This window comes from Rahnella contaminans (assembly GCF_011065485.1).
Classification (GTDB): domain Bacteria; phylum Pseudomonadota; class Gammaproteobacteria; order Enterobacterales; family Enterobacteriaceae; genus Rahnella; species Rahnella contaminans.
In genome coordinates this window covers 1,094,909-1,152,579 of record NZ_JAADJS010000002.1, presented here as the reverse complement: position 1 = coordinate 1,152,579, position 57,671 = coordinate 1,094,909, and the positions used below count along the sequence as shown (strand labels likewise).

Annotated in this window: 53 protein-coding genes (2 of these 53 running past the window's edge); 16 read left to right on the top strand and 37 right to left on the bottom strand. The window is 52.6% G+C overall.

The genetic code is table 11. The features are described 5' to 3' along the window. Positions 1–76, bottom strand: partial view of an ADP-ribosylglycohydrolase family protein gene (locus tag GW579_RS14555; RefSeq protein ID WP_165059642.1) — the beginning only. 944 nt of this gene lie to the left of the window's left edge; only the first 76 of its 1,020 coding nucleotides appear in the window; it begins with the start codon at positions 74–76; its stop codon lies off the left edge, out of view. A 65-nt stretch (positions 77–141) separates the two neighbouring features. Further along, positions 142–1,395 carry a nucleoside permease gene (locus GW579_RS14550; RefSeq protein WP_152325627.1) on the bottom strand — a complete coding sequence of 418 codons (1,254 nt, stop codon included), beginning with the start codon at positions 1,393–1,395 and terminating at the stop codon, positions 142–144. Between the two features lie 296 nt (positions 1,396–1,691). On the opposite strand from GW579_RS14550, the gene phoP reads away from it, so the two are divergent. From phoP to GW579_RS14535, 3 genes are all read left to right on the top strand, one after another. Continuing rightward, the gene (phoP, locus tag GW579_RS14545; RefSeq protein ID WP_095921366.1) at positions 1,692–2,366 is read left to right on the top strand and encodes a two-component system response regulator PhoP; all 675 of its coding nucleotides are present in this window, start codon (positions 1,692–1,694) and stop codon (positions 2,364–2,366) included. Between the two features lie 30 nt (positions 2,367–2,396). Further along, positions 2,397–3,851: a two-component system sensor histidine kinase PhoQ gene (phoQ, locus tag GW579_RS14540; protein WP_152325626.1), complete on the top strand. Its 1,455-nt coding sequence runs from the start codon at positions 2,397–2,399 to the stop codon at positions 3,849–3,851. Positions 3,852–4,010: 159 nt separating this feature from the next. Continuing rightward, the gene (locus GW579_RS14535) at positions 4,011–5,132 is read left to right on the top strand and encodes a ribosomal protein uL16 3-hydroxylase (protein WP_152325625.1); all 1,122 of its coding nucleotides are present in this window, start codon (positions 4,011–4,013) and stop codon (positions 5,130–5,132) included. Positions 5,133–5,227: 95 nt separating this feature from the next. Here the strand turns inward: GW579_RS14535 and pepT are convergent, their stop codons facing one another. The 5 genes from pepT to lolC form a co-directional block, all read right to left on the bottom strand. Next, complete coding sequence (gene pepT / locus GW579_RS14530) at positions 5,228–6,463, bottom strand: peptidase T (protein WP_152325624.1); 1,236 nt, start codon at positions 6,461–6,463, stop codon at positions 5,228–5,230. 232 nt (positions 6,464–6,695) lie between these two features. Then, positions 6,696–7,523: a Sir2 family NAD+-dependent deacetylase gene (gene cobB, locus GW579_RS14525; protein ID WP_152325623.1), complete on the bottom strand. Its 828-nt coding sequence runs from the start codon at positions 7,521–7,523 to the stop codon at positions 6,696–6,698. A 51-nt stretch (positions 7,524–7,574) separates the two neighbouring features. Beyond that, the gene (gene lolE, locus GW579_RS14520) at positions 7,575–8,825 is read right to left on the bottom strand and encodes a lipoprotein-releasing ABC transporter permease subunit LolE (protein ID WP_152325622.1); all 1,251 of its coding nucleotides are present in this window, start codon (positions 8,823–8,825) and stop codon (positions 7,575–7,577) included. Continuing rightward, positions 8,825–9,529, bottom strand: coding sequence for a lipoprotein-releasing ABC transporter ATP-binding protein LolD (lolD, locus tag GW579_RS14515; RefSeq protein ID WP_152325621.1), 705 nt, complete (start codon positions 9,527–9,529; stop codon positions 8,825–8,827). The genes lolE and lolD overlap by 1 nt, the downstream gene beginning before the upstream one ends. Further along, positions 9,522–10,724 (bottom strand): lipoprotein-releasing ABC transporter permease subunit LolC, encoded by a 1,203-nt coding sequence (gene lolC, locus GW579_RS14510; protein WP_165059640.1) that lies wholly within the window; start codon positions 10,722–10,724, stop codon positions 9,522–9,524. The genes lolD and lolC overlap by 8 nt, the downstream gene beginning before the upstream one ends. Before the next feature lie 239 nt (positions 10,725–10,963). Here lolC and mfd point away from each other — a divergent pair, with 239 nt between their 5' ends. Then, positions 10,964–14,407 (top strand): transcription-repair coupling factor, encoded by a 3,444-nt coding sequence (gene mfd, locus GW579_RS14505; protein WP_165059638.1) that lies wholly within the window; start codon positions 10,964–10,966, stop codon positions 14,405–14,407. Between the two features lie 73 nt (positions 14,408–14,480). Here mfd and GW579_RS14500 read toward each other — a convergent pair whose 3' ends face one another. The 3 genes from GW579_RS14500 to GW579_RS14490 are packed head-to-tail and all read right to left on the bottom strand — an operon-like array spanning position 14,481 to position 19,056. Further along, positions 14,481–15,722, bottom strand: coding sequence for a cytochrome c (locus GW579_RS14500; RefSeq protein ID WP_165059636.1), 1,242 nt, complete (start codon positions 15,720–15,722; stop codon positions 14,481–14,483). Continuing rightward, positions 15,722–16,270 carry a (2Fe-2S)-binding protein gene (locus tag GW579_RS14495; protein ID WP_152325617.1) on the bottom strand — a complete coding sequence of 183 codons (549 nt, stop codon included), beginning with the start codon at positions 16,268–16,270 and terminating at the stop codon, positions 15,722–15,724. Before GW579_RS14495 ends, GW579_RS14500 begins: the two co-directional genes overlap by 1 nt. Next, complete coding sequence (locus tag GW579_RS14490; RefSeq protein WP_165059634.1) at positions 16,267–19,056, bottom strand: xanthine dehydrogenase family protein molybdopterin-binding subunit; 2,790 nt, start codon at positions 19,054–19,056, stop codon at positions 16,267–16,269. The genes GW579_RS14495 and GW579_RS14490 overlap by 4 nt, the downstream gene beginning before the upstream one ends. A 218-nt stretch (positions 19,057–19,274) precedes the next feature. Between GW579_RS14490 and GW579_RS14485 the strand changes: the two genes are divergently transcribed. Both GW579_RS14485 and GW579_RS14480 read left to right on the top strand, forming a co-directional pair. Beyond that, positions 19,275–19,883, top strand: coding sequence for a nucleotidyltransferase family protein (locus GW579_RS14485; RefSeq protein WP_152325615.1), 609 nt, complete (start codon positions 19,275–19,277; stop codon positions 19,881–19,883). After that, a complete protein-coding gene (locus tag GW579_RS14480; protein WP_165059633.1) occupies positions 19,870–20,853 on the top strand; it encodes an XdhC family protein in 984 nt (327 codons plus the stop codon). Before GW579_RS14485 ends, GW579_RS14480 begins: the two co-directional genes overlap by 14 nt. A 73-nt stretch (positions 20,854–20,926) precedes the next feature. Here GW579_RS14480 and GW579_RS14475 read toward each other — a convergent pair whose 3' ends face one another. The 22 genes from GW579_RS14475 to yceD form a co-directional block, all read right to left on the bottom strand. Next, entirely contained in the window at positions 20,927–21,463 is a 537-nt protein-coding gene (locus GW579_RS14475) for a glycine zipper 2TM domain-containing protein (protein WP_165059631.1), read from the bottom strand. 341 nt (positions 21,464–21,804) lie between these two features. Further along, the gene (locus tag GW579_RS14470; RefSeq protein WP_152325612.1) at positions 21,805–23,109 is read right to left on the bottom strand and encodes an NAD(P)/FAD-dependent oxidoreductase; all 1,305 of its coding nucleotides are present in this window, start codon (positions 23,107–23,109) and stop codon (positions 21,805–21,807) included. A gap of 310 nt (positions 23,110–23,419) precedes the next feature. Continuing rightward, positions 23,420–23,962, bottom strand: a complete 543-nt coding sequence (gene ycfP, locus GW579_RS14465) for an alpha/beta hydrolase YcfP (RefSeq protein WP_152325611.1) — start codon at positions 23,960–23,962, stop codon at positions 23,420–23,422. A gap of 51 nt (positions 23,963–24,013) precedes the next feature. After that, positions 24,014–25,042 carry a beta-N-acetylhexosaminidase gene (gene nagZ, locus GW579_RS14460; protein WP_165059741.1) on the bottom strand — a complete coding sequence of 343 codons (1,029 nt, stop codon included), beginning with the start codon at positions 25,040–25,042 and terminating at the stop codon, positions 24,014–24,016. A gap of 44 nt (positions 25,043–25,086) precedes the next feature. After that, positions 25,087–25,971, bottom strand: coding sequence for a phosphotransferase (locus GW579_RS14455; RefSeq protein WP_152325610.1), 885 nt, complete (start codon positions 25,969–25,971; stop codon positions 25,087–25,089). Further along, the gene (gene lpoB / locus GW579_RS14450) at positions 25,955–26,557 is read right to left on the bottom strand and encodes a penicillin-binding protein activator LpoB (protein WP_165059629.1); all 603 of its coding nucleotides are present in this window, start codon (positions 26,555–26,557) and stop codon (positions 25,955–25,957) included. Before lpoB ends, GW579_RS14455 begins: the two co-directional genes overlap by 17 nt. A gap of 21 nt (positions 26,558–26,578) precedes the next feature. Beyond that, positions 26,579–26,947, bottom strand: a complete 369-nt coding sequence (locus tag GW579_RS14445) for a YcfL family putative periplasmic lipoprotein (RefSeq protein ID WP_165059627.1) — start codon at positions 26,945–26,947, stop codon at positions 26,579–26,581. A gap of 8 nt (positions 26,948–26,955) precedes the next feature. Further along, a complete protein-coding gene (gene hinT, locus GW579_RS14440) occupies positions 26,956–27,309 on the bottom strand; it encodes a purine nucleoside phosphoramidase (protein ID WP_152325607.1) in 354 nt (117 codons plus the stop codon). A gap of 200 nt (positions 27,310–27,509) precedes the next feature. Then, the gene (gene ptsG / locus GW579_RS14435; RefSeq protein WP_165059626.1) at positions 27,510–28,943 is read right to left on the bottom strand and encodes a PTS glucose transporter subunit IIBC; all 1,434 of its coding nucleotides are present in this window, start codon (positions 28,941–28,943) and stop codon (positions 27,510–27,512) included. 338 nt (positions 28,944–29,281) lie between these two features. Next, positions 29,282–30,076 (bottom strand): metal-dependent hydrolase, encoded by a 795-nt coding sequence (locus GW579_RS14430; RefSeq protein WP_165059624.1) that lies wholly within the window; start codon positions 30,074–30,076, stop codon positions 29,282–29,284. 39 nt (positions 30,077–30,115) lie between these two features. Next, positions 30,116–31,135 carry a DNA polymerase III subunit delta' gene (holB, locus tag GW579_RS14425; protein WP_165059622.1) on the bottom strand — a complete coding sequence of 340 codons (1,020 nt, stop codon included), beginning with the start codon at positions 31,133–31,135 and terminating at the stop codon, positions 30,116–30,118. Next, positions 31,132–31,782, bottom strand: a complete 651-nt coding sequence (tmk, locus tag GW579_RS14420; protein WP_152325604.1) for a dTMP kinase — start codon at positions 31,780–31,782, stop codon at positions 31,132–31,134. Before tmk ends, holB begins: the two co-directional genes overlap by 4 nt. After that, positions 31,772–32,797 (bottom strand): endolytic transglycosylase MltG, encoded by a 1,026-nt coding sequence (gene mltG / locus GW579_RS14415; protein WP_152325603.1) that lies wholly within the window; start codon positions 32,795–32,797, stop codon positions 31,772–31,774. The genes tmk and mltG overlap by 11 nt, the downstream gene beginning before the upstream one ends. Before the next feature lie 14 nt (positions 32,798–32,811). After that, entirely contained in the window at positions 32,812–33,609 is a 798-nt protein-coding gene (gene pabC, locus GW579_RS14410; protein WP_152325602.1) for an aminodeoxychorismate lyase, read from the bottom strand. A 219-nt stretch (positions 33,610–33,828) separates the two neighbouring features. Further along, positions 33,829–35,070: a beta-ketoacyl-ACP synthase II gene (gene fabF / locus GW579_RS14405; RefSeq protein WP_152325601.1), complete on the bottom strand. Its 1,242-nt coding sequence runs from the start codon at positions 35,068–35,070 to the stop codon at positions 33,829–33,831. Between the two features lie 100 nt (positions 35,071–35,170). Then, the gene (gene acpP, locus GW579_RS14400) at positions 35,171–35,407 is read right to left on the bottom strand and encodes an acyl carrier protein (RefSeq protein ID WP_015690190.1); all 237 of its coding nucleotides are present in this window, start codon (positions 35,405–35,407) and stop codon (positions 35,171–35,173) included. 153 nt (positions 35,408–35,560) lie between these two features. Next, a complete protein-coding gene (gene fabG, locus GW579_RS14395; protein WP_013576245.1) occupies positions 35,561–36,295 on the bottom strand; it encodes a 3-oxoacyl-ACP reductase FabG in 735 nt (244 codons plus the stop codon). A 14-nt stretch (positions 36,296–36,309) separates the two neighbouring features. After that, a complete protein-coding gene (fabD, locus tag GW579_RS14390; RefSeq protein WP_165059620.1) occupies positions 36,310–37,239 on the bottom strand; it encodes an ACP S-malonyltransferase in 930 nt (309 codons plus the stop codon). A gap of 18 nt (positions 37,240–37,257) precedes the next feature. Beyond that, positions 37,258–38,211 (bottom strand): beta-ketoacyl-ACP synthase III, encoded by a 954-nt coding sequence (locus GW579_RS14385; RefSeq protein ID WP_152325599.1) that lies wholly within the window; start codon positions 38,209–38,211, stop codon positions 37,258–37,260. Positions 38,212–38,217: 6 nt separating this feature from the next. Next, complete coding sequence (gene plsX / locus GW579_RS14380; protein WP_165059618.1) at positions 38,218–39,252, bottom strand: phosphate acyltransferase PlsX; 1,035 nt, start codon at positions 39,250–39,252, stop codon at positions 38,218–38,220. A 48-nt stretch (positions 39,253–39,300) separates the two neighbouring features. Then, the gene (gene rpmF, locus GW579_RS14375; protein WP_013576249.1) at positions 39,301–39,468 is read right to left on the bottom strand and encodes a 50S ribosomal protein L32; all 168 of its coding nucleotides are present in this window, start codon (positions 39,466–39,468) and stop codon (positions 39,301–39,303) included. A 12-nt stretch (positions 39,469–39,480) separates the two neighbouring features. Beyond that, positions 39,481–40,005, bottom strand: a complete 525-nt coding sequence (gene yceD / locus GW579_RS14370; RefSeq protein ID WP_152325597.1) for a 23S rRNA accumulation protein YceD — start codon at positions 40,003–40,005, stop codon at positions 39,481–39,483. A 148-nt stretch (positions 40,006–40,153) separates the two neighbouring features. Between yceD and GW579_RS14365 the strand changes: the two genes are divergently transcribed. After that, positions 40,154–40,750 carry a Maf family protein gene (locus GW579_RS14365; RefSeq protein WP_165059616.1) on the top strand — a complete coding sequence of 199 codons (597 nt, stop codon included), beginning with the start codon at positions 40,154–40,156 and terminating at the stop codon, positions 40,748–40,750. Positions 40,751–40,804: 54 nt separating this feature from the next. Here GW579_RS14365 and rluC read toward each other — a convergent pair whose 3' ends face one another. Beyond that, positions 40,805–41,767 carry a 23S rRNA pseudouridine(955/2504/2580) synthase RluC gene (rluC, locus tag GW579_RS14360; RefSeq protein ID WP_152325595.1) on the bottom strand — a complete coding sequence of 321 codons (963 nt, stop codon included), beginning with the start codon at positions 41,765–41,767 and terminating at the stop codon, positions 40,805–40,807. Positions 41,768–42,367: 600 nt separating this feature from the next. Between rluC and rne the strand changes: the two genes are divergently transcribed. Next, positions 42,368–45,658: a ribonuclease E gene (rne, locus tag GW579_RS14355; protein WP_165059614.1), complete on the top strand. Its 3,291-nt coding sequence runs from the start codon at positions 42,368–42,370 to the stop codon at positions 45,656–45,658. Positions 45,659–45,739: 81 nt separating this feature from the next. Here the strand turns inward: rne and GW579_RS14350 are convergent, their stop codons facing one another. Continuing rightward, entirely contained in the window at positions 45,740–46,027 is a 288-nt protein-coding gene (locus tag GW579_RS14350) for a putative quinol monooxygenase (protein WP_152325593.1), read from the bottom strand. Between the two features lie 224 nt (positions 46,028–46,251). On the opposite strand from GW579_RS14350, the gene pyrC reads away from it, so the two are divergent. The 6 genes from pyrC (at position 46,252) to GW579_RS14320 (ending at position 51,008) form a co-directional block, all read left to right on the top strand. Beyond that, positions 46,252–47,301: a dihydroorotase gene (pyrC, locus tag GW579_RS14345; RefSeq protein WP_165059612.1), complete on the top strand. Its 1,050-nt coding sequence runs from the start codon at positions 46,252–46,254 to the stop codon at positions 47,299–47,301. 82 nt (positions 47,302–47,383) lie between these two features. Continuing rightward, positions 47,384–47,638: a DNA damage-inducible protein I gene (dinI, locus tag GW579_RS14340; protein WP_013576257.1), complete on the top strand. Its 255-nt coding sequence runs from the start codon at positions 47,384–47,386 to the stop codon at positions 47,636–47,638. A gap of 346 nt (positions 47,639–47,984) precedes the next feature. Beyond that, positions 47,985–48,239 carry a biofilm formation regulator BssS gene (gene bssS / locus GW579_RS14335; RefSeq protein WP_013576258.1) on the top strand — a complete coding sequence of 85 codons (255 nt, stop codon included), beginning with the start codon at positions 47,985–47,987 and terminating at the stop codon, positions 48,237–48,239. A 143-nt stretch (positions 48,240–48,382) separates the two neighbouring features. Beyond that, a complete protein-coding gene (gene solA, locus GW579_RS14330; protein WP_165059610.1) occupies positions 48,383–49,498 on the top strand; it encodes an N-methyl-L-tryptophan oxidase in 1,116 nt (371 codons plus the stop codon). Between the two features lie 146 nt (positions 49,499–49,644). Continuing rightward, positions 49,645–50,373 carry a LuxR C-terminal-related transcriptional regulator gene (locus GW579_RS14325; RefSeq protein WP_235937373.1) on the top strand — a complete coding sequence of 243 codons (729 nt, stop codon included), beginning with the start codon at positions 49,645–49,647 and terminating at the stop codon, positions 50,371–50,373. Positions 50,374–50,543: 170 nt separating this feature from the next. After that, entirely contained in the window at positions 50,544–51,008 is a 465-nt protein-coding gene (locus GW579_RS14320) for a MarR family winged helix-turn-helix transcriptional regulator (protein WP_152325590.1), read from the top strand. Here the strand turns inward: GW579_RS14320 and GW579_RS14315 are convergent. The 3 genes from GW579_RS14315 to GW579_RS14305 are packed head-to-tail and all read right to left on the bottom strand — an operon-like array spanning position 51,005 to position 56,320. Then, positions 51,005–52,045, bottom strand: coding sequence for an AI-2E family transporter (locus GW579_RS14315; protein WP_165059608.1), 1,041 nt, complete (start codon positions 52,043–52,045; stop codon positions 51,005–51,007). The genes GW579_RS14320 and GW579_RS14315 overlap by 4 nt on opposite strands. 27 nt (positions 52,046–52,072) lie before the next feature. Beyond that, positions 52,073–55,168, bottom strand: a complete 3,096-nt coding sequence (locus GW579_RS14310) for an efflux RND transporter permease subunit (protein WP_165059606.1) — start codon at positions 55,166–55,168, stop codon at positions 52,073–52,075. A gap of 9 nt (positions 55,169–55,177) precedes the next feature. Next, complete coding sequence (locus GW579_RS14305) at positions 55,178–56,320, bottom strand: efflux RND transporter periplasmic adaptor subunit (RefSeq protein ID WP_165059605.1); 1,143 nt, start codon at positions 56,318–56,320, stop codon at positions 55,178–55,180. Positions 56,321–56,874: 554 nt separating this feature from the next. Between GW579_RS14305 and GW579_RS14300 the strand changes: the two genes are divergently transcribed. Continuing rightward, positions 56,875–57,420, top strand: coding sequence for a cytochrome b (locus tag GW579_RS14300; protein ID WP_101077222.1), 546 nt, complete (start codon positions 56,875–56,877; stop codon positions 57,418–57,420). A 46-nt stretch (positions 57,421–57,466) separates the two neighbouring features. Beyond that, on the top strand, positions 57,467–57,671 hold the 5' end (the start) of the coding sequence (locus GW579_RS14295) for a YceI family protein (protein WP_152325586.1). The gene runs 374 nt beyond the window's last position; only the first 205 of its 579 coding nucleotides appear in the window; it begins with the start codon at positions 57,467–57,469; the stop codon falls past the right edge of the window.

The window sequence follows — 57,671 nt, the reverse complement described above, 5'->3', positions numbered from 1 at the left end:
GCATGCCCAGCGCATCGCCCAGCATTTGTCCGTACAACGCCCCGAGCATGCGGCTCTCAAGTCCTGGTTGTGTCATCGTTAAATCTCCCGATATAAAAATTGCGGCGGGCTGCCTGCCCGCCAGAAATGAAAATGTGTCGTTTAAGAAGAGGCACTCAGGCTGACCGGCGTAATCGTTTTACTGCGTTCACGGAAGAACAGCAGGAACAGCAGCATCACGCCCGCCACCATAATCGCGCCGACACCCCAGACAGCAAACCAGTCGAAGGTCATGCCATTTTTTGGCGCGCTCAGCGCAAAGGTGGTCATCGCCCGGCCACCAAGCCAGTTACCGATAAAGCTGCCCAGTCCCTGACAAATCAGCGTGATCAGCCCCTGTGCAGCGGTTCGCATATGTGCTGGCGCTTTTTTATCCACGTAGATGTAGCCGGTAACGAAATAGAAATCGTAGCTGACGCCATGCAGCAGAATGCCGAGGAATAGCATGCTGTAGGCCCAGACGTCAGCCGTGCCGCCGTAGATGAAGAAGACGTAACGGATGGCGGCGGTGATGAAGCCCAGCATCAGCACTTTTTTGATGCCAAAGCGTTTAAGCAGGAACGGCAGCGCCAGCATTGCAAAGATTTCCGACACCTGCCCGAGCGTCATCCAGCCGGTGGCGTTTGGCAAGCCAACCTGCGTCAGATAGCCGTTGGCAAACTGGTAATAGAACGCCAGCGGCATGCAAAACAGAAATGAACATAAGGCGAAAATGGCGAACGACCGGTCTTTCAGCAAACCCAGCGCATTCAGGCCAAACAGGGCTTTGATGTCCACCGGCCCTTTGCCTTTTGCCGGTGTATCCGGCAGCCAGAAGCTGTAAATCCCCAGTGCAAATGATGCAATCGCCGTGATCCACAGCGGCTGGCTGGTATCAGAAATATTGCCCATGCCAAGCATCGGCGGCAGTACAAAACCAATCACCAGACCGGATGCAATCCACCCCAGCGTGCCGAGCACACGAATACGCGGGAAATCCTTTTCGGTGTCATTGATGTTGGCGAACGCAATGCTGTTGGTCAGTGCGACCGTCGGCATATAAGTAATCGCGTACACCACCAGCAGCGGGAAGAACGTCGAAAATTCGGTTTGCAGCGCGATGAATCCCATCAGCACGCCACCGGCCAGCAACAGCCAGCCGAGCACTTTCTGAGCGGCAAAATAGCGGTCTGCGATCACGCCCACCAGAACCGGAGAAAGGATCGCCGCAATCGCCGTGCTGCTGTAAGACCAGGCAATTTCCGACGGACTAAAACCTAATTTATTGAGGTATTGCCAGAGCGGCACAAACCAGGCGCCCCAGATAAACCACTCAATAAACATCATAACGGACAGCTTCAGATGGGTACGTTTCATTATTATATCCTTGCTGAGTAAGGGATCCGCGCGGTGCCCTGGCACCGGAAGCAACGGATGAAATCAGGCATTCGAGATACCTTTACAATACCTTAATGATACCTTTGATATTAATCAGCGATCTGCCTCACAATTTATGTTTCTCCCGGCTCAGGGCGTTTATAATTCGTTTATGTTTTGTTGAGGTTTCTCTACCCGGCGTTGAGCTAGGGTTGATTAAAATATTTCAGGATCATTTAGACTTAAGCGCATCAAATTAGTCATCATTTTCCGCGTACTGAGAACAAGGAATCACCATGCGAATTTTAGTCATTGAAGATAACGCACTGCTACGCCACCACCTCTCGGTACAACTGCGGGAAATGGGTCATCAGGTTGATGCAGCGGAAGACGCCAAAGAGGCGGATTACTTCCTCCACGAACATGCGCCTGATATCGCGATTGTCGATCTCGGTCTGCCGGGCGAAGACGGCCTGAGCCTGATCCGCCGCTGGCGTAGTCATCAGACCAATCTGCCGATTCTGGTGCTGACCGCCCGTGAAAGCTGGCAGGACAAAGTCGCGGTGCTGGAAGCCGGTGCCGACGATTACGTGACCAAACCTTTCCACCTCGAAGAAGTGCTGGCCCGCATGCAGGCGCTGATGCGCCGTAACAGCGGTCTGGCCTCGCAGGTCATCACCCTTCAGCCGTTCCAGATTGACCTGTCGCGTCGCGAGCTGACCGTCAACGAGCAGCCGATCAAACTGACCGCTTTCGAATACACCATTATTGAAACCCTGATCCGCAACGCCGGTAAAGTCGTCAGCAAAGATTCCCTGATGCTTCAGCTTTACCCGGACGCCGAGCTGCGCGAAAGCCACACCGTCGACGTGCTGATGGGACGCCTGCGTAAAAAGCTGCAAGCCGAACATCCGGTTGATGTTATTACCACCGTGCGCGGCCAGGGTTATCGTTTCGATATCCGCCCATAATTGTCTGTTTTCGCTTCAAAAGGACGCGCCATGAAAGGACGTACCAAGAACCCTTTTTCTCTTCGCGTCCGCTTTATGATGGCGACCGCTGCGGTCGTGCTCGCACTGTCACTGGCTTACGGGCTGGTGGCGGTGGTGGGTTATATGGTGAGTTTCGACAAAACGGCTTACCGCCTCCTGCGCGGTGAAAGTAACTTATTCTTCAGTCTGGCGCAGTGGCGTGACAACAAACTGAGCATTAACGTGCCGCCCGATCTGGATCTTAATTCCCCAACGCTGGTGTTTATTTACGACGGCGAAGGGAATCTGCTGTGGGCAGAACGCCGGATCCCCGAACTCGAAGCGCATATCGATAAAGCCTGGATGAATAAACCGGGCTTTTATGAACTGGATACCGATACGCAAATCAGCAGCGAAGTGCTGGGCAATAACCCGAAAGCACAGGACAAGCTGAAAAGTTACGACGACACCGACGCCAACGCGATGACCCACTCCATTGCAGTCAACACCTACAACGCCACGTCGCGTTTACCGGCACTCAATATCGTGGTGGTCGATACGATTCCGCAGGAATTACAGCGTTCAGATCTGGTCTGGGAATGGTTCAGCTATGTGCTGCTGGCGAACCTTTTGCTGGTGGTTCCGCTGCTGTGGCTGGCAGCGTACTGGAGCCTGCGGCCAATCAAACAGCTGATTCATCAGGTCGCCGAGCTGGAGACTCATGAGCGTGAATCACTCGATGAAAATCCTCCGCGGGAATTGCGCGGGCTGGTGCGAAACCTCAATATTTTGCTGCACGGCGAGCGCGGACGATATGACCGTTACCGCACCACGCTGGCCGATCTGACACACAGTCTGAAAACGCCGCTGGCGGTGTTGCAGTCCACGCTGCGCGCGCTGCGAAATGGCAAACAGATGACCATCGAAGAAGCCGAGCCGGTCATGCTGGAACAAATCAGCCGCATTTCTCAGCAGATTGGCTATTACCTGCACCGCGCCACGCTGCGCTCGGAACAGAATTTACTGATCCGCGAAGTGCATTCCGTACCCGCAATTCTTGACGGATTATGTTCTGCTCTCAACAAAGTGTATCAGCGCAAAGGCGTGGTGATTACGGTCGATATCTCGCCGGAAATTACCTTTGTCGGCGAGAAAAATGACTTCATGGAAGTCATGGGCAACGTCATCGATAACGCCTGTAAATACTGCCTTGAGTTCGTGGAAATCAGCGCCGTTCATACCGAAAATGAACTGGTGATATTGATTGAAGACGACGGCCCCGGCATTCCGGAAAGCAAGCGTGAAGTCATCTTCCAGCGCGGCCAGCGTGCTGATACCTTACGTCCGGGACAAGGTCTGGGGCTTTCACTGGCCAACGACATTATCGAGCAATACGACGGTAAAATTGTCATCGGCGACAGTCCGCTTGGCGGCGCCAGTATGCGTGTCTGCTTCGGCCTGCAACAAGGCATCGAACTCGAGTAACCTTTACCCGACCATTTTGCCAGCACATTTCGACGCAATCTTAACCATAGTGCGAAATTTGCTGGCAATTGCCCAACTCAGCCGCAACACCTTCCGTTATAATCATTTACAGACCGTCCTCTTCTTTATCCACCCTCCATTTAATGCAAGGGAAATACTATGGATTACCAACTCGACCTCGACTGGAACGATTTCCTTCAGCGTTACTGGCAAAAACGTCCTGTCGTGTTAAAACGCGGCTTTAAAAATTTCGTCGATCCTATCTCGCCTGACGAACTGGCAGGACTGGCGATGGAAAATGAGGTGGACAGCCGTCTGGTGAGTAATCACGACGGTAAATGGAACGTCAGCCACGGGCCATTTGAAAGCTACGATCATCTGGGAGAAAACGGCTGGTCAGTGCTGGTTCAGGCGGTTGATCACTGGCACGAGCCATCTTCCCACCTGATGACACCCTTCCGGCATATTCCTGACTGGCGGATGGATGATCTGATGATTTCCTTCTCTGTTCCCGGCGGCGGCGTTGGCCCGCATCTGGATCAGTACGACGTCTTTATCATTCAGGGTACGGGTCGCCGCCGCTGGCGCGTGGGCGAGAAAGTCGCCATGAAACAGCATTGCCCGCATCCTGATCTTCTTCAGGTTGAGCCGTTTGAAGCTATTATCGATGAAGAACTGGAACCGGGCGATATCGTATATATTCCGCCGGGTTTCCCGCACGACGGCTATTCACTGGAAAATTCCCTCAACTATTCTGTCGGATTCCGCGCGCCAAATGCGCGTGAAATGGTCAGCGGTTTCGCCGACTTCGTGCTTTCCCGTGAACTGGGCAGTCACCGTTACAGCGATCCGGAACTGACTGAACGTGAACATCCGGCGGAAATTCAGCCTGCCGAACTGGATAAACTGCGTGGCATGATGCTGGATCTGATTGGCAACCCGACGCACTTCAACAGCTGGTTTGGTGAGTTTATTTCCCAGTCGCGCCACGAGCTGGATCTGGCCCCGCCGGAACCGCCATATCAGGCCGGTGAAATTTACGAACTGCTCGACTCCGGCGAAACGCTGGAACGTCTGGGCGGGCTGCGCGTATTGCGCGTAGGCGATGTTTGTTATGTCAACGGTGAAGCGATGACTACCGAACATATCGGTGCGGTGGACGCGATTGCCCGCCACAAAACCGTGACCAAAGAAATGCTCGGTGATGCGCTGGATGACCCGTCATTCCTGGCGTTACTTTCCGCGCTGGTGAACAGCGGCTACTGGTACTTTAACGATTAACCGTCGCGGCTGATTCAAATACAAAAGGGGCAATGTCATCAGACATCGCCCCTTTTTTTGCCGCCAGTTTTACCCGATTTTTGTTTGCGGGATTTTTAGTGTTTCAGCGCTTCTTTCGCCGTTAACTCGGCGATACGCATGATCACGGATACCGCTTTTTCCATGCCTTCCAGCGTCACAAACTCATGTTTACCGTGGAAGTTATAGCCGCCGGTGAAAATGTTCGGGCACGGTAAGCCGCGGAAAGATAACTGCGCGCCGTCGGTTCCGCCGCGGATCGGCTTCATGATCGGTTCAATATCGCAGTCTTTCATCGCCTGCTGCGCCAGCGCAATAATGTGCGGATGCTGGGCCACTTTCTCGCGCATGTTGTAGTAGTGATCGTCAAGCGTCACTTCGATATAGCAATCACGATGCAACCCTTTGCCGACCACATGGGCGATATCAATAATTTTTTGCTTACGGGCTTCGAACTGCGTTTTATCGAAATCACGGATGATGTAGTGCATTTCCGCGCGTTCAACGTTGCCCTTGATGGTGGTCAGGTGATAGAAACCTTCGTAACCATCAGTATGTTCAGGTGTTTCTTCCACCGGCAGTTCATTGTGGAAACGCGTCGCCAGTGACAAGGCATTCACCATCACGCCTTTCGCGCTGCCAGGGTGAACGTTGTTGCCGACAATCTTAATGGTCGCCGAGGCGGCATTAAAGTTTTCAAACTCCAGCTCACCCACGCCACCGCCGTCCACGGTATACGCCCATTCCGCGCCAAAGGCCGGAATATCAAAACTCTGCGCGCCCTTGCCGATTTCTTCATCCGGCGTAAAGGCAATACGCACCGGACCGTGCGCGATATTGCTGTTTTTCAGCCGCACCATCGCGGTAATAATTTCGGCAATGCCAGACTTATCGTCAGACCCCAGCAGCGTTTTGCCATCGGTGGTAATGATCGTATGGCCAAGCAACTGGTGCAGAACCGGGAACATCACCGGAGATAAAATTTCATCGCCATTTCCCAGTGCAATATCGCCACCACGGTAATTTTCCACAATTTGCGGATTAACGTGTTTCGCGGTGAAATCGGGGGCGGTATCCAGATGAGAGATGAAGCCAATGACCGGCACTTTCCAGGCCACATTGCCCGGTAACGTCGCCATCACACAGCCTTTATCGCTGAGCGTAACTTGTGAAAATCCCAGTTCAGTCAGTTCATTACGCAGTGCCTGCGCCAGCTTCAGCTGACCGTCGGTGCTCGGCGTATGTTTAACATTGGGCTTAGATTGGGTATCGAAAGAAACATAATTCAGAAAACGATCAAGCAACTTATCCATATAGGTATCCTCTGGCGGCTGGGTTTTATTATGCGCAGCATGAAAACCGTGAATATTGCGTCAGGTCATTTTTCACCAAGTTTAACGGGATAACTCTTCGGGGCGGGCGCAATTTTAGCGATAAAGATGAATAACGCTTAAGTTACCGGTGTTGCAACTGGCGATGAACTCCCGATGAATACGGGAAACAGGCATCGCCAGTTCGGCTGCAACGTCAGGTCTGGCGGGTTTATTACCAGGCTTCATCTTTTTTGGTCAGGAATTTATGCACAAATTCGGGCACCACTTCACTTGCCAGCCCGTAATGCTTCATGTCGAATTCACTTTCAACCTGGCTCGGTTCCAGATTCAGCTCAACGGCACAGGCACCGCCAATCCGTGCTTCATGTACAAATCCGGCAGCCGGATAAACATGCCCGGACGTGCCGATAGCCACAAAGAAATCAGCTTTCGCCAGCGCGTCATAAATTTCGTCCATGCCCAGCGGCATTTCGCCAAACCAGACAATGTGCGGACGCAGCGGCGCAGGAAACTGGCAGCAATGGCACCGGTCATCGACGGTTAAATCGCCCGGCCAGTCCAGAATCTGCCCTGACTGCGTACAGCGCACTTTCAGCAATTCGCCATGCATGTGGATCACGCGGGAGCTGCCTGCGCGTTCATGCAGGTTGTCGATATTCTGTGTCACCAGCAGGAAGTTATCGCCGAGCGCTTCTTCCAGCGTCGCCAGCGCATAGTGCGCGGCGTTCGGTTTGAGATCTTCCGACTGCAACTGGCGGCGGCGTTCATTATAAAAACGCTGCACCAGTTCCGGATCACGGCGATACCCTTCCGGCGTAGCCACATCTTCCACGCGGTGTTCTTCCCACAAACCATCGGCGGCGCGGAAAGTGCGGATCCCCGATTCAGCGGAAATCCCGGCACCGGTCAGCACCACCACAAACGGCTTTTTCAGTGAAGCTGCCGCCATTGAATCACGGTGGAAAATATTCGACCGGAAACGCTGATGCCGGATACGTTTGTTTTTGCGAAACCGACACAGACGATGACGTGTGCGCATAAAGTGCTCCTTACTCTCTGTGTCTGAAAGATTGTGTTGCGTAAACCATGGTTACTGGCCGCCGCTGAGTACGCGGGCGGGATCAATACGGCTGGCGCGGCGTGCCGGATACCAGCTCGCCAGCAAACTCAGCACCAGCGCGGTTAACAGTACGCCGCCGACGTCCAGCCAGTGAACTTCAGAAGGCAGGAAGTCGATGAAATAAATGTCCCCGGACAGGAACTGATGGCCGGTAAGTTTCTGCAAACCGTTGACGATATTGGTGAGCTGGAACGACGCAATCACACCAATTACCACGCCCGCGACGCTGCCGACCAGCCCCGCCAGTAAACCGTACCAGATGAAGACAGCGCGGATAAGCCCATCTTTCGCGCCCAGTGTGCGCAAAATCGCAATATCGCTGCTTTTATCTTTTACCGCCATCACCAGCGTCGACACGATGTTGAAGCAGGCCACGCCGATCACCAGTACCATCGCCATGTACATAATGGCGCGGACCATCTGGATATCGCGGTACATGTAGCCGTAAGTACCAATCCAGCTACTAATGTAGACGTAAGCGTGGGTGACTTCACCGGCGTCGTGCACCAGTTTTTGTGCGGCAAAGACATCATTCACTTTGATATCAATGCCCGTTACGCTGGTTCCCATATCCTGATATTGCTGCGCATCGGCCAGCGGCACCATGCCGAGACTGTGATCAAGCTGTCCGCTGAGTTGTAATATCCCGGCGACCTGTAAACGGATGCGTTTTGGCTGCAACAGTTTCATTTCAGGGTCACTGTTAGGGATCATCACGGTCACCCAGTCACCCTGTTTTACCCCTACCGCGTCCGCCACGCCCTTGCCGAGGATCAGCTGTTGCTGCCCGGCTTTAAAGTTTTGCCAGGCGTTATTCTGCACAAATTTCGGCGCGGCGCTGACACGCGGTTCGCTCTGCGGATCCACGCCTTTCAGCTGGATTGCACGCAGTTTGGCACCGTGTTCAATCAGTCCGTTGAACTGAATGTACGGCGCAGCGGCCACAATTCCCGGCACTTTTTCAACACGGTCGAGCACGCCCTGCCAGTCGTTAAACGGCTGATTCACCGGACGGATTTCACCGTGCGGCACGACGGCCAGCACACGCTCTTTCAGCTCGCGCTCAAAGCCGTTCATCGCACTCAGCCCGACGATCAGCACGGCCACGCCCAGCGCGATACCCAACGTTGAAATCACTGAAATCAGTGAAACCATGCCGCTGCGACGACGGCCACGGCTGAACCGCAGGCCAATCAGTAAAGAAAATGGAATGCCTGACATTACTTCGCTCCCAGCAACATCGAATCCTGCTGCAGCTTGCCGTCACGCATTTCCAGCTGACGTGTCAGACGGTTCGCCAGATGCAAATCATGCGTCACTACCAGAAATGCCGTGCCCTGACGCACATTCAGCTCACCCAGCAGTTCAAAAATACTGTCGGCGTTGCGCTGATCCAGGTTACCGGTCGGTTCATCCGCCAGCACCAGAGAAGGATTATTGACCAATGCGCGGGCAATCGCCACACGCTGACGTTCGCCGCCGGAAAGCTCAGAAGGACGGTGATTGCTGCGATGTTGTAAACCCACGGCTTCCAGCATCGCCATCGCGCGTTCCTGCACTTCAGCAGATTTCTTTTTGCCGATCAGCAGCGGCATCGCCACGTTTTCCAGCGCGGTGAAATCCGGCAGCAAATGGTGAAACTGATAAATGAAGCCCAGTTCACGATTGCGCAGTTCTGATTTCGCCGAAGAGGACATCGCGTTCAGCGACTTGCCTTTAAAAATTACTTCGCCAGACGTCGGGGAATCCAGGCCACCCAGCAAATGCAGCAACGTACTTTTGCCGGAACCGGACGTCCCGACAATCGCCATCATCTCACCCGGTTGCATCGCGAAACTCACGTCACGCAATACATCGGTGTGCATTTTGCCTTCCTGATAAGTCTTACAGAGGTTGTCACACTGCAATAATAAAGAATTACTCATAACGTAAAGCCTCTGCGGGGTGGGTGGCAGCAGCGCGCCAGGAAGGGTAAAGCGTTGACAATAAAGCGATAGCCATCGCAACAATCGCGATGACCACCACCTGAACCGGTTCAATATCGACCGGCAGCGAACCGCCATCCAGCATCAGACCGAGGGCTGGCATAATCGAGTTGAGCTGCGTGGCGAGCAGCACGCCGAGCAAGGCACCGAGCAGTGCGCCAATCACACCGGCACTCGCGCCCTGCACCATAAACAGCGCCATAATCTGGCGGCGGCTCAGGCCCTGCGTTTGTAAAATCGCCACTTCGGCCTGTTTCTCCATCACCAGCAAACCCAGCGACGTAATAATGTTAAACGCGGCAACGGCAACAATCAGGCTGAGCAGCAGGCCCATCATATTTTTTTCCATGCGCACGGCCTGGAACAGCTCGCCGCGGCGCTCGCGCCAGTCTTTCCAGCTGGCACCGTCCGGCAGTTTTTGCTGGCTCAGGGTATCGACGTCCAGCGGTTTATCGAGGAATAAACGCCAGCCTGTGACGTTACCTTTCGGGTATAACATCAGGCGCGATGCGTCCTGAATATTGACCAGCATCTGGTAACCATCGACTTCGCTGTTGGCGGAAAAAGTTCCGATCACAGTAAACAGGCGCTGGCTTGGCACACGCCCGACCGGTGTGAACTGGCTGACGCTGGTCACCATCAGACGCAACTGATCGCCCCGACGGACTTTAAGCTGTTGTGCCAGCTGGTCACCGAGGATGATGTTGTATTTGCCCGGTTGCAGTTCCTGCTGGGCGACGCCAATCAGGTATTTCGCCAGCGGATCTTTCTGGTCAGGATCGACGCCGAGCATGACGCCCACTGCCACGCTGCCGGGGCTTTGCAGCACCACATCACCGGTGGTCAGCGGCACGGCGCGGTTCACGCTTTTCAGCGCGGAAACCTGATCGTGGGTGATTTTCTGCGGGTCGACTGAACCGTTCGGTGCCGTGATCAGCGCCTGAGGCATCAGACCCAGAATGTTACCTTCCAGATCCTTCTCAAAACCGTTCATCACTGACAAGACGGTTACCAGCGCCATCACCCCGAGAGTGATGCCAATGGTGGATAACCAGGAGACAAACCGCCCAAAGCGGTCCGAAGCACGCCCGCGCATGTAGCGCAGGCCTATAAATAACGCGACAGGTTGATACATGACTTCCGTTTTAAGTGCTTGGCCGCAAATAAGTGCATGGCGCAGACTAAAGTGATCAAGGATAATAAAGGCTAGCACCGCTTTATGGAACCACTAACCCAAAGTAATCGGTTTAAGTTTGTGACGCCGTTGACCATTTTATACAGACAACGGGTTGACCCCGGTTACCCCTGCAAAGCAAGATACGGTCTGCTAATTGGCCTCCGACAGCCGCCAAAAACGAGAACGCAAAACAGCCTATGTCTCAAGATTATCGTTATTCGCTGCCTGAACGCCCGGGCGATACCCGCCAGTTAGGGCAGCTTACCGGCTCCGCCTGCGCGCTTGAATGCGCCCAAATCAGTGAACGCCACACGGGCCCGATCCTGCTGATTGCGCCGGATATGCAAAATGCCCTGCGCCTGCGCGATGAAATTCAACAATTTACCGATCATAAAGTCCTGAGTATTTCGGACTGGGAAACGCTGCCTTACGACAGTTTTTCACCGCATCAGGAAATCATTTCGTCGCGTCTTTCCAGTTTGTATCAGCTTCCAACGATGGAACGCGGCATTATCATTCTGCCGGTGAATACGCTGATGCAGCGCGTCTGCCCGCATGAGTTCCTGCACGGCCATGCGCTGGTGATGAAAAAAGGCCAGCAGCTTTCGCGCGACAAACTGCGCTCACAGCTGGAACAGGCGGGTTACCGCAGCGTCGATCAGGTGATGGAACACGGTGAGTTTGCCACCCGTGGCGCCCTGCTCGACCTATACCCGATGGGCAGCGAAGAGCCGTACCGCATCGATTTCTTCGACGATGAAATCGACAGCCTGCGTATTTTTGACGTGGATACCCAGCGTACGCTGACCGAAGTGGACCACATCAATCTGCTGCCTGCGCACGAATTTCCGACCGATAAAAACGCCATCGAACTGTTCCGCAGCCAGTGGCGCGAGAAATTCGAAGTGCGCCGCGATGCCGAGCACGTTTACCAGCAGGTCAGCAAAGGCACCTTCCCCGCCGGTATCGAATACTGGCAGCCACTGTTTTTCAGCCAGCCGCTGACCACGCTCTTCAGCTATTTGCCGGAAAACACGCTGGTGCTCAATACCGGCGATCTGGAAGCCGCAGCCGAGCGTTTCTGGCAGGATGCCTGTCAGCGTTATGAAAGCCGCCGCGTGGATCCGATGCGTCCGCTGCTCGAACCGGAAAATCTCTGGTTGCGCGTCGACTCGCTGCACGCCGAACTGAAAGCCTGGCCTCGCGTTCAGCTGCGTACAGATTCACTTCCCAAGAAAGCCGCCAACACCAACCTGAGCTACGAAAAACTGCCGGATTTATCCGTTCAGCCGCAAAATAAAGCGCCGATGGATAACCTGCGCCGGTTCAATGAATCTTTCGCGGGCAGCCTGGTGTTCTCGGTGGAAAGTGAAGGCCGCCGCGAAACGCTGCAAGATTTGCTGGCGCGCATTAAACTGATGCCCGCTTTGATTACCCGTATTGAAGAAGCCGAAACGGCCGGTCGCTACATCATGATCGGTGCGTGTGAACGTGGTTTTCTTGATGCGGATAAACAGCTGGCGCTGATTTGTGAAAGTGATTTGCTCGGTGAGCGTGTGGCGCGTCGTCGTCAGGACACCCGCCGCTCGATTAACACCGATACGCTGATCCGCAATCTTGCAGAGCTGCGCCCCGGTCAGCCGGTGGTTCACGTTGAGCACGGCGTAGGCCGTTACCTTGGCCTGACCACGCTGGAAACAGGCGGGATTACCGCTGAATACCTGATACTGACCTACGCCGGTGAAGACAAACTTTACGTGCCGGTGTCATCCCTGCATCTGATCAGCCGTTATGCCGGAGGCGCGGATGAAAGTGCGCCGCTGCATAAACTGGGCGGTGAAGCCTGGTCGAAAGCCCGTCAGAAAGCCGCTGAGAAAGTGCGCGACGTGGCCGCCGAACTGCTGGATATCTACGCCCAGCGCGAAGCGAAAGCCGGTTTTGCCTTTAAGCATGATAAAGAGCAGTACCAGTTGTTCTGCCAGGCATTCCCGTTTGAAACCACGCCGGATCAGGCGCAGGCCATCAACGCCGTTCTCACCGACATGACGCAGCCGCTGGCGATGGATCGTCTGGTGTGCGGCGACGTCGGCTTTGGCAAAACCGAAGTGGCGATGCGCGCGGCGTTTCTCGCAGTCTCCAACAATAAACAGGTCGCGGTTCTTGTACCCACCACGCTGCTGGCGCAACAGCATTTCGATAACTTCCGCGACCGTTTCGCCAGCTGGCCGGTGCGCATTGAAATGATGTCCCGTTTCCGCAGCGCCAAAGAGCAAAACGCGGTGCTGGAAGATGCAGTCGAAGGCAAGGTCGATATCATTATCGGAACGCATAAATTGCTGCAAAGTGATTTGCGCTGGAAAGACCTCGGCCTGCTGATTGTCGATGAAGAACACCGCTTCGGCGTGCGTCATAAAGAACGCATCAAAGCGATGCGTGCGGACGTCGATATTCTCACCCTCACCGCCACGCCAATTCCGCGCACGCTGAATATGGCGATGAGCGGGATGCGCGATTTGTCGATTATTGCCACGCCACCGGCGCGACGTATGGCCGTCAAAACGTTCGTGCGTGAGTACGACAGCCTGGTGGTTCGCGAGGCCATTCTGCGTGAAATCCTGCGCGGCGGGCAGGTTTACTACTTATTCAACGATGTCGAAAATATCGAGAAAGCCACGCAGCGTCTGGCGGAGCTGGTGCCGGAAGCACGTATTGCCATCGGCCACGGCCAGATGCGCGAACGCGACCTCGAACGCGTGATGAATGATTTCCACCATCAGCGTTTCAACGTGCTGGTGTGTACCACCATCATTGAAACCGGTATCGATATTCCGACGGCGAACACCATTATTATTGAACGCGCGGATCACTTCGGGCTGGCGCAGTTGCATCAGCTGCGTGGCCGCGTCGGACGTTCGCATCATCAGGCGTATGCTTATCTGCTAACGCCGCCGCCGAAAGAGATGTCAACGGATGCGCACAAACGTCTGGAAGCCATCGCGTCGCTCGAAGATCTGGGTGCCGGTTTTGCGCTGGCAACACACGACCTTGAAATCCGCGGGGCCGGTGAACTGCTCGGCGAAGGCCAGAGCGGCCAGATGACCAGCATCGGTTTCTCGCTGTATATGGAACTTCTGGAAAACGCCGTCGAAGCGCTGAAAGAAGGCCGCGAGCCGTCGCTGGAAGATCTGACCACCAGCCAGACCGAAGTTGAAATGCGCATGCCTGCGCTGTTGCCGGAGGACTTCATTCCTGACGTCAATACGCGTCTGTCACTCTACAAGCGTATCGCCAGTGCTAAAACTGAAGGCGAGCTGGATGAACTGCGCGTCGAGCTGATTGACCGGTTCGGCACGCTGCCGGACGGTGCGCGTAATTTGTTGCAGATTGCCGTGCTGCGCCTGAACGCGAAAACGCTGGGCATCAAGCGTATTGAAGGCAATGAACGTGGCGGATTCATTGAATTTGGCGATAAAAACCGCGTGGATCCGGGCTTCCTGATTGGGCTGCTGCAAAAACAGCCGCAGGTTTACCGCCTTGATGGCCCGACCAAACTGAAGTTTACGCTCGATCTCACCGACCGGCCAAAACGCCTGAAGTTTGTCGGCGACATGCTCGGGGAGTTTGCAGAACATCTAATCTGACGGCTATCGTCATAAAATAAAAAGCCCGGTGAATATCTCATTCACCGGGCTTTTTTTATGCTTTATCAGCGCGCTACGGTTTACGCAGCGCTTTCACCTGCTCGGGCGTGATATCGCCCGGCAAACCGCCGAATGTCACACGCAGGTAATTCACCATTTCGGCAATCTGCGCGTCGTTCAGGCGCTCCGCAAAGCCCGGCATCGGCTGCATGCTATCTCCGGCCGGAAAGCCCTGCGCCGGTAAACCATCCAGCACTGAGACAATCAGATTACGGCCATCCGGCTGGCGCAGGGTGGCGTTGTTCTGCATCGCCACCGCAACGTGCGGTTTGCCGGACCCGTCCGCCATATGACATCCGGAACACTGATCCAGATAAGTGATGCGACCGGCGTCATTACCGCCCTGCCCGATGCTCACCGGCACGGCCGCTGGCGGTTTGTCGCCCAGCAAATACGTGACGATCGCACGGTGATCGGCTTCGGTCAGATGACGGGTACTGAGATCAATAACTTTGTGCATTTCATCAAACGCCGATCCCTGCGGTGCAATGCCGGTCGCGAGGAAACGGCTGAGATCTGCCGGGTTCCAGCCGCGCTGCGTCAGCGCCTGCGGCGAAATGTCCGGCGCAGTGATCCGCCCCAGCGTTCCGCCTTTCAGGTTGTTATCGGTATGCATCTGTCCCAGCACGCCGCGTGGTGTATGGCATTCGCCGCAGTGGCCGAGCACATCCGTCAGGTACTGACCCCGCTGCCAGTCAGCAGAATTTCCCTGCGAACTGGCGGGGATCGGATCGGCGGTGCGGAACAACAGGTTCCAGCCAATCATCGCCATACGCTGGTTGAACGGGAACGGCATTTCGTTTTCCGGCACCGGCTGATTCACCGCCGGACGCGTCATCAGAAACGCATACATATCGTCAGAATCTTTGCGGGTCACGCCTTTGTATGACGTGTAAGGCATCGCCGGATACAGATGACGTCCGCCCGGCGCAACGCCCTGGGTCAGCGCCAGATAGAAATCCTCCGACGTCCAGCGGCCAATACCGTCGTCAGCAGACGGCGTCAGATTGCTGCCAAAGATTTTGCCGAATGGCGTTTCCAGCGGATAACCGCCCGCCAGCGGTGCGCCGCCGGATGCGGTATGGCACGCGGCGCAGTCGGATGCCTGAACCAGATAACGGCCACGTTCGATCTGTGTGGTATCCGCCGTGACCTTTTGAACCGGCTCGTCCGGCGTGCGGTTTTCTCGCCACCAGAGCACCGCCACGACGATGATAATTACCGCCAGCAGCAGGAGAAAAAGACGTTTCTTCATCACGCGTGCTCCCGGATCAGGCCTGGGGTTTTCATCACAACATCACGCACCGCTTCGTAATACCGCACGTAACCGGTACAGCGGCAGATGTGATTTTCCAGCGCCGCTTCAATCGCGCCTTCCAGTTCATTCAGCGCAATTGGATTTTTTTCCAGACGCTCAAGCAGCAGCGTTGCCGCATTCACAAAACCCGGCGTGCAGTAACCGCACTGGAAGCTGTAATGTTCCAGAAACGCCTGCTGAACCGGAGACAGCTGGACTTCGCCTTTGTCATCGGTTTTGGCGTGGCCTTCGACGGTTCGCACTTTTTTGCCGTTAAAGAAATGTGCGCCGGTAATACAGGTGCGCACTTCTTCGCTGGTGCCGCTTTCATGATCGACAATCGCCACACAGGCATGACAAATCCCCTGCCCGCAGCCAAGGCGGGAACCGGTCAGCGCCACATATTCGTGAAGAAAGTCGATCATCATCAGACCTTCGGGAACGTCCAGCGGGCCGTAATGTTGATTGTTGATAGTCAGCTCTAAAGGCTGCGTTTTGATGCTCATTGTAAAACCTCACGAATATTTTCAGCACGGACGGGCAAATCACGGAAACGGTGGCCGGTGGCATCGGCGATGGCGTTTACCAGCGCGGCGACGACCGGGATCATCACGACTTCGGCCATGCCTTTCGGCGGATCGGTTTCCGACAGCGCAGGCAGAATGTCGCTGGTCTGTTTCCAGACCGCCACATCACTGGCGCGCGGCAAATGGTAGCGGTTGAAATTCCAGGTTCCGTTGCCCGGCCCGTCTTCATACAGTGGCAAATACTCGTGCAATGCGTGGCCGATGCCCATCGCCAGCCCGCCCTGCAACTGGCCGGAAACCAGCTCAGGGACGATAAGATTGCCGCATTCCATAATCGAATGGTGCGTCAGCAACTCAACTTTACCGGTCGCGATTTCCACCGAGATTTCGGCCAGCGTGCCGACTGCGCTGTAATAGGTCACCGACGCGTTATTGCGCTGTGTTGGCGGGTAATACACCGCGTCACGCGCCAGAGTCTGGAATGGATCCGCACCGTGGCGCACAGACATGCCATCCACCGGAATGCGCTGACGCACGTTGTTCAGCGTGAAATCAGCTTCTGCCCACTGCCAGCGGTTGAAGACGTGAACCGCTGCGCCGGTCATGCCTTTCATTTCGTAGACTTTTTTTGCCAGCATTTCGAGGCTGAGAATCTGCATGCCGTTGGCGGTCAGACCGCCTTCCACCCAGCGGGCATCTTCTTTGCGCACAACATAAGGGGCAGCCTGTCCGCCACCGATGCCGGTTTGCCAGATAGCCATCGCCGCCGGCCAGATTCCGTTGTCGAAGATCAGGCGCGCCGCTTCGCGGGTGCTGTGAGAGAAGTAATAAGCCGAGTTACTGGCGCTCGATGGCGAGCAGTAAGATGGTGACCAGCGGGGATTGGTTTGCAGTTTGTCCTGCTCTTCCTGCGACATAATGTACGGGTCGCCGCTGGTTTCCACCGGCAGCACTGACCAGTCTGTCACTGAGAAATGCGCCTGTTCAGCCGGTTTTCCCAGCCATTCGGCGCACAAAACGGACTGGGACGTGGACATTCCCGTACCCATTTCTGCGCCGCTGTGCCACAGGCTGATTTCGCCTTTTTCACTGAGCTCCACGCGGGCGAAAGAGGTTTCCGCACCGGTGCCGAAGTCTTTCTGCACACACCCAAAACCGACGCCATAGCGTTTGCCCGGATTCTGGCTTTCATATTCGGCTTTGCGCTTCTTACGCTCTGTCCATAACGGGTGAACGGCGGCTTTTTCCAGCACTTCATCCGCACGGATTGCGCCGGCAGGAATGGCACCTTGTGTGTTTTTCATGCCCGATTTCAGGACGTTGCGCATGCGAAACGCAATCGGATCCAGCTTCAGTTCAGCGGCCAGCTCATCCATCATCATTTCGGTAGCAGCCATACTTTGCAGCGTGCCGTAACCGCGTGCAGATCCGGCGTCGAGCGCGCGCGAGGCCAGCCCGACCGCGGATAGATCACTTTTCGGGAAATAGTAAATCGACTGCGCCGCTGTTGCGCCCACCATCACCACCGACGGCGTAAAGTTGCTGCGCCCGCCGCCGTCTGCGGTCATTGCTGCATGGAAAGACTGCAACATCCCGGTTTCGCGGTTCACGGCGATGTCGTAATTCATATCAAACGCATGGCGTTTCAGCGCGGACTGGAACTGTTCGAAGCGGTCATTCGCCAGACGCACCGGCAAACCGTCGCCGTACATCGCCGCGACTGCGCCGTAATACGGGAAGTTGTAGTGATCTTTCGAGCCGTAACCGACGGTATAACACGGATGCAGGATCAGCGTTTTCACCGTGCGGTGACCTTTTGCCATCATGCGCGGCATTTCGTCCGCCACTTCCTGCGGCGACTGCGTTGGCACCACCATATGCAACGTTTGCGTCGCGGCGTCGTACCAGCCGTTGGCGTTATCCGGCTCAAGCGCGGAAGTATCCACGGATTGCGTGGTGAAACGGCGTGACATCACCAGCCAGTCCTGCGGTGGCGATTTCATTTCATCCGCCATTTCGCCCGCATAGAACATGCCCTGCTGATCGAGCTTCCCGCCTTCACGCCCTTCCGGCCAGACTGGCAGGTGTTTGCGCATGCCGACGGGGAAGACTGGCATATCTTTCAGGCTGGAGAACTTATCGTCTTCATAGGCGGTTTCGCCGCCGACGCGAACGAAGCGGAACGTTCCCCACGGATCGCGTTCCAGCGGCCCGGTGGTTTCACCGTAACGCAACACACCGTCTTTAAATTTCAGTGCATTTTTAGCAAAACGGAATTTGGCAAAATCCTGATAGACCAGGATGGCGACCGCTTGTCCAAGATAGGCTGGCGTTTTGCCTGCCGGCAGCAACATGTCTTCGCCATAGAATGCCGGGAAAGCCAGACCGTCGCGCGCCAGCACGTCGGCAGTGACCAGCTGATCCGGCTGTAAATCGTCGCCGAGCAGCGATAAATCCAGCCCGGAATAAACACGGTCAGCCTGCGTTACGCGCAGGATAAAAGCATGGGCCTGTTTTTGCGGCCAGTGCGGCATGTCTTTGGCGCGGATATCGCGGGCAAAGACTTTCTGCCCCATAACCTTCGCTTTGCCATCGATACGGAAACGGACGCGTTTGTTTTGCGCATCCCATTGTGGTGACTGGAGAATTTTCTCTTCAAACAGCGCGGCGTAGGCCTTGCTGTGTAACGGGGCGAGATAAACAGAGACGCCAGCGATCACAGCGCCTTTGACAAAGCGCCGCCTGGACGGGTTGAAATTGCTCATAAATTTCCTTGCTTCTTATTGTCTTTCTTATTTTTCGGCACATTTACAGCTTGCAGTAAATGCTGTAAATACCGCTTATCGCGGGCGATTATAGGTTTTCAGTTCGAATTAAGTAATGATCGAATACACATTTTTAATATTTCGTTCACAAACTTGCGCAAAAAGATGGGATAATTATTTATGTTGCGCAAACAATGTACAAAAGGGATAGGCGCTAAATGGCAGGCATTCTTCTTCTCGCCGCGGGTTCAGGGAACCGGTTTATCGCAGCGGGCGGCACGGGCAATAAACTCAATGCGGTAATGGCTAAAACAGCAGAAAACTCTGTCACGGTTTTCGACGCTACGCTGGCGCAGACCATAGCCAGCGGACTGCGGGTTCACGTCGTTACCCGTCCGGATAATGTGCCGGTTCAGGACAGTTGCGCACGCGCGAAGGTGCCGGTGACGCTGGCCGAAACGGGCGGAACCGGTGAATCCATTGCCGCTGGCGTGCGGGATACGCCGGACTGGGACGGATGGTTAATTCATCTTGCGGACATGCCTTTTGTGACACCGGATATTTTTATCGCCGTGGCTGATACCTTACGCAGCGCTTTGGTTGTTCGCCCTTACTGGCAAAACGCACCGGGGCATCCGGTAGGATTTGCCTGCCCGCTCAGGGAAAAGTTGCTGCAATTGCGCGGCGACCAGGGCGCGCGGGAACTGATCTACAGTCATGAAATTCTGCGCGTAGATTTCAATAATCCTGCGGTGATCCGCGATATCGATCTGCCTTCCCAGCTTTCAGCGCGCGTTTCGAACGGAAATATGTATGCAACATCTTGATAATCAGGTCATTGCACAGGCCAGCGACTGGCTGGCGCACCATCCGGTCTGGCTGTGTACCGTGCTGACCACTTACGGTTCTTCCCCGCGTGCTCCCGGCGCGTTGATGGTGGCCAATGCCAGCGGTCATTTTTGTGGTTCGCTTTCCGGCGGCTGTGTGGAAGAGGATTTTCTGCAACGCATTGCTGCGGGTGAATATCAGCAGGCCAGTCAGATTGTGCGTTACGGAGAAGGCGGTCTGACGCCGAATATTGCCCTGCCGTGCGGCGGTTCGCTGGATGTGCTGATCGAGTATTTACCGGCAACACAAAACAATATGGATTATCTGCAAAGAATGGGGATGGCGCTGGCCGGGCATTACGCTCTCACCAAGTCACTTACCCTGCCCGCAGCCTGCGACCATCTGGAACTGACAAATTATCATAATGCGACTCAGGTGATGCGTAACGACGATTGCATTACCCTGCATCTGGCCGCCCCGCCGCGTCTGCTGATTGCCGGATTGTCGAGTGTCGCGCTTTATTGCGCTGATTTTGCCTGCGCGCTGGGATTTGAAGTGGTGGTGTGTGAATGCCGCGAGGACGTGCTGGAAAACTTTTTGCCAGCGCTGAAAGCGGATATCCGGCTGGAAAAACAATTTCCTGCCAGATATCTCGAAGAGAACAGTTGTCACGCAAATACCGCCATTGTCGCGCTGACTCATGACCCGAGAATGGATGATCTGACCCTGATGGAAGCGGTCAATACGCCAGCATTTTACATTGGTGCGATGGGGTCGCAGCGTAACAGCGCACGCCGCCATGAGCGTCTGCAAACCATCGCGGATTTTACGACAGAGGATTTTTCCCGCCTGCACGCCCCGGTTGGATTACCGATTGGCAGCAAAACGCCGGCAGAAATCGCGCTGGCGGTGATGGCTGACATTGTGAAACACAAGAACGGAATAGCGCAGGCAAACGCCGCAGCCTGAAACCAGGGCTGATTTCAGTGCACAAAAAAGCCTGAGGAAAACCTCAGGCTTTTTTATCCGGCTTACCGGGAAATTACGAACGGGTAAGCTGCAGCTGACCGCTTTTATCCAGCGGAATTTGAGTGCCCGGATCGTGGTCCATACGAACTTTCCCTTGCTGATCGCCTATTTTGTAGGTCACATCATACCCGAGCGTTTTGTCCTCTTTGTCGTACACGGTTTTACAGCGCTGCTGCTGGGTCGTGTACGTATCATTTTCCTGCATGCTGCTCTGCACACGGTTACCGGCGTAACCGCCACCCAGCGCACCGGCTACCGTCGCAACATCACGTCCGTGGCCACCGCCAAACTGGTGTCCCAGTACGCCACCGGCAACGGCACCCAGCACGGAACCGGTGATCTGATGTTCATCCTGTACAGGACGACGATGAGTCACCGTCACGTTGCGGCATTCCTGACGCGGGGTTTTGGTGGTCTCTTTGATCGGCGTCGCGCTGACTACCTGCGCGTACTCCGGACCCGATGAAAAAACGTTCATGCTCGCAACGCCAGCAATGCCCAACGCCGCAGCCACACCAATACCGACCCCAGCTAACATTGACTTGTTCACAGGACTTCCTCCGAAAATGTTACCACGCAATTGTCCCGGATTCGGGGACACCTCAGTGGACAGCAACACATCTGAGGAGCGGCGTGCGTGAATCGCCTTCTGTAAACTTATTGTTAAGTCTGCACAAGGAAATGTCAGTGAACAATAAGACGAACTCTGTAAGTGAGAGGAATGACGGGTGTAACGGGGTGTTTCAGAGAATTCTTAGCTGACAAAGTAAAAAAGCAGAATCTTATGCTTTTCGTGTGGAGAATGTGAAAAATGAAAAAAAGCCTGTAAGAAACAGGCTTTTGGGTATGAAACGATTCAGCCCGCTCAGAAAAAAAGCCGGCTGTTCAGTATCAGTGCAGTTTCAGGCGCGGACGGATCACACGGTTGATCCCGCCGACCAGCATCATCAGGCCGGTTTTAATGTAACCGTGCAGCGCAATCTGGTGCATGCGGTACAGGGAAACATAAACCAGACGCGCCATACGCCCTTCAATCATCATGGATCCGCGCATCAGATTCCCCATCAGGCTGCCGACAGTACTGAAGCGTGAAAGGGAAACCAATGAGCCGTGATCTTTATAAACGTAAGGTTTCAGGCTCTGCCCTTTGCGCTGCGCCATGATATTGGCGAAGCAGCGGGACGCCATCTGGTGCGCTGACTGAGCACGCGGTGGCACAAAGCCGCCGGACGGCTGCGGGCAGGATGCACAGTCGCCGATCGCATAAATATTCGGATCACGCGTGGTTTGCAGCGTAGGCTCGACCACTAACTGGTTGATACGGTTAGTTTCCAGGCCTGCGATATCTTTCATGAAATCAGGTGCTTTGATTCCGGCAGCCCAGACCATCAGGTCAGCATCAATGAATTCGCCGGACTTGGTGTTCAGGCCGTTTTTATCGGCGCTGGTCACCATGGTTTGCGTGAGCACACGAACGCCCAGCTTGGTCAGTTCCTGATGCGCAGCCCCGGAAATACGCGGAGGCAACGCAGGCAGAATACGCTCACCCGCTTCCACCAGCGTGACGTTCAGCGCATCGCTGTCCAGCCCTTCAAAACCGTAGCTGTGCAGCTGTTTCACCGCATTATGCAGCTCGGCAGACAGCTCAACGCCGGTCGCACCGCCGCCCACAATCGCGATATTCACTTTTTTCTGCTTGTCATCGCTTGCAGAGAATTTAAGGAACAGGTTCAGCATTTCGTTATGGAAACGGTGCGCCTGATGCGGATTGTCCAGGAAAATGCAGTTGTCTTTCACGCCCGGCGTACCGAAGTCGTTCGACGTACTGCCCAGCGCCATAACCAGCGTGTCGTACGCGATGTCGCGAACGGGCACCAGAACTTCGCCGCTTTCATCACGGATTTCAGCCAGTTTAATGGTCTGATTTTCGCGATCGATATCGGTCAGCGAGCCAATCTGGAAAGTGAAACCGTGGTTGCGGGCATGCGCCAGATAGCTCAGCGCGTCCACGCCGTCATCCAGGCTGCCGGTTGCCACTTCGTGCAACAGCGGTTTCCATAAATGGCTGTGGTTACGATCGACCAGAATGATTTCCGCTTTTTTCTTGCGGCCAAGTTTATGGCCCAGGCTGGTAGCCAGTTCCAGACCGCCGGCGCCACCGCCGATAATCACAATTTTCTTCATTGGTGATGTCAAAATGACCCCCTCAAATGTGAACCAATTGTTATATAAGAGTAAAAATTTTATCCTTATATTACATAGGGTTGCTTAAGTTAAATCGGTATCTGACACGGAGGATATCATGCGTGGTGATTTGGTCATACCAAAATTGATATAGGTCAATTTAAATTCATTTGAATAATTTGACTTAGTGAAATGGCATGTATTTTGACTTCTTTAAATCAGGGAGTTAGGACACGGCGTGCGGGAAAAAAACGTTTTGGCGGGAGATTCAGACATAAAAAACCACCGCACAATGGCAGTGGTTTTCAGCGGTAAATGTTAATCAAATGATATTTTTAAAGGCTTTGATACGTTGCAGATGGGTCGAGATATCCTTGAATTTATGGGTCTGATGTTCGTCCCATTCAACAGGATAGTAATGATGAAGCTTTTCAGCGGTTTTCTTGCTGTCGAGCACGCCGTCTTCGCGCGATAAAATCACCAGACAACGGTCGCGGTTTTTCTCGCGAAAATCACTGATGCATTTCGTGGCGATATCTTCGTATTCTTCGGGACGGTCAATTTTACCGGCCATATTATCCTGGGGCGATAAGTTCGGGTTGAACATCACCTGACGGATGCCGCACAGAAAACCGATGCGTTCAGCCCAGAATCCGCCGAGCCCTACTCCGCAGATCAGCGGCAGTTTGTCGGTGGTTTCATGCAGCACTTTATCGACCTCTTTCAGCAAATGTTGCATGTCATGACGCGGGTGCAGCGTGCTGTAACTGATGAAACGGACGTCGGGATCAATAAACTGCAACTGCAACACTTTCTCGTGGTTACCGGGACTGGTTGAATCGAAGCCATGCAAATAGATAATCATCGTTTACCTCATCCTGAATGTGCGTTGAAACCCTCACGCGGTCTGAAAACGTTACCGCGCAGTTTCTTTATGTTCCTGCCAGCGTGCGTCGAGCGCGGTCAGTTCACGGTTTGCGTCTTTCCAGCGACTGGAATTTTGCAGGTCCTGACGGGCCTGTTTTCCACTGTACAGTCCGCGATGATACAACTGCGCAACACGCTCAGCTTTGACCGGAGACAGGTTATCCAGCACGCTTACCGCGCCCTGACGGTTATTGCAGGCCAGGATCATATCGCAACCGGCATCAAGAGAGGCCTGAGCACGTTCCGGATAGCTGCCCATAATCGCAGCCCCTTCCATCGAAATATCATCGGAGAAAATCACGCCGTTGAAGTTTAGCTCTTTGCGCAGAATGTCCTGAAGCCAGTATGGCGAACCGCTGGCCGGGCGTGGATCTGCCTGGGTGTAAATCACATGCGCCGGCATGACAGCATCGAGCAATTTACGTGCATTCAGCTGGCGGAAAATTGCCATGTCGTGCTCGCGGATAACGTCCAGCGGACGGTCGTCTCTCGGAGTTTCTTTGTGGGAATCCGCACTGACCGCGCCGTGTCCCGGAAAATGCTTACCGGTAGTTTTCATTCCTGCTGCATGCATACCGAGAATGAACTGTTCCGCCATCTCCAGCGCTTTCTGCGGTTCGGCGTGAAACGAACGCTCACCAATGGCAGCGCTGATATGCCCGATATCCAGAACCGGCGCAAAGCTGATGTCGATATCCATGGTAATCATTTCTGACGCCATCAGCCAGCCGCCCTCCTGTGACAGGCGCTTCGCTTCATGCGGCGCATTCAGCGCAGCAAAAGACTGCGCGGCTGGCAGACGGGTAAAGCCTTCACGAAAGCGCTGCACGCGTCCGCCCTCCTGATCCACCGCGAGCACCAGCCGGTCGTGAGACGCGGTGCGGATCTGACGGATCAGTTCATGCAGCTGATCAACATCATGATAGTTTCGGGTGAATAAAATCAGTCCGCCCACCAGCGGATGCTGCAAAATTTCACGTTCTTCGGCATCCAGCTCGTAGCCAGCCACATCCAGCATTACAGGTCCCAGCAAAATGGACGCTCCTTTTAAGTTTTCACATGTTAATCATGGACGCGGCCAAACAGCCTGACCCGCAGCGGCTGCGCCCATTCACTGTATTTCTTATCAGCGGTTTGCGCCCAGCGGACTTCAAACCACAGCAGCATCAGATAATCCACCCACGGCAGCCAGCGTTTAATCTGCTGGCGGAAAAGCGGGAGATCCTGATAACCGCCCGCCTCAGCATATTCTCGAAGAAACGCGTCCTGCTGAAGCGGATCTAAATCATTGCCGCGAAACAGCGCCGCAAATTCGAGCGCGATATCGCCGTCGGCGGCATATTCCCAGTCAATGATCCGCATACCCTTCTCCGTCTCCAGCAGGTTTCCCGCGTGGATATCCATATGAAGAAGTGCCATTTTCAGTGGCACGGGCAATTTGCGTCGTATCATTTTCTGGTGTAACGCCAGCCAGCGCGGCGTGAGCCTGCGCCGGTCAACATGTTGCCAGTAACGGGCAAACTGACGGCGTAAATCCAGCGGATAACCGGAACATGCCAGCCGGTGCAGTTTTGCCAGGCTCTGGCTGACGGGTTTCTGCCCCTGTGCGGAGACAAACGCCGCCTCACTGAGCGGCGTACCTGCAATCCATTCCACCAGTAACCACGGCGGTGAACTGAGTCTGACACAAGGCCCCAAAGTCTGCCGCGCAATATGCCGCAAAATGGCATGTTCACGCTGTCTTTCCACCCCGGCGTTCCGGCGTTCACCTGACTGATGACGCGCCAGCATATCGCCTGCCGGAGAAGTAATTTTCCAGCTTTCGCCCGTCAGACCGGCCACGGGTGATAAATGAAAACCGGCGGTTTTCACCGCCGGATAATGTTGCTCAATCAGTTGCTGTAGCTGATTTTCAGGGCTGAGTTCAGCCTTAATTTTGAACCGCACTGCGACCTGACCAGACAATTTCGCCGCTCGGCGCTGTCAGTAAACGCATCGACATTGTCGGCGCTTTCACATCGCCGCTCACCGTGCTGTAAAGCACGTACTGCGCTTTTACGATGTTGGCCAGCCCGATGGCTTTGCTCACAGACGACAGGCTGTCATCCGGCGATAAGCCGAGAGACTGCTTGGCGGAAGCCAGTTGATCCGCAGGCACCAGCTGGAACGTTGTGTTATTAGCCAGCGCACTGCGTAAAGCATCGGTCGCTTTGGAGGTTTGCAGTGTGCCATTGGTACTGTTTTTCACGCCATCCACCAGCAGCACGCTGCCAGCCTGAACGCCATTGGCTTTGAGCATTTTCGCCAGCATCGGCTCAACGGTGGAGGTCCAGTCAATGCTGGCCAGTTTCGGCGGCTGCGGAACCGGCTGAATCTGCGGCTGTTCAGGAACCGGCGGATTGACCGGCGGCAGGGGTTGTTGCGGCTGCTGAGGTTGTTCAGGCTGCTGTGGCTGCGTTTGTTGTTGGTTTGGCAGAGTACAACCGCCCAGGATCAGTGCGGCCATCGCCACAATGAGAAAATACTTTTTCATCAACCTTCTCCGTACGGGAATTTAGAGATAAAGGTACAAACGCACACTGTGCGCATCAAGATTGCCATTGGTCGAACTGATTTCCACACTGCTGTTCGCAGGAACAGTGACAGTGCGGGATTCCGCGATCGGCAATAAATCCAGCCCCTGTTTATCATACCAATAGAACCGGTAATGCAGTGTGACAGGATGTGGCTGGTTATTATCCAGCGTACTGGTGGCTTTTTTCTGCCCGCCGGAGTCAGACACGGATGGCGAACCCGGGATGATCCCTGCCGTCAGCACGGGAGATTCCATCACCACCCGTTGCTGATTGTTCAGTGCAATGCCCGGCTTGCTGCTACAACCTATCAGCAAAACGACCGGCAATAACGCCATCAATAAACGCATGTTTACCCTTACTGACGTGACAACAATGGACCGAGCGCCCGGCCACCGACCAGATGCATGTGGATATGATAAACCTCCTGCCCTGCGTCACGGTTACAGTTGACGATCAGACGGTAGCCGCTTTCAGCAATCCCTTCCTGTTCGGCGATTTTCGCCGCGACAGTCATCATGCGCCCGAGAGCGGCTTCATGACTGGCATCAACATCGTTCATCGTGGGGATCAGGACATTCGGGATAATCAGAATATGGCTTGGCGCCTGGGGAGAAATATCGCGGAACGCCGTGACTAATTCATCCTGGTAAACCACATCGGCAGGGATTTCACGGCGAATAATTTTGCTGAAAATTGTCTCTTCGGCCATCTTAACTGTCCTTAACAAAGTAAAAAGCGTTGTACGCAGTATGGGTTAGAATTTCCATTCCTTTCAACCTGATTACGCTTTTTGATGCTTAATTGACGCAGAAAACGCCACCCGAAGGCGGCGCTGTCTTTATCCACAAACCGCAGGTATGAAAAAAGGAGGCCGGAGCCTCCTTTCTCAGAACCAGACAACGTTCACCATTAATGGTTACGCATGTACTCGTCCATGTCTGTTTTCAGGTTATCGGACTTGGTGCCGAAAATTGCCTGAACACCAGAACCTGCCACAACCACACCTGCCGCACCCAGTTTTTTCAGGCCCGCCTGATCCACTTTAGAGATGTCGGCTACGCTGACGCGCAGACGCGTGATACAGGCATCGAGGTTAGTGATGTTTTCTTTACCGCCGAAAGCCTGAACCAGAGATGCTGACATTTCAGAACCCCCCTGAGCAGAAGTTTCGCTGGTAGCGTCTTCACGGCCAGGAGTTTTCAGATCCAGTTTAGCAATCAGGAATCGGAAGATGCTGTAGTAAATCACCGCATACACCGCACCAACAATTGGGAACAGCCAGATTTTGCTGCTGTTGCCGCTCAGTACGATGAAGTCGATCAGACCGTGGGAGAAGCTGGTACCGTCACGCATGCCCAACAGGATACAAATTGGGAATGCCAGACCGGCCAGAATCGCGTGGATCACATACAGGATCGGCGCCACGAACATGAAGGAGAATTCGATTGGCTCAGTAATACCGGTCAGGAACGCGGTCAGAGCAGCGGAGATCATGATGCCGCCGACTTTGGCACGGTTCTCAGGTTTCGCTGAGTGCCAGATAGCAACAGCCGCTGCTGGCAGACCGTACATTTTGAACAGGAAGCCGCCTGACAGTTTACCTGCAGTTGGGTCACCCGCCATGTAACGTGGGATATCGCCGTGGAAGACCTGACCGGCAGAGTTCACATACTCACCGATTTGCATCTGGAATGGAACGTTCCAGATGTGGTGCAGACCAAACGGAACCAGCGCACGTTCAACCACACCGTAGATACCGAACGCAACAACCGGGTTCTGATAAGCAGCCCATTGTGAGAAGGTCTGGATACCTGTACCGATTGGCGGCCAGATGAAGGACAGAACTACACCCAGAATGATGGCAGCCAGACCAGAAATGATCGGAACAAAACGTTTACCCGCGAAGAAGCCCAGATATTCAGGCAGCTTGATACGATAGAAACGATTGAACATGTATGCCGCGATCGCACCGGAGATGATACCGCCCAGTACGCCGGTATCCGCCAAATGCTTAGCTGCGATTTCTTCAGCCGGCAAATGCAGAACCAGAGGTGCGACAACCGCCATGGTTTTCACCATGATGCCGTACGCAACAACCGATGCCAGTGCAGATACACCGTCGTTATTGGTAAAGCCTAACGCTACACCAATAGCGAAAATCAGAGGCATGTTAGCGAAGACTGAACCACCGGCTTCGGCCATAACATGGGAAACGATCATTGGCAGCCAGCTAAAGTTTGCAGAACCGACGCCCAGCAGGATACCTGCGATTGGGAGTACGGAAACTGGCAGCATTAGCGATTTACCGACCTTTTGAAGGTTTGCAAACGCGTTCTTAAACATAATTGAGTGTGCTCCTGAGTAATGATGCTTTTTGATACTTCATGCGATTTCGCTTAATGGCAAACCGCTTTGCAAAGGCTCTGAAAGCCTTTTGCAGTCGGGTGTCTAAGCACCCCTTTTAATTTTTACGCAGGGTAAAATAATTCCCTTTGTTAATGTTTGATGGCAGTCACGTTTTTCTGAAAAATGCAGTAAGAGCGTATTAAAAACCCGCACTTACCCACACAAAATCCGAAAAACGCGGCCCTGGCACCGTGAAAAACGGTGCCAAGATACCTCAATATGGCGATTAATTACGAGATGAAAAATAAATCTGGAATATATGACTTAGCGAAAGCTTAGGTGAGAGAGGATGCATCGATGTGAAATAATCGTGAAAAGTTTGCTGTTGTCACTTCAGCCAGCTGTTCGACGCTGACGCCTTTCAAAACAGCCATGTAATCGGCCACATCGCGCACGTAGGCAGGCTGGTTTTCTTTACCACGATGCGGAACCGGTGCCAGATACGGAGAATCGGTCTCTACCAGAAGACGATCTAATGGCACATAACGGGCGACTTCGCGTAAGGATTCAGCATTTCGGAAAGTCAGAATGCCGGAAAAAGAGATGTAGAAACCGAGATCTAACAGGAATTCTGCGGTCGGAATATCTTCGGTGAAGCAGTGCAGAACGCCACCGCATTCGCCAGCTTTCTCTTCTTTCAGAATATCGAGCGTATCCTGACGCGCATCGCGGGTATGGACGATCACCGGTTTGTTCAGCTCGCGGCCAGTGCGGATGTGCTCACGGAAGGAATCTTGTTGCAGTTTCAGCTGATGTGCTTCTTTCTGATAAAAATAATCCAGGCCGGTTTCACCCATCGCCACCACTTTCGGGCTGGCGGCGAGACGGCGCAGCTCGGCAAAATCGTAGCCGTCATCAATGTTCAGAGGATGTACGCCGCAGGAAAAAGCCACTTCAGGACGATCGCCAATTAACTGCGCCATGGCCTCATATCCTGGTAATGTGGTCGCAACGGCCAGCATAAATTTCACATCACGCTCGCGGGCTTTTTCCAGCACGTTATCAACGCCGGAGTGCAGCTCGTTGTAATCCAGGCTGTCGAGATGGCAGTGGGAATCGACTAAAAACATAGTATTAACTCGTTACGGTCTGTTGATGATAATTCGATTTCAGCGTGTCAGTGACGAACTGAAAAATGAGGAAGGAACGGAGCCGCGCAACATTTGCTCCCATTCCAGCAATTGCTCGGTTAGCAGCAGTTCGCGATTCACGCCCACGATGGAAAGTAACTGCTGGCGGCAGTGCATCCACGCGTTGACGGATTGTTGCAACGAAGCATTGGATTGCGTACTGGCAAGCAATCTTACCAGGGGCTGCTGATCGTGATTAATGATGAAATGCCTGGCCTGTTGTTGCCATTTGATGGCATCAAGCAACAGCGTTGCCAGCCAGTACAGCCGGTCAGCGGCGTCGTCATGATTCAATTGCGGCAGCAACGAGAGCATATCCTGCTGCTGGCATTGGGTATAAAGCTGCTGGCACAGCGCCACACGTTGTTTCCAGCGCTCCGGCTGTAATAATTCCAGCGCAGAAAGCGGCGCGCCATTAGCCAACCGCAATGCGGTCTTAATTGCCACCGAATCCGCGCTGAGCTGGCGATTGATCCACTGTACGGATAACGCCTCTTCCGGCACCGGCAGATGCCAGTAGAAACAGCGGCTGCGGATAGTTGCCAGCAGCGCAGAAGGCTCACGGCAGCCTAGCAGGAAATAAGTCCCGGAAGGCGGCTCTTCCAGCGTTTTGAGCAAGGCGTTGGCCGCGGCTTCCGTCAGCAATTCCATCTGCGGGATCCACACAACTTTCGCACCGCCCTGCTGCGAGTAATTGTAGAGCGTTTCAATGAGCTGACGAACCGGGTCGATGCCCAGCGAATTTTTGCCTTTTTCAGGCAGCAAGGTATGCCAGTCAGGATGGTTTCCGGCGATCATCAGCTGGCAGCTGTGGCATTTACCGCAACTCTTTTCCCCCTCTTTATGCTGGCAAAGCAACCAGCGGCTCAGACCATAGACCAGTGCGTCATCGCCCATTCCCGCCGCAACGTGCATCAGCAGAGAATGATGACCACGCCCGGTCTGATATTGCCCGATTAACTGGCGGTAAGGGCCGCTGAGCCACGGATACCAGCTCATGACATCAGGCCTTTTGCTGCCTGTTCGTCGAACCAGTTTTTCAGCGTCAGTTCGATGGAAGCTTTAACCTGTTCAATGGTCTGCGACGCATCAATGGTTTTGATGCGTCTGTCGGCGGCGGCAAGTTCAAGGTAACGCGCACGCGTACGCTCAAAAAATGGCAGCGCTTCCTGTTCGATACGATCCAGCTCACCGCGCGCTCGGGCGCGTTGCAGGCCAATAGCCGGTGGCAGATCGAGATAAAGCGTGAGATCAGGACGGAAATCACCCAGCACGGTGTCGCGTAATGAACTCATCAGTTTTGCATCAATACCGCGTCCGCCGCCCTGGTAGGCTTGCGACGAAAGATCATGCCGATCGCCGACAACCCAGGCACCACGCGCCAGAGCAGGCAAGATTACCGTTTCAACCAGCTGGACGCGTGCGGCATAAAGCATCAGCACTTCAGCTTTCACTGTCGGCTTTTCACCCCCGACGCCGCGCTTGAATAAATCGCGCAATTTCTCCGCAAGCGGTGTACCGCCAGGCTCGCGGGTAAACACAATTTCTTCCACACCGTGCTGGCGCAATGCATCCACCACCACGTTATGAGCGGTGGTTTTTCCCGCTCCTTCAAGGCCTTCAATCACAATGAAGTTACTTTTCATTCTTATTCTTAAGAGCCTCTATATACACACGAACCGCCTTGTTATGGTTCTCAAGGTTAGTGCTGAAAGTATGCCCGCCTTTGCCGTCAGCGACAAAATAAAGATAAGGGGTTTTTGCAGGATGTGCCGCAGCCTGGAGCGAAGCTTCGCTCGGCATCGCGATTGGCGATGGCGGCAAACCGGTAATGACGTAAGTATTGTAAGGCGTCGGCGTTTCCAAATCTTTTTTGGTGATATTACCGGTGTATTTTTCGCCCATACCGTAGATGACCGTCGGATCAGTTTGCAGACGCATGCCGATACGAAGACGGTTAATAAAGACAGAAGCCACTTCCGGACGTTCATCTTTTACAGCGGTTTCTTTTTCGATAATCGACGCCATCGTCACCATATCGGCGGGCGTTTTATACGGCAGTGAGTCCGCGCGCCCTTTCCAGATGTCAGCAACGGTTTTTTCCATCCTCACATGCGCACGTTTGAGCAGCGAAATGTCGGTCATCCCGGCGGTGTAATGATAAGTATCGGGATAGAGCCAGCCTTCAGCATTTTTAGTGTCGGTAATACCTAATGCCGCCGCAATCTCTTCGCCACTCTTGCCGTTCAGCTCATGCTTCAGATATTCCGACTTCTCCAGCACTTTCATCCAGTCACTCAGTTTGAAACCTTCTACAAAGCGGATGCTGAACTGCGCTTCTTTGCCACTTTTCAGTAATTCCAGCATCTGCCGAACGGTCATTCCCTTCTCGAGACGATACGTCCCCGCTTTGAACTCGCTCAGTTCAGGCTCAAGACGTAATAACCACGGGAACCAGTGACTTGATTTAATCAGTTTTTTATCAATGAGCAGTGTTTCCAGCGCCACACGTCCCGTACCGGCTGGCAGGGTGAAAATGGTTTCGCTGCTGACGTTGATCGGGCGGTCGGCGAACTGCTTCACTTTATGGTAACTCAACGCCGCCAGCCCAAGCAGGATCAGGACAATCAGGGCGAAAAATTTCGTTTTTTTGTTCGTCATTGTTTATTCACTTTTTAAAAGCTCTGGTGCAGGAAATTGTACAAGTGCCGCCCGGTATAATGACGGTCACAGGCTTCTGTCACCGGTAAAATGGGCATCAGTGCATTACAAATCAGGATTTCGTCAGCATCCGATAGCGTTTCGGGCGTTTCACAGACCTGATGTAAAACCCAGGGAGAGGCTGATTCAATCACGCGGATAAGATGCTGACGCATAATCCCGTCGACGCCAGACTGCGATAAATCCGGCGTAAAGACCTGATTTCCTTTGCGCCAGAATAAATTGGCCGCACAGCATTCCACCAGGCAACCTGAGGTGTCAACCACCAGCGCCTCATTGGCGTCTGTCTGGTCAAGATGCATGCGGATCATGATCTGCTCAAGACGGTTGAGATGTTTAATTCCTGCCAGCAGGGGATTTTTGCTCAGCATCACCGGGTTTAACGCAAGTTTCACGCCGCGCTCGCGCCATTTGTGATACTGCGCCGGATAAGCCGATACCGACACAATACGGGTCGGGCCGCTGCATCCGGCAGTGCTGTAACCACGCCCGCCCTGCCCGCGCGTCAAAATGGCTTTCACTACCCCTTCTTGCTCAGACTGCGCGGCCCCAACAATTTCGCGCTCCAGCGCCTGCCAGTCCACGCCCTCAATTCGTAATACGGCAACCGCACGCTGCAAACGTTGCAGATGGGCATCCAGAAACTGGATTTCGCCGTTCATCACTCTGGCCGTCGTAAAACAGCCATCGCCAAATTGCACCGAACGATCTCCTGCCGGCAATGCAGCTTGCGCCACACCGTTAATCCACATGGTTACTTCCTCCGGGCGTTAATATTCTCTGACAGAAGAGCCTGCGCGAGCGGCCCAGCTGCATCAAGTGGAGCATTCCTACTTTATCGTACCGGGCCAGGCAGAGGGCTGGAACACGCACTTTGTTGAACTGCCGTTTGGCACAAACCGGACCTTTTATACAGACAGCAAAAAGGCCCAATAACGGGCCTTTTTCAGACGGACAGGTTTTTACCGGATTCAGATCTTGCGGAATACCAGCGAACCGTTGGTGCCGCCAAACCCGAACGAATTGCACAGTGAGTAATTCAGCGCTTTTACCTGACGCGCTTCATGCGCCACAAAGTCCAGATCGCAACCTTCATCCGGATTATCCAGATTGATGGTCGGTGGAACGGCCTGATCGCGTAAAGCAAGCAAAGTAAAGATAGATTCCACTGCGCCAGCCGCGCCCAGTAAATGTCCGGTCATGGATTTGGTCGAGCTGACCAGCACTTTCTTCGCATCAGCGCCAAAGACAGACTTAACTGCCTGCGCTTCAGCTTTATCGCCAGCAGCGGTAGATGTTCCGTGCGCGTTGATATAACCAATTTCTGAAGCAGAAATACCCGCATCGCGAAGTGCATTTTCCATAGCCAGCGCTGCACCCGCGCCATCTTCCGGCGGTGAAGTCATATGGAATGCATCGCTGCTCATGCCGAAACCAACAATCTCAGCATAAATTTTTGCACCGCGTTTGCGGGCGTGTTCGTACTCTTCCAGCACCATAATACCTGCGCCATCGCCGAGGACGAAACCATCACGATCTTTATCCCACGGACGGCTTGCCGCCTGAGGATTATCGTTACGTGTGGATAACGCGCGTGCAGCACCGAAGCCACCGACACCCAGAGGCGTACTGGCTTTCTCTGCGCCGCCAGCCAGCATCACATCTGCATCGTTATAAGCAATGATACGTGCTGCATGTCCAATATTGTGCACCCCTGAAGTACAGGCTGTAGCAATAGAAATACTCGGCCCACGCAACCCAAACATAATGCTCAGATGACCGGCAATCATGTTAACGATGGTTGAGGGAACGAAGAAAGGACTAATTTTACGAGGTCCGCCGTTAACCAATGAGGAATGGTTTTCTTCAATCAGACCAAGACCGCCAATACCAGAACCAATCGCCGCACCAATACGCGTTGCATTCTCAGCATTTACTTCAAGCCCGGAGTCTTGCATCGCCTGAATACCGGCAGTAATACCATACTGTATAAAGGCGTCCATCTTGCGTGCATCTTTGCGGGAGATGAAGTCTTCACAGTTAAAATCTTTAACTAAGCCAGCAAAACGCGTTGCATAGGCACTAGTATCAAAATGGTCGATTAGGCTAATGCCACTCTGACCGGCAAGGAGAGCGTTCCAAGTGGACTCTACAGTATTGCCGACAGGAGACAGCATGCCCAGTCCAGTCACTACAACTCGACGCTTAGACACGTGTGTCCTCCAGGGAGGGAAAAAGTAGTTATACCGTGGGATATAAAAAACTTAGGCGGTCGAATGACCGCCTAACTATCTAAACTTAAAGCATGTACGCTTACTGTTGGCTAGCGTTGATAAAATCAATAGCTGCCTGAACAGTAGTGATTTTTTCAGCTTCTTCGTCAGGGATCTCGGTATCAAACTCTTCTTCCAGAGCCATAACCAGCTCAACGGTGTCGAGAGAATCAGCGCCAAGGTCGTCTACGAAAGATGCAGCATTCACTACTTCTTCCTGTTTAACACCCAGCTGTTCAACGATGATTTTCTTAACGCGTTCTTCGATAGTGCTCATACTCTTAAATTTCCTATCAAAACTCGCTTTCGCGATGGTTTTCGTAGTGTATAAAATGTTGAAAAAGATGCAACTAAATCCAGGCTGGTCAAACCACGAATTTGCTCTATTTTGCGGTTTTTACCGCAAAAAACGCAAATAATTTCGTAATTTTTAAATCATGTACATGCCGCCATTGACATGTAATGTTTCACCCGTGATGTAGCTGGCCTCGTCAGAGGCTAAAAAAGCAACGGCGCTGGCAATTTCTTTGGCATCGCCCAACCGGTTGGCTGGAACTGATGACAAAATGCCTGCGCGTTGATCATCTGTCAACGCCCTTGTCATATCCGTCTCAATAAAGCCGGGAGCGACGACGTTGACAGTAATGCCACGTGAAGCGACTTCACGTGCCAAAGACTTACTAAAACCAATTAAGCCAGCTTTAGCCGCCGCGTAGTTCGCCTGCCCTGCGTTACCCATGGTGCCAACAACGGAACCAATTGTAATAATCCGTCCACACCGTTTCTTCATCATAGCCCGCATGACAGCTTTTGACAGCCGAAACACTGAAGTCAGATTCGTGTCCAGAATATCCTGCCACTCATCATCCTTCATTCGCATGAGAAGGTTATCACGGGTAATGCCGGCATTATTAACTAAAATATCAATTTCGCCAAATTCAGCTCGAATCGTCGCCAATACTTGCTCAATAGATGCAGAATCAACCACATTGAGCATAATACCTTTGCCGTTTTCGCCTAAATATTCGCCGATTGCTTCAGCGCCTTTTTCGCTGGTCGCGGTGCCGATCACTTTTGCGCCGCCAGCAACCAGCTTTTCAGCGATTGCGCGACCAATGCCACGGCTCGCACCCGTTACCAGTGCAATTTTGCCTTCGAAGCTCATACTCATCCTCTTAATTACTGCTCAAGCGCCGCTGTCAGGCTTGCCGTGTCGTTTACCGCGGCGGCCGTCAGGGTGTCTACAATACGTTTAGTCAGACCGGTCAGAACTTTACCCGGCCCCACTTCTAATAACTGTTCAACGCCTTGTGCTGCCATAAATTCGACAGATTCAGTCCAGCGAACCGGGCTGTATAACTGACGAACCAGCGCACTGCTGATCGCTTCCGGAGACGTTTCAACTTTCACGTCTACGTTGTTCACAACGGAATATTGTGGCGCATTGAAAGTAACATTTTCCAGCGCAACGGCGAGTTTATCAGCAGCAGGCTTCATTAATGCGCAGTGTGAAGGCACGCTGACAGGCAGCGGCAGAGCACGTTTTGCGCCTGCGGCTTTACAAGCAGCACCGGCACGCTCAACGGCTTCTTTGTTACCGGCAATAACGACCTGACCCGGTGAGTTAAAGTTTACCGGCGAAACAACCTGGCCTTGCGCAGATTCTTCACACGCTTTAGCGATTGCATCGTTGTCCAGACCGATAATGGCGTACATTGCGCCGGTACCCGCAGGCACGGCTTCCTGCATCAGTTTGCCACGCAGCTCAACCAGGGAAATAGCCTGTTTGAAATCCAGCACACCCGCGCAAACAAGCGCTGAGTATTCGCCCAGGCTGTGGCCGGCCATCAGAACAGGCTGAGTGCCGTTCTGCTGCTGCCAGACACGCCAGATAGCGACGGATGCTGCCAGCAAGGCAGGCTGTGTCTGCCAGGTTTTATTCAATTCTTCAGCTGGCCCCTGCTGCACCAACTGCCATAAATCATACCCCAGCACCGAAGAAGCTTCGGCAAATGTTTCTTCAACAATCGGGTGTGCTGACGCTAAATCAGCCAGCATACCGAGCGTCTGAGAACCCTGACCAGGGAAAACAACTGCAATTTTTGTCATTTTTATCTTCCTGTTAAATCAGAAACGTACCAGCGCCGAGCCCCAGGTAAAGCCACCGCCAAATGCTTCGAGCAGCACTAACTGCCCGCGCTGAATTCTGCCGTCACGTACAGCTTCGTCAAATGCTGCTGGCACAGAAGCCGCAGAAGTATTGCCATGACGATCGAGCGTAACCACAACTTTGTCCATTCCCATACCCAGCTTTTTCGCGGTCGCACTGATAATACGCAGATTCGCCTGATGCGGAACCAGCCAGTCAAGTGCAGTACGGTCAAGATTATTTGCCGTCAGGGTTTCATCCACAATGTGCGCCAGTTCAGTCACAGCCACTTTGAAGACTTCATTACCGGCCATGGTGACATAAGCAGGTTTTTCCGGCTCAGACTGACTTGGGTAAGCCAGCGTCAGCAGGTTGCCGTAATGACCATCTGCATGCATGTGCGTGGAAATAATGCCCTGCTCTTCGGATGCCCCCAGCAGTACGGCGCCAGCACCATCGCCAAAGAGGATCACCGTACCGCGATCTTCAGGATCGAGTTTACGGGACAACACGTCAGAGCCGATCACCAGCGCATATTTCACGGCACCGTTTTTAATGTATTGATCGGCAACGCTTAGTGCGTAGGTGAAACCTGCACAAGCGGCGGCCAAATCGAAAGCTGCAGAATCCTTGATGCCCAGCATATTCTGCACCTGGCAGGCTGAACTCGGGAATGCATGTGAAGATGAGGTTGTTGCAACAATGATCAGACCCACGTCGCTTGCGCTAACGCCGGCCATTTCAAGTGCTTTCTCTGCTGCGTGCAGGCCCATTGTGGCCACAGTCTCATCCGGTGCAGCGATACGACGTTCACGAATACCTGTGCGGGTGACAATCCACTCGTCGGAGGTATCCACCATTTTTTCTAAGTCGGCATTAGTCCGAACTTGCACGGGCAAATAGCTCCCCGTACCGAGAATTTTTGTATACATGTACGATCAGTCACTCTTGGGTAATACAGCTTCAAGGCGCGCGGCAATCCGCTGAGGGACCTGCCGCTGCACCGCCTGCACAGCCTGTTCGATAGCAACAGCAAACGCACGCTGGTTTGCTCCGCCGTGGCTTTTAATAACGATGCCCCGTAATCCTAACAAACATGCGCCATTATACTGGTCGGGGTTGAGGTGGCTAAAACGCTTTAGCAACTTCTTCTGAACTATCCGTCCCAACCATTTCAACCACCAGGCCTTCTTGCCACCCTCACCGGAGGATTTTAACAGTGACAAAAACATCCTTATTACACCTTCCATGGTCTTGAGCGTAACATTCCCGACGAAGCCGTCACACACCATCACATCTGTCTTACCGGTCAGAAGGTCATTGCCTTCAAGATAGCCGATATAGTTGATTAGTGCGGTATTTTTTAAAATGGCAGCGGCTTCACGGATGTTATCCAGCCCTTTACTTTCCTCTTCACCGATATTCAGCAAGGCAACACGGGGGTTATTAATACCTACCACCTGTTCGGCCATCACTGCACCCATAACGGCAAACTGGACCAGCATTGTGCTGTCGCACTCAACGTTGGCCCCCAGATCAAGTACCACGGTTTTACTGCGCTGCTGATTGGGCAATACGCTCATCAGCGCCGGGCGCTCAATGCCATCCAGAGGCTTTACAACCAGTTTGGCTAATCCCATCAGCGCTCCGGTATTCCCGGCACTGACGCACGCCTGCGCGTCACCACTCTTGATCAGTTCCAACGCCACACGCATTGAGCTTCCTTTACTGGCACGTATAGCTTGCGATGCGCGCATATCGCTGGCTATCACTGATTCAGCAGGAATTATCCGAATTCTTTCTGTTAAAGAAGTATCGGCTTTGGCTAAGAAAGGTGTGATTGCGTCGGGATCACCGACCAGAAGAAGGTCTAATTCAGAATTAGAAATCAGTGCCTGCAATGAAGCAGGCACTGTGACGGAAGGACCGAAATCCCCGCCCATTACATCTAACGCGAGGGTTAGACGAGTCAAGGTATCGCCTTGCCAGCACTTATCACGTGAATAAGTTGCAGGCAAATATCAGCCGATTACCTTGCGACCGCGGTAGAAACCGTCGGCAGTGATGTGGTGACGCAGGTGAGTTTCACCAGAAGTCTTGTCCACAGACAGAGTGGAAGTGGTCAGAGCGTCATGTGAACGACGCATGCCACGTTTAGAACGGGTTGGTTTATTCTGTTGTACGGCCATGGACCTTACTCCTTAAGTACTTTTCTTTAAACTCGCTAATACGGCAAATGGATTTGGTTTCTCCGCCTCTGCAGGCAGTTTACCAAACACCATGTCCGCGTCGGACACTTCACAGTGTTCAGATTCATGTACCGGAACGACAGGCAGAGAAAGAATAATTTCGTCTTCAATCATTGCCAGCAAATCAACTTCGCCAAAATCATCGACTTCGATCGGCTCGTACGCTTCCGGTAATGCCTCAGCCTGCTCATCATTTTGGACAGGACTAAAACAATATGTTGTGTGAACCTGATGTTCAAACGTCTTACCGCATCTCTGGCATTCCAGAGTTACAGCAACATCAGAGTGGCCGGTAATCACCGCCAGACGCTGATTGTCGATATTAAACGACAATGAGGTTTGTATATCAGAATCCACACTGACCACTGATTGGGCAACGCGCGTAACCTGATCTGCAGTATAGACACCTGTATAGTCTAAACGCTTCTGGGCAGTGCGGACCGCATCAAGGGTCAGGGGTAATTTTACTTTTTGCATAGGGCGCGCATATTAACTTTGTAACGACAGAGAGTCAAAGAAAAAGGCCTCAAAACCGCACCTTTCACCAATATTCGCTTCCACAGCGGCCGACAGTTTAAAATGTGCGATTCAATAACGCTACGCTTTGTGAAAAAAAATTATGATTATGTCTTCACCAGAATTACTTTTAGCCTCGACCTCGGTCTACCGCAGAGCGTTGCTGGAGAAAACCGGCCTGACGTTTACCTGTGCGTCACCCAATATTGATGAAACTCCAGCTCCCGGTGAGAACCCGGCTGAACTGGTGAAACGCCTGGCACAATCGAAAGCCACTGCGCTGGCCACTGCCCATCCGCATCATCTGATTATTGGCTCCGATCAGGTTTGCGTGATTAATGGAAATATCACGGGTAAACCGTACACATTTGATAATGCCTTCAAACAGTTGCAGGCAGCCAGTGGCAAAACCGTCACCTTTTATACGGGCCTGAGTGTTTATGACAGCGATACAAAATCAGCGCAGACGTTATGTGAAACGTTTGACGTCACCTTCCGTTCTTTAACCGATGAAGAAATTACCGGATATTTGCATCGTGAAAAGCCCTACGACAGTGCGGGCAGCTTTAAATGCGAAGGATTGGGGATCACGCTCTTTGACAGTCTGACGGGGCGCGACCCAAATACGTTAATCGGATTGCCATTGATCGCCCTGCTCTCCTTACTGCGAAGACACGGCATCAATCCGTTACTTGAAAACCGTTAACTGAGAGGCATAAAAAAAGGCGCAACCCGTGCGCCTCTTTACAGGCTGATTTTTTTAACGGGCGGTCGTTTTGCCGCGTAAAATTTTCAGGCAATTACGCAGTTTGGCATCCATAGGCGCTTCAATACGCAGTGTTTCACCGGTATTCGGATGTTCAAATCGCAAAGCCGCAGCGTGCAGGAATAAACGATTCAATCCCGTGCCTGCCAGTTTTGCGTCAAAATCACGCTCGCCATAGCGGTCATCAAAAGCGATCGGATGACCTGCATGCAGGGCGTGAACACGAATCTGGTGCGTTCTGCCGGTTACCGGGCTGGCTTTTACCAGTGTCGCGAATTCATAACGCTCTTCAATTTTGAATCGCGTTTCAGAGGGTTTACCTTCTGCATTAACACGCACAACACGCTCGCCGCTTTGCAAAATGTTTTTCAGCAAGGGGGCCTGCACGACTTTACAATGTGACGGCCATTCACCGCGCACCAGCGCCAGATAATCCTTCTGCATGCTTTTCACGCGCAGTTGTTCGTGCAGGGAACGCAATGCTGAACGTTTCTTCGCAACAAGCAATACGCCTGAGGTATCACGGTCCAGACGATGGACTAATTCCAGAAAACGCGCTTCAGGGCGAAGTGCGCGTAATCCTTCGATAACACCAAAGCTCAGGCCGCTGCCACCGTGAACAGCGGTACCAGACGGCTTATTCAGAATTAATAAGTAATCATCTTCATACAATATGCAGTCGGTTAGTGCGGCAACTTTATCCAGTTTGGCAGAAACTGGCGCTTCATCCCTTTCGGCTACGCGAACAGGTGGCACACGCACTTCGTCGCCAGCTAATAATTTATATTCTGGCTTAATTCTTTTCTTATTAACCCGGACTTCGCCCTTACGCACGATGCGATAGATCATGCTTTTCGGCACGCCTTTCAGGATTTTGAGTAAGAAGTTGTCGATGCGCTGACCGGCTTCATCTTCGGAAATGGGGATTAATTGTACAGTTGGGTTCTCAGTTTTCATGGCTCGCGATTCTAAATATCCGGCACGGTTCGCGCCACTGATTTTTATGTGCTTAAATCTTACTTTACCAGTAACCACCGAGGAAAACCTGCCTGCTTCACCCGTTTTTTAAGAATACAAATGTTAAGACAATGCGGCACATATCTCATTGAGGTAAATATCTTACCCGCATGGGAAAAGTCACCTTGCTATCAGAGTGCCTGCAATGGAATAATGAAGTCACTTTCGGCGTTGTTTCTCTTAAGTTAGGGAAAACGCAGGAATTATAGATTTGCCTGATCGCACAAAAACGCAGCAATGGCGTAAGACGTAATGTGAAATCAAGCAATTAGCGGGCTGCGGGTTGCAGCTTGGCCGGCGAACGGAATGAGATCTGTTAACGTAAATTCAGAAGCTATTCCCCTAATAAAAGTGCTGCTTTCATAACGCTGGTGTCTTTAATACAGCAAAAGCAGACTTACCGAAATAATGCGCCCCTATGCAAGCGACAGCCGTGAGGTTGACGATTTGCGAGAAGACTCGGGGCCAACGGTTTATCCGGTCATGAGGTCATTTTGCCCGCAGCTCTGTCAATAATGGAATAATAATGAGTAAGTTAAGATGAAAAGAATGTTGATCAACGCGACTCAGCAAGAAGAGTTGCGCGTTGCCTTGGTAGATGGACAGCGACTGTATGATTTGGATATTGAAAGTCCGGGCCATGAGCAGAAAAAAGCGAACATTTACAAAGGTAAAATCACCCGCATTGAACCAAGTCTGGAAGCGGCATTCGTAGATTACGGTGCGGAAAGGCATGGTTTCCTCCCTCTGAAAGAAATTTCCCGCGAATATTTCCCAAGTAACTATTCCTCTCATGGCCGCCCGAACATCAAAGATGTTTTGCGCGAAGGCCAGGAAGTGATCGTTCAGGTTGATAAAGAAGAGCGTGGAAATAAAGGCGCAGCGCTGACGACGTTTATCAGCCTGGCCGGTAGTTACCTGGTACTGATGCCAAACAATCCACGTGCTGGGGGAATTTCCCGCCGTATTGAAGGCGACGACCGTACAGAATTGAAAGAAGCCCTGTCTTCACTGCAATTACCTGATGGCATGGGTCTGATTGTTCGTACCGCAGGCGTTGGCAAATCTGCTGAAGCTCTGCAGTGGGACCTGACTTTCCGCCTCAAGCACTGGGATGCCATCAAGAAAGCCGCTGAAGGCCGCCCTGCTCCTTTCCTGATCCATCAGGAAAGTAATGTTATCGTCCGCGCATTCCGTGATTACCTGCGCCCGGACATCGGTGAAATCCTCATCGATAACCCTAAAATTCTCGATCTGGCAAAAGAGCACATTGCTGCACTTGGCCGTCCTGATTTCAGCAGCAAAATCAAACCTTACGTTGGTGAGATCCCGCTGTTCAGCCATTATCAGATTGAATCCCAGATTGAATCTGCTTTCCAGCGTGAAGTGCGCCTGCCTTCCGGCGGTTCGATTGTTATCGACAGCACAGAAGCCTTGACGGCTATCGACATCAACTCCGCACGTGCAACCCGCGGCGGCGATATCGAAGAAACCGCATTCAATACCAACCTTGAAGCCGCCGATGAAATTGCCCGTCAGTTACGTCTGCGTGACCTCGGTGGTTTGATTGTTATCGACTTCATCGATATGACGCCAGTTCGCCACCAGCGCGAAGTGGAAAACCGTCTGCGTGATGCCGTTCGTCAGGATCGCGCACGAATTCAAATTGGTCGCATTTCCCGCTTTGGTTTGCTGGAAATGTCCCGTCAGCGCCTCAGCCCGTCACTGGGTGAATCAACACACCACATCTGCCCACGTTGCGCAGGTACAGGTACCGTTCGTGATAACGAGTCCCTGTCGCTGTCGATTCTGCGTCTGATTGAAGAAGAAGCGCTGAAAGAAAATACCAAAGAAGTTCATGCGATCGTTCCGGTTCCTATCGCTTCTTACCTGCTGAACGAGAAACGTGAATCGGTGAATGCCATCGAAAAACGTCAGGGCGGTGTTCGTGCTGTGATCGTTCCAAACGATCAGATGCAAACCCCGCACTACCATGTTCTGCGCGTACGCAAAGGCGAAGAAATCTCTGCACTGAGCTATCTGTTGCCACAAATTCACGAAGCAGAAATGCTGCAACCTTCTGAAGAGTTGCCGACTGAGCGTCGTCGCCCTGAGCAACCGGCACTGGCTGCGTTTGCCCTGCAAAGTGAAGCGCCTCCGTCCAGCTTTGAGCAGGAAACAGCGGTTGAAGAACCGGTTAAAACCCGTACCACAACGGTTAATGCGCCAGCCGCACCAGCAGCTGAGAAATCCGGCTTTGTCAGCCGTCTGCTGAGCGGGCTGAAAAGCTTGTTCGCACCGCAGCCACAGCAGGAAGTTAAACCTGTTGAAGCGCCGAAAGAAGCTGAAGCCACTGAAACAGAAAATCGTCGTAACAACGAACGCCGTAACCAGCGTCGTCAGGGCGGACGTCGTGATCGCAACGGTGAACGTGGCGAACGCAATGACCGCGGCAACCGTGGTGAGGGTCGTGAGAATAATCGTGATAATCGTGGCGAAAGCCGTGACAACCGCGAAAATAATCGCGAGCAGCGTGATGATCAACGCCGCAACCGTCGTAACCAGGAGCCTGTAGTTAGCGAAAGCCGCAACGAAGACGTTGAAACTGCACCGCGTGAAGAGCAGCAGCAACAACCTCGTCGTGAGCGTTCGCGTCGCCGTTCTGAAGATAAGCGCAAAACACAGACTGAAGAAAAAATTCAGGATGCTGTTGTTGTAGAGCAAATCGCCGCGCCGGTCAGTGATGAAACGGAACAAGAAGATCGTCAGCCAGCTCAGCGCCGTCAGCGTCGCCAGTTAACGCAGAAAGTTCGCTTCGAATCAGAAGAAGTTGATCACGAAGCAGAAGCTGCTGCACAGTTACTGATTACCGGTACACGCCCTGCGGCTCCGGTATTTACTGAACAGGCACCTTCTGAAGCGGAAACAGTTAATACAACTGAAGGCGAAGAAAACCTGAATGACAACAACCGTGAAAACGGTATGCCACGTCGCTCACGTCGTTCTCCGCGCCACCTGCGTGTAAGCGGTCAGCGTCGTCGCCGTTACCGTGATGAGCGTTACCCGACTCAGTCGCCAATGCCTCTGACCGGTGCGTTTGTTTCTCCGGAAATGGCGTCAGGTAAGGTCTGGATCACTTACCCGGTTGCGCAGTCATCTGAACAACAGTTTGCAGAAACTGAAGCGCCAGAAGTGCTGACACAACAGGTTGAAACCGCTCAGGCCAATACGCCGGTTCTGAATGAAACAACTGAAGTTGAAGCCGCGCCGGTTGAGCAAACTCTTGCGGTTGAAGCAGTTCCGGTTACTGAAGCAGTACAGCCGGAAGCACCAGCGGAAGAAAGTGTTGTGCCTGAAATTGCACAACCTGTTGCCGAAGAACCTGTTCTGGTTGAACCTGAAACTGCAGAGCCAGTTGAAGAGACACCACGCGTAGAAGTTGCACCACAAGCTCACGAACCGGTTGTTGTTGAACCAGTGCCCGTTGTTGCTGAACCTGAAGTTCATGCTCCGGTAGCCGCAGAACCTGAAGTTAACGCCGAGCCTGTTGCTCCGGTACAGCACGCCGCAGAAACAACGCCAGAGGTGAAAGCCCCTGCTCATGTTGAAACTGTTGTCTCTCAAGCTGTCGTTGCTGAACCACGCTTTAAACATCATGCCACTGCACCGATGACCAAAGCGCCAGCCCCTCAGTACGTTCAGGAACCTGCCCGTCACAGCGACTGGGTTCGTCCTGAATTCGGCTTCGAAGGTAAAGGTTCTGCAGGCGGCCATGCAGCAGTAAGCACTGCAACGGCACCAGCAACCAAACCTGAAATGCCTTCTGAGTGATGCGTTGAAAATGCTCTAAAAAAACCCGCCCCGGCGGGTTTTTTATTATTAAACAATAATGACTGACTGATTGAGACGTTTTCAGGCCAGGGTTTTCAGACGGCGAATAGTCAGTTCTTCCAGTTTACCTTCGAGACTTTTGGCGAAATGCTGAAAATGCTCTGTTTTGTTGTGCTGCTTCAGTGCATCTTCAGAAGCCCAGCGCTCGTAAAACACGAACGTCCCTTCCTTATCAAGATCTCCGTGCAGTTCATACTGCAGGCACCCAACCTCCTGACGGCTGGGTTCAATAACGTCAAGCAAAGCCTCTGTTACCTGTTTTTTAAACTCTGGTTTAGCAACAATTGTGGCAACAACTCTGATTTCCATACTGGTTCTCCTGTTGTTTTTTGTCTTGCTTCCCCAGTGTCTGGAAGCACTTTGACTAAAATCTGCGTTCACTATGAACCTTTCGATACATTGATTTCAATACGAACTTTATTTAACAGATGCAACACAACGGTTTTACGCTTATTCTTGTTCCCCGCCGTTAATGCTCCCATTACCGCACCTGATTCCCAACATCTTGTCTCTCAATGCCGGAGTTTTGCCTGATGACCGCCACACCGCAAGTTTTGAAAATCCGCCGCCCAGATGACTGGCATATTCACCTTCGTGACGATGAAATGCTCAGCACCGTGCTGCCTTTCACCAGTGAAGTCTTTGGCCGCGCGATTGTCATGCCCAACCTGACGCCTCCGGTGACGACCGTCGCAGCGGCAATTGCCTACCGCGAACGGATTATGGTTGCACTGCCGAAAGAACATAACTTCACCCCATTGCTGACCTGCTACCTGACGGATTCTCTGGATCCTGATGAGATCTCTCAGGGTTTCGAGCAAGGTGTATTCACTGCCGCAAAACTCTATCCTGCCAATGCAACAACCAACTCTCAGCACGGTGTCTCCGATGTTAAGGCAATCTATCCGGTGCTGGAGCGCATGCAAAAAATTGGCATGCCTTTGCTTATCCACGGTGAAGTTACTCACAGCGATGTGGACATTTTTGACCGTGAAGCGCGCTTTATTGATGAAGTGATGGATCCGGTACGCCGCCAGTTTCCTGAACTGAAAATCGTGTTCGAACACATCACGACCAAAGAAGCGGCGCAATACGTTCTGTCCGGCAATCAGTACCTCGGCGCGACCATTACACCTCAGCACCTGATGTTTAACCGTAACCACATGCTGGTCGGTGGCGTACGTCCTCACCTGTTCTGCCTGCCAATCCTGAAACGTAATGTTCATCAGCAAGCCCTGCGTGACGTTATTGCCAGCGGCGCTGATCGTTTCTTCCTGGGCACTGATTCTGCGCCACATACCAAAGGCCGCAAAGAATCGAGCTGCGGCTGCGCAGGCTGCTTCAACGCACCACTGGCACTTTCCGCTTACGCGACCGTTTTCGAAGAAATGGATGCACTTCAACATTTTGAAGCTTTCTGTTCCCTGAATGGCCCGCGCTTCTACGGCTTGCCGCTCAATGAAGACTTCATTGAACTGACGCGTACGCCAGTCACTCAGCCAGAAGAAATTGCGCTGGGCGATGAATGCGTTGTGCCATTCCTTGCAGGGCAGACGCTCAACTGGAAAGTGACTTCGTACTAAAATACGATTCTCTTCAACTCTGTATTGCACCGCTCATGATTTGACTGTATAAATATACAGTCAAATCTATTCAGGAGGTCCTATGCGTGTTGAAGTCACAATCGATAAAACCAAGCCTCTGCCTGCGGGTGCCTTAGACGCCTTATCGGGTGAATTGAGTAAAAGAATTAACAAACAGTTTTCTGATCGCGAAAATAAAATTCAGGTTCGCTACGCCGGCGCAAATAGCTTGTCCGTGCTGGGTGGAGCCAAAACAGATCGTGATCTTATCGAAGAAATTCTCCAGGAAACCTGGGAAAGTGCAGATGACTGGTTTTCAAATCAGAATGATGAGTAACTGCATGAATTTTCTCAGAACGTGCTCAGATTCAATACCTTATTAATAATAATCAGGTTTATTAAAACCCGCCGTAAGGCTATTTGCGTATTTCACCGGGCGTCGCAGTCCGGTTTTTTCATTCTTTTTGCTCGTATAAAAATTACCCAAATTAAAAAGTAATTTTGGTTAAACTCCAGATTATTCTGACTCCCGGATAATCAATACAAATTATTTACAATTAAAATCCCTTAAACCTCTCCATAAATTGCATTAACTGTTTATACTGAAATAGCTCACCTGATAATGAGCCGCATTGATCCTCAGATAGTCACTCACGTCAGTCACTACAATATAAGGGGTCTATATGGACAGAAATGATGAAGTTATTCAGACACACCCGCTTGTTGGTTGGGATATCAGTACCGTCGACTCTTATGACGCCATGATGATACGTCTTCATTACCTGTCTTCAAAAGACCAGACACCCGAGGATGCTCAGGTAGACAGAACTTTATGGTTAACTACCGACGTTGCCAGGCAGCTGATCAACATTCTCGAAGCGGGTATCGAAAAGATAGAATCTAACGAGTACGAATACAGTGATCACCGAAAACACTAAGCTATACCTGCCAGTCTGAGGCACCCGCGATTTCATCCTGGTGCCTTTTTCTTTGCCTTCGCTCCCTTGCCTTCCCAGCCGTAAACTCACTATCATGCCCGTAGTGCATATGTTAAAAAATTTCGACAGTGGAGCATTTGGTTATGGATTATGATCTCATCATCGTTGGCAGCGGTTCAGTCGGGTCAGCTGCGGGCTATTACGCCACGCGTGCCGGGCTGAAAGTACTGATGATAGACAGCGCAATACCTCCTCATCAGGCAGGCAGCCATCACGGCGAAACGCGGCTTATCCGACACGCGTATGGTGAAGGTGCCCGGTACGTTCCAATGCTGCTGAGAGCACAAATGCTCTGGAATGAGTTGGCAGAGCTAAGCGGTGATAAAGTATTTCACCGCAGCGGCGTGTTGAATATAGGTCCTGAAGATTCCGAATTCATCGGCAATGTGAAAGCTAGTGCAGAAACCTACAACCTGAACACACAGTCTCTCAGCGCGGCTGAAATCCGCGAAAAATGGCCACTGTTTACTTTGCCAGACGGCTATTGCGGCGTTTTCGAACCTGACTCTGGTTATCTGCAAAGCGAAATAGCCATCAGCGCCTACATCCGCCTTGCGCGCGAAGCGGGTTGCGCGCAGCTGTTCAACTGCCCGGTCGACGATATCCGTTGGGTTGATGGCGGCGTTGAGGTCTCCACAATCGATGGCGTTTATCATGGCAAAAAACTGGCAGTGACCGCCGGAACCTGGGTGACAAAAATCCTTCCGGAGTTGCCAGTGAAACCTTTACGCAAAGTTTTTGCCTGGTTTCATGCCGATGGGCGCTACAGCGAGGAGAATCACTTCCCGGCCTTCACGCTCGAAACCCAGCAAGGTGATCAGTATTACGGCTTCCCTTCCGTAAAAGATTCCTTAAAGCTCGGAAAACATAATGGTGGTCAGTGGATCACAGAGCCGCAAGAGCGCAAACCTTTCGGCGGATTTAGCCAGGACGGTACAGAATCCTTCAACTTTTTCCGCCACTTTTTGCCGGGTGTTGGGGTGAGTTTACGCGGCGCGTCATGCACTTACGACATGACCGCAGATGAAGATTTCATTATCGATACATTGCCGGGCAGAGAAAATACACTGGTCATTTCAGGTTTAAGCGGCCACGGATTTAAATTTGCCAGCGTATTAGGTGAAATAGTGACTCATTTCGCTAACAATCATCCTATTCCTTTCGAGCTTGAGCCTTTCTCCCTTTCCCGATTCAATTAATGTAAAGATGTTTCAACCGTCGTTTATATTCTTTCGACGGTTGTCATTTTATTTCCTCGAAGAGTCATTTTTAAGTTTCACTTTGAACGAGATCAATAGACCGGTATTTCCGAATTGACAGCATTATAGAAAAAAACCTATGCTAGATGCAGAAATCACAGGAGTGGTTTCCACGCGTAAATGATACGCCTGAACAAGGACGTCGAATGAAACTCTCTATTATTGAACCCTGTGGATTCACCCGGTTAGGAATTTTCTCTTATCTTGTTGAGAATAATAATCTCGACATTATTGATACTGTGAATATTTCTCAGGCACTCAATTCACTGACAGAATTTCAGCCTGACGTTATTCTCGTGAATATGACGCAGCATTGTCATAACGCTGAATTATCATTGGAATTGAAGGCTTTCTTTGAGTTCCGCCATACCGCCAGAATATACTGTTATATCGATGCGAATTATCCGGACAGTGATGCGCCGATTGCCATCACCCGCGAAGTTTTCGTTCTCAATAAACAGTCATTAACGCAGTTATTACAAGAGATTGCCGCAGACCCGGAATCCTTTATGCCTGAAAATAACTTCGGCATTCCAAGAACCCTGTTCAGCGATCAGGAAATTCTTGTGATGGGATACTGGATGTCTGAAATGCCGAACTACCGGATTGCCAGAAAATTAAATATCAGCAGCCGTACCGTGTATGTTCATAAGCGCCATCTGGCTCAGAAAATTAAAGTCCGGAACCGGCTTGAATTCTGTTTTATTTACAATCTGATCAAGTATTTATTCTGGCCGATAGATGACATTTCCGCGACACCCATTAGCCGTCAGATTAAAGACGATCTTTTAATGATTTACAAAGCACATAGCTAAATCATTCACATAATGCCCTGAACAATCAGGGCATTTTTATATTATCGCCTTCCTGTTTTTCCATTAAGTTTCACTCACTCAGACATCCGCGGATTACGCGGTTGCACTCTGACGACAGAGGCATACAATAAGTTTAAAATTAGCAGCCTTATCTTGAGTAGCCTCATAAAATGAAACACTCCGCTTCTGAAGATGTCACCCCAACAGAAATTACAGAAACGTTGCTTTCCGTAATCCGTCTGATGCGCAAACAAGTGGACGCGGCAATGTCCGCGCAGGGCCTTTCCCTGGCTCGCGGAAAACTATTGTCGGCCATCGCGCATGAAGGTACCTGCCGCCCCGCAGAACTGGCTCAGGTGCTTCAACAATCTCCCCGAACCATTACCGATGCGATTGATGCCATGGACCGGGACGGTTTGCTGGTGCGCAAACGTCATCCGACAGATCGCCGTTCACAATTGCTGGAATTAACGGAAGCAGGAAAACAGGCGTTAGAGCAGACTAAAAAACCGAAGAAGGATGCCATCGACCGGTTATTTCACGGGCTGGATTTGCCCGCCCGTCAGCAACTCATGGCCTCTTTGAAAAGCATTGAAACGCACGCAGTGCGCATTGAAGAGTTAAACAAACTTTAGCGTTTTTGTGCGGCGCCATCGCCCAACAGTACGGCAATCTTATGCCCGGCAGCCGTCGGTTCCAGCGCTATTTTCAGTACAATAGTCAGCGGCACGGAGAGCAGCATTCCGACCGGGCCCATCAGCCATCCCCAGAAAATCAGTGACATAAAGACCACCAGCGTCGAAAGCCCCAACCCGCGCCCCAGAATTTTGGGGTCGATAATGCTGCCAAAAACAAGGTTGATCAGCACATATCCGCCTGCCACGATAATCCCTTCACTGAAGCCGTTGAACAAGAACGCCTGAATAACCGGCGGGATTGCCGCCAGAAAAGAACCGATATTGGGAATGTAATTCAGCGCAAACGCCAGCATTCCCCACAAAAACGCAAACCGGATCCCCGTCGCTGCCAGCAGCGCCCAGACCGCCAGCCCGGTGACCACGCTGATTAACGTTTTGATCACCAGATAACGCGTCACGCTGTCGAGCGCACGCTGAACATTTGCCATCCCCTTTCCCGGTTCATCCGACATCTGTTCAATTTTGTACGGCAGCTGCGGCACTTCGAGCAGCATAAAAGCCACCGTCATTAGTAACAGAAACAAACCCGCCATCGCGTTAGATAAATAGCTGATGAGTTTGCTGACCAGGTTCAACGTCGCTGCCGGGTCGATATAACTGGCCAGCTGTTCAGGCGATAACGTCAGGTCGCTTTGCCCGGACAGCTCTTCGAGATAACTCAGCTTCTCAACAATCAGCCCGCGATACTGTGGCAACGTGCGGGCAAATTCATTAAGCGTCACCAGCAGTTTAGTGGTCATGAAAACCATCAGGCAAATCACCAGCGTCGCCACCAGCAAAACGGCAAGTGCGCGCGGCACCCGACATTTCCCCAGCAGCACAATCAGCGGATTCAAAATAAAAGCCAAAAACAGCGCCAGAATGAACGGTACGATGATGTCCGCCGCAGATTTAATTCCCGCGAAAATCACCACCAGCATCGCCATCATTACGACGATTTTGAGTCCCTGAGTCGTCACGATCGTTTTACGCAAATCTTCCTCCTGATGCGGCCCGTTTTCTTAACGGGATTTCACCCATTCCCGCAGACGCTGAACATGCACATACAGCGACGGGATAAACAGGATCCCCACGGTCGTGGACAACAACATTCCGCTAAACACCGTGACACCAATGATGTGCCTGCTCATGGCGCCAGCACCCGACGCCAGTACCAGCGGCAAGACGCCCAGAATGAACGAAATTGCGGTCATCATGACAGCGCGGAATCGTTGCTTCGCACCGTCCTGCGCCGCTTCGCGGATAGTGGCGCCCCCTTCCCTTCTGGCTTTCGAAAACTCGACAATTAGTATGGCATTTTTCGCCGCCAGCCCGATGAGCAACACCATACCAATCTGAGCATATACGTCGTTGCTGAGGCCTGCCAGATGCAGGCCTCCGACTGCGCCAAACACCGCGAAGATCACCGAAATCATCACCACCAGCGGTATGCTCCAGCTTTCATACTGGGCGACCAGGAACAGATAGGCGAAAAGCAGCGCCGCGGCATAAATCACAATAGCCTGACCGCCCGCCTGAATCTCCTGCAACGACATCCCGGTCCACTGGTAACCATAACCGGCGGGCAGTTTCTCGTTCAGGATATGTTCCATTTGCGTCATCGCTTCCCCGGAACTCACGCCTGGCGCAGCAGAACCGCTGATCGCCAGTGACGGGAACTGGTTATATTGCGTAATAAACGGTGCGCCGAGAGACGGCGTCAGGCTGACCATTTTCCCCAGACTGACGAGAGAACCGTTATCGCTGCGCACGGTCAGCGTCGAGATTTGATCCGCACGCTGGCGATCTTCCATCTCATTTTGCATCTGCACGTTGAACAAACGGTTGTTGATAATGAAATCGCTGACGTTAATCCCGCCGAGCGATGTCTGCAACGTACCGAAGATCCTGCTGACCGGAACCTGCAATTGCGCAGCACGATCGCGATCCACGCTGAGTGCAATTTCAGGAACGGACGCACTGAATGTTGTGAAGACGCGGCTCAGTTGCGGATCCTGATTTGCCGCCTGAATCAGCGCCTGTCCGGTCGCCGCCAGTTCCTGCGGTGATTGTCCGCGTAACGCCTGTAAGCGCAAATCCAGCCCGGAAGCCGTACCCAGCCCGGAAATGGCTGGCGGGTTTATCGCCATAATCATCGCAGAAGGAATGCCTGCCATCGCAGGTTGCAACCGTCCGATGACCTGACCCACACTGCTTCGCTCACCCCAGGGTTTCAGCAAAACAATACCAAAGGCAGAATTCGGTGAGCTCCCGCCGCTCAGCAGGCTGAATCCGCTGATCGCGATGACATCTTCAACCGCGTCATCTTTGCCAAGAATTGCCTTCATCTGCCCGAGAACCGTATCGGTACGGTTAAGGGACGCGCCGTCCGGTAGCTGCACATTCACGAAGAAATACCCCTGATCCTCATCAGGCAGGAAAGATTTCGGCAAACTGCTGTAACCCCATGCGCACAAACCGGCGATCACAGTCACGCTCACAATACTGGTCAGCACATTTCTGCTGATCCCACGCGCGGCTTTGACATAGGTATCGCGCACACTGTCCAGCCCGTTATTGAAGAGCTGGAAGAAGCGCGCAGGTTTCTCCGGACGGGGCTTGAGTAATGTTGCGCACAGCGCCGGAGTCAGCGTTAGTGCGTTAATACTGGAAAGCACTACCGCCGCAGAAAGCGTCACCGCAAACTGACGATACAGCGCACCGGTAATACCCGGCAGCACGGCAATAGGAACGAATACCGCCAGCAGAACCACGGTAGTGGCAATAACCGGTCCGGCAATTTGTTTCAGTGCCAGACGGGTTGCAGCTACCCGCCCGAGCGACGGGTCTTCGACCATCAGCCTTTCGACATTTTCGACCACGACAATCGCATCATCGACCACGACCGTCAGCGCCAGAATAATAGCGAACAGACTCAGTGTATTGGCCGAATAGCCAAAGATGTAAAGCACGGCAAATGTGCCAAGCAAAGAGACAGGAATGGTCAGCGCAACAATGAACGTCGCGCGCAAACTTTGCAGGAACAGGAAAACAATGGTCAGAACGACGATGAACGTCAGCACCAAGGATACGACGATTTCATCCAGCGTCGCGCTGACAAACCGTGTGGAGTCGAATTTGATTTCATAAGTCAGATCGTCCGGGAAGTAACCCGCCTGACGTTCCATTTCCGCGCGCACCGCATTGGCCACATTCAGCGCATTGGCACCCGGTGCCGGATAAACTGACAGAAAGGCGGACGGCGTCTGATTCAGCGTGGCGTTTACCTGATAATCCTGCGCACCCAGCTCAATGCGGGCGACGTCATGCAAACGCACCGTCCCGCCGTTGGCATTTTTACGCACAATAATATTGCCGAACTCTTCCGGCGTACTCAAACGTCCGGCCCCGCTGATGGTGAGCGTTTGTTGCTGCATGGACGGACTTGGCGAAGCGCCAATCTGACCGGCCGCCGCCTGCACGTTCTGGCTCTGGATTGCCGAACTGATTTCCATGCTGCTGACATCCAGCGCTTCCATTTTGCGGGGATCGAGCCAGATTCGCATGCTGTAATCGCGGGAACCAAACACGCGGACATCGCCGACGCCGTCGATACGCGCTAAAGCATCACGCAGCTGAATGCTGGCGAAGTTGCTGATAAACAACATGTCGTGAGTATGTTTCGGGGATAACAGGCTGATCCCGAGTAAAATATTGGATGCCTGCTTACGCACGGAAACGCCAGTATTCAGCACTTCCGGCGGGAGCTGAGAGCTGACCTGAGAGATACGGTTTTGCACTTCAACCGCCGCAGTATCAGGATCCGTTCCGCTGGCAAAGGTAATCGTCAGCGAGTAACTGCCGTTATTGCCGCTGTTAGAGGACATATAGAGCATGTTGCTGACGCCGTTGACCTGCGCTTCAATGGGCGCAGCAACAGATTCCGCCACGTCACGCGCACTGGCGCCGGGGTAAACCGCGCTGACAGAAACAACGGGCGGCGTGATGTCCGGATATTGTTCCACCGGGATCACCTTGAGCGCCACGGCACCAATCAGTGCCGTGACCAGCGCGATGACCACCGCAAAGCGCGGTCTTTTAATGAATTGCTCGAGCATAGTTATTCCTTAACCTTTTTTTGCCGGCGTCGCCGGAGCACCCGAGGCGTCCCGCGTCTTCACTTTCATCCCTGGCTGGATCCACTGCAGCCCTTCGGTGACCACTTTTTCTCCTCCCTGCAAACCTTCCAGAACGAAATATCCCTTTCCGGTCTGCGCCCCCAGGCGGACTGGCCGTTTCTCAACCTGCTGCTCAGCATTTACCAGCAAAACAAAGTGGCCGGTGGCATCCTGCTGTAAAGCCGCGGCTGGCAGAACCGGAAGTTTCTGTCCGGAGCGCGGTGCTGCCAGCACGTTAACTGAGCCACCCGGTAATAAACGGTGATCCGGATTCTCAACGGTCAGCCTGACGGGCAACGTGCCGGTTTGCGTATCAATGCGGTTTCCCAGGGATTCAAACTTCGGTGTTTTCAGGTACGGCGAACCATCTGATAAACGCAGCGAAAGCGTCATGTTATCCGCCGCGAAAGCGTCCTCAAGCGAACCGCTGCTCTGGCTGGCACTGAGTACGTCGCGCTCGTTAACGGAAATCACCACACGAACCGGATCGAGCTGAACAATTTCAGTCAGCGCGCCACTCGCCGGATTCACCAGACTGCCGGTGTGATAATGGCTCACGCCAATCCGCCCGGAAATAGGTGCGGTAATGCGGGTAAAGCCCAGCTGTAATTCCTGAGTTTTCAGGGCGGCCTGAGCCTGCGCGACGGCGGCCCGGGCGGTATCGCGTGCGGCAAGTGCGGTATCGACATCGGACTGGCTGACCGTCCGCGCATCGCCCAGACGCTGAATGCGGTTCAGATGCGTCTGCGCATGTCGGGCCGTGGCGTTCGCACTGTCGAGCTGCGCTTTCGCCTGCGCGACTGCGGAGTGATGCAGCGCGGGGTCGATTTCGTAAAGGACATCCCCCTCTTTAACCAGCTGACCTTCCTGGAAAGTTCTCCTGGAAATAAAACCTTCCGTGCGGCTGACAACATTCACCGCCTGAACAGCCTCAAGGCGGCCGAGATAAGTGCGGCTGACGCCATCAGTTTGCGTTGCGATAGTCGATGTTGTAACCGTCGGAACAGATTGCGCTGTTGCGACAACCGGAAGGGATAAAAACAGGGCCAGCAGTGGGGATAAAACTGCATGACGGCATACTGCAGGAAACATAGTGTCACTCTCCGTGTCAGGTCGGATGCCGGTTATGTTGGGTCAGGAAAGTGCACGCACCGGCTCATATCCATTTTAGTAGATAAAAAAATTCCTAATCAGAATTTTCGGAGATTATAGAGGTGATAACTTTCCATAAACTGATCCCGATCAGTTTGCATAATATCCCGTGATTTCTTTACGTTATATTTAAGGAGTATTTAGAATTAATATTCCGAAGAGTGCTATCCGCTAAATCAGATAACGTTTTTCATTTTAGTTATTATCCAAAAATAACAATCACGGATGAAATCAATTTTTTTACTCAAATTTTTAGTAATAAAATAAACTTTACCGTCGATGACAAAACCTGACAAACCCGCATCCAGACTGAACCCCAGCCCATCCCAGCCTTCCTGACGAATCAAAAACGAATAAGCTGAACAAGATAACCTTAATCAGTTCAAAAATAGTGAACAAGTTAAATTAATCATCTATTTTGAAAATAATAGTTTGCCAGAATGTTTCCAAATGTTTACTTTCCAAAAATAACTCTCACAATGAGCGGCCAAATTATGTTTTGGAAAAATACGACTGTGCGCTTCGGGCATATTTCAATTCTGATCCACTGGATTGTTGCGCTGGCCGTTTATGGCCTTTTCGCCCTGGGATTATGGATGGTCGGACTGGGCTATTACGACACCTGGTATCACCGGGCGCCGGAAATTCATAAAAGCATTGGCGTGCTGGTTTTCGCGGCCATGGTATTCCGGCTGGCCTGGCGCTTTATTTCGCCGCCACCAAAACCGCTGGACAGCTACAGCGCCAAAACCCGGCTCGGGGCGTGGCTCGCGCATGTTCTGCTCTTTGCCGGTCTGTTCGGGATCCTGCTCAGCGGCTATCTCATTTCGACCGCCGAAGGCCAGCCGGTCAGCGTTTTCGGTTGGTTTGATATCCCGGCCACGCTGTTCGGGCTGGAGCAACAGGCGGACATCGCCGGCACCGTACATCTGTGGATGGCGTGGGGAATTGTGATTATCTCTGCATTCCACGCGCTGGCCGCACTCAAACATCATTTCATCGACCGCGACAGCACGCTGACACGCATGCTGGGGCGCTGAACTGTTTCACCTTGCGATTCACTTAATGGATAAATGGAGAATAACCATGCTGAAAAAAACCACTCTGGGCCTGACACTGGCATCCCTGTTGTTAGCCGCAGGCACCGCAAGTGCGGCGAATTACAAAATCGACAAAGAAGGACAGCACGCGTTTATTGAGTTTCGCATCAAGCATCTGGGCTACAGCTGGCTTTACGGCAGTTTTAACGATTTTGACGGAGGCTTTACCTTTGACGAGAAAGACCCGGCAG

What these genes read in the sequence shown, in the direction of transcription:
- GW579_RS14550 (WP_152325627.1), bottom strand. Translation starts at nt 1,395, where the DNA reads ATGAAACGTACCCATCTGAAGCTGTCCGTTATGATGTTTATTGAGTGG.
- phoP (WP_095921366.1), top strand. Translation starts at nt 1,692, where the DNA reads ATGCGAATTTTAGTCATTGAAGATAACGCACTGCTACGCCACCACCTC.
- phoQ (WP_152325626.1), top strand. Translation starts at nt 2,397, where the DNA reads ATGAAAGGACGTACCAAGAACCCTTTTTCTCTTCGCGTCCGCTTTATG.
- GW579_RS14535 (WP_152325625.1), top strand. Translation starts at nt 4,011, where the DNA reads ATGGATTACCAACTCGACCTCGACTGGAACGATTTCCTTCAGCGTTAC.
- pepT (WP_152325624.1), bottom strand. Translation starts at nt 6,463, where the DNA reads ATGGATAAGTTGCTTGATCGTTTTCTGAATTATGTTTCTTTCGATACC.
- cobB (WP_152325623.1), bottom strand. Translation starts at nt 7,523, where the DNA reads ATGCGCACACGTCATCGTCTGTGTCGGTTTCGCAAAAACAAACGTATC.
- lolE (WP_152325622.1), bottom strand. Translation starts at nt 8,825, where the DNA reads ATGTCAGGCATTCCATTTTCTTTACTGATTGGCCTGCGGTTCAGCCGT.
- lolD (WP_152325621.1), bottom strand. Translation starts at nt 9,529, where the DNA reads ATGAGTAATTCTTTATTATTGCAGTGTGACAACCTCTGTAAGACTTAT.
- lolC (WP_165059640.1), bottom strand. Translation starts at nt 10,724, where the DNA reads ATGTATCAACCTGTCGCGTTATTTATAGGCCTGCGCTACATGCGCGGG.
- mfd (WP_165059638.1), top strand. Translation starts at nt 10,964, where the DNA reads ATGTCTCAAGATTATCGTTATTCGCTGCCTGAACGCCCGGGCGATACC.
- GW579_RS14500 (WP_165059636.1), bottom strand. Translation starts at nt 15,722, where the DNA reads ATGAAGAAACGTCTTTTTCTCCTGCTGCTGGCGGTAATTATCATCGTC.
- GW579_RS14495 (WP_152325617.1), bottom strand. Translation starts at nt 16,270, where the DNA reads ATGAGCATCAAAACGCAGCCTTTAGAGCTGACTATCAACAATCAACAT.
- GW579_RS14490 (WP_165059634.1), bottom strand. Translation starts at nt 19,056, where the DNA reads ATGAGCAATTTCAACCCGTCCAGGCGGCGCTTTGTCAAAGGCGCTGTG.
- GW579_RS14485 (WP_152325615.1), top strand. Translation starts at nt 19,275, where the DNA reads ATGGCAGGCATTCTTCTTCTCGCCGCGGGTTCAGGGAACCGGTTTATC.
- GW579_RS14480 (WP_165059633.1), top strand. Translation starts at nt 19,870, where the DNA reads ATGCAACATCTTGATAATCAGGTCATTGCACAGGCCAGCGACTGGCTG.
- ycfP (WP_152325611.1), bottom strand. Translation starts at nt 23,962, where the DNA reads ATGATTATCTATTTGCATGGCTTCGATTCAACCAGTCCCGGTAACCAC.
- nagZ (WP_165059741.1), bottom strand. Translation starts at nt 25,042, where the DNA reads ATGCTGGATGTGGCTGGCTACGAGCTGGATGCCGAAGAACGTGAAATT.
- lpoB (WP_165059629.1), bottom strand. Translation starts at nt 26,557, where the DNA reads ATGAAAAAGTATTTTCTCATTGTGGCGATGGCCGCACTGATCCTGGGC.
- GW579_RS14445 (WP_165059627.1), bottom strand. Translation starts at nt 26,947, where the DNA reads ATGCGTTTATTGATGGCGTTATTGCCGGTCGTTTTGCTGATAGGTTGT.
- hinT (WP_152325607.1), bottom strand. Translation starts at nt 27,309, where the DNA reads ATGGCCGAAGAGACAATTTTCAGCAAAATTATTCGCCGTGAAATCCCT.
- ptsG (WP_165059626.1), bottom strand. Translation starts at nt 28,943, where the DNA reads ATGTTTAAGAACGCGTTTGCAAACCTTCAAAAGGTCGGTAAATCGCTA.
- GW579_RS14430 (WP_165059624.1), bottom strand. Translation starts at nt 30,076, where the DNA reads ATGTTTTTAGTCGATTCCCACTGCCATCTCGACAGCCTGGATTACAAC.
- holB (WP_165059622.1), bottom strand. Translation starts at nt 31,135, where the DNA reads ATGAGCTGGTATCCGTGGCTCAGCGGCCCTTACCGCCAGTTAATCGGG.
- tmk (WP_152325604.1), bottom strand. Translation starts at nt 31,782, where the DNA reads ATGAAAAGTAACTTCATTGTGATTGAAGGCCTTGAAGGAGCGGGAAAA.
- mltG (WP_152325603.1), bottom strand. Translation starts at nt 32,797, where the DNA reads ATGACGAACAAAAAAACGAAATTTTTCGCCCTGATTGTCCTGATCCTG.
- pabC (WP_152325602.1), bottom strand. Translation starts at nt 33,609, where the DNA reads ATGTGGATTAACGGTGTGGCGCAAGCTGCATTGCCGGCAGGAGATCGT.
- acpP (WP_015690190.1), bottom strand. Translation starts at nt 35,407, where the DNA reads ATGAGCACTATCGAAGAACGCGTTAAGAAAATCATCGTTGAACAGCTG.
- fabG (WP_013576245.1), bottom strand. Translation starts at nt 36,295, where the DNA reads ATGAGCTTCGAAGGCAAAATTGCACTGGTAACGGGTGCGAGCCGTGGC.
- fabD (WP_165059620.1), bottom strand. Translation starts at nt 37,239, where the DNA reads ATGACAAAAATTGCAGTTGTTTTCCCTGGTCAGGGTTCTCAGACGCTC.
- GW579_RS14385 (WP_152325599.1), bottom strand. Translation starts at nt 38,211, where the DNA reads ATGTATACAAAAATTCTCGGTACGGGGAGCTATTTGCCCGTGCAAGTT.
- rpmF (WP_013576249.1), bottom strand. Translation starts at nt 39,468, where the DNA reads ATGGCCGTACAACAGAATAAACCAACCCGTTCTAAACGTGGCATGCGT.
- yceD (WP_152325597.1), bottom strand. Translation starts at nt 40,005, where the DNA reads ATGCAAAAAGTAAAATTACCCCTGACCCTTGATGCGGTCCGCACTGCC.
- GW579_RS14365 (WP_165059616.1), top strand. Translation starts at nt 40,154, where the DNA reads ATGTCTTCACCAGAATTACTTTTAGCCTCGACCTCGGTCTACCGCAGA.
- rluC (WP_152325595.1), bottom strand. Translation starts at nt 41,767, where the DNA reads ATGAAAACTGAGAACCCAACTGTACAATTAATCCCCATTTCCGAAGAT.
- rne (WP_165059614.1), top strand. Translation starts at nt 42,368, where the DNA reads ATGAAAAGAATGTTGATCAACGCGACTCAGCAAGAAGAGTTGCGCGTT.
- GW579_RS14350 (WP_152325593.1), bottom strand. Translation starts at nt 46,027, where the DNA reads ATGGAAATCAGAGTTGTTGCCACAATTGTTGCTAAACCAGAGTTTAAA.
- pyrC (WP_165059612.1), top strand. Translation starts at nt 46,252, where the DNA reads ATGACCGCCACACCGCAAGTTTTGAAAATCCGCCGCCCAGATGACTGG.
- dinI (WP_013576257.1), top strand. Translation starts at nt 47,384, where the DNA reads ATGCGTGTTGAAGTCACAATCGATAAAACCAAGCCTCTGCCTGCGGGT.
- bssS (WP_013576258.1), top strand. Translation starts at nt 47,985, where the DNA reads ATGGACAGAAATGATGAAGTTATTCAGACACACCCGCTTGTTGGTTGG.
- solA (WP_165059610.1), top strand. Translation starts at nt 48,383, where the DNA reads ATGGATTATGATCTCATCATCGTTGGCAGCGGTTCAGTCGGGTCAGCT.
- GW579_RS14325 (WP_235937373.1), top strand. Translation starts at nt 49,645, where the DNA reads ATGCAGAAATCACAGGAGTGGTTTCCACGCGTAAATGATACGCCTGAA.
- GW579_RS14320 (WP_152325590.1), top strand. Translation starts at nt 50,544, where the DNA reads ATGAAACACTCCGCTTCTGAAGATGTCACCCCAACAGAAATTACAGAA.
- GW579_RS14310 (WP_165059606.1), bottom strand. Translation starts at nt 55,168, where the DNA reads ATGCTCGAGCAATTCATTAAAAGACCGCGCTTTGCGGTGGTCATCGCG.
- GW579_RS14305 (WP_165059605.1), bottom strand. Translation starts at nt 56,320, where the DNA reads ATGTTTCCTGCAGTATGCCGTCATGCAGTTTTATCCCCACTGCTGGCC.
- GW579_RS14300 (WP_101077222.1), top strand. Translation starts at nt 56,875, where the DNA reads ATGTTTTGGAAAAATACGACTGTGCGCTTCGGGCATATTTCAATTCTG.